General features: G+C 61.7%; 52 protein-coding genes and 2 pseudogenes (2 of these 54 running past the window's edge). 25 read left to right on the plus strand and 29 right to left on the minus strand.

Annotation, left to right across the window (positions count from 1 at the left end; all coding sequences use genetic code 11):
* Positions 1-1,312 carry the 5' portion of a formimidoylglutamate deiminase gene (locus QRN41_RS21040; protein ID WP_285422097.1) on the minus strand. 53 nt of this gene lie to the left of the window's left edge, so the window shows 1,312 of its 1,365 coding nt (coding positions 1-1,312); it begins with the start codon at positions 1,310-1,312; its stop codon lies off the left edge, out of view.
* A gap of 147 nt (positions 1,313-1,459) precedes the next feature.
* Between QRN41_RS21040 and hutC the strand changes: the two genes are divergently transcribed.
* The 19 genes from hutC (at position 1,460) to QRN41_RS21135 (ending at position 24,564) form a co-directional block, all read left to right on the plus strand.
* The gene (hutC, locus tag QRN41_RS21045) at positions 1,460-2,170 is read left to right on the plus strand and encodes a histidine utilization transcriptional repressor HutC (protein WP_371263978.1); all 711 of its coding nucleotides are present in this window, start codon (positions 1,460-1,462) and stop codon (positions 2,168-2,170) included.
* Complete coding sequence (locus tag QRN41_RS21050) at positions 2,167-2,727, plus strand: HutD/Ves family protein (RefSeq protein WP_285422098.1); 561 nt, start codon at positions 2,167-2,169, stop codon at positions 2,725-2,727. The genes hutC and QRN41_RS21050 overlap by 4 nt, the downstream gene beginning before the upstream one ends.
* A gap of 342 nt (positions 2,728-3,069) precedes the next feature.
* Entirely contained in the window at positions 3,070-4,740 is a 1,671-nt protein-coding gene (gene hutU, locus QRN41_RS21055; protein ID WP_034111390.1) for a urocanate hydratase, read from the plus strand.
* Between the two features lie 80 nt (positions 4,741-4,820).
* Positions 4,821-6,284, plus strand: coding sequence for a purine-cytosine permease family protein (locus tag QRN41_RS21060; protein WP_040265738.1), 1,464 nt, complete (start codon positions 4,821-4,823; stop codon positions 6,282-6,284).
* Between the two features lie 68 nt (positions 6,285-6,352).
* The gene (locus QRN41_RS21065) at positions 6,353-7,321 is read left to right on the plus strand and encodes an ABC transporter substrate-binding protein (protein WP_034136549.1); all 969 of its coding nucleotides are present in this window, start codon (positions 6,353-6,355) and stop codon (positions 7,319-7,321) included.
* 71 nt (positions 7,322-7,392) lie between these two features.
* Positions 7,393-8,244 carry an ABC transporter permease gene (locus QRN41_RS21070; protein ID WP_034095466.1) on the plus strand — a complete coding sequence of 284 codons (852 nt, stop codon included), beginning with the start codon at positions 7,393-7,395 and terminating at the stop codon, positions 8,242-8,244.
* Positions 8,241-9,065 (plus strand): quaternary amine ABC transporter ATP-binding protein, encoded by an 825-nt coding sequence (locus tag QRN41_RS21075; RefSeq protein ID WP_052202157.1) that lies wholly within the window; start codon positions 8,241-8,243, stop codon positions 9,063-9,065. The genes QRN41_RS21070 and QRN41_RS21075 overlap by 4 nt, the downstream gene beginning before the upstream one ends.
* A gap of 290 nt (positions 9,066-9,355) precedes the next feature.
* Positions 9,356-10,879, plus strand: coding sequence for a histidine ammonia-lyase (gene hutH / locus QRN41_RS21080; protein WP_167416730.1), 1,524 nt, complete (start codon positions 9,356-9,358; stop codon positions 10,877-10,879).
* Positions 10,880-10,904: 25 nt separating this feature from the next.
* Positions 10,905-12,437 carry a histidine ammonia-lyase gene (hutH, locus tag QRN41_RS21085; RefSeq protein ID WP_094065181.1) on the plus strand — a complete coding sequence of 511 codons (1,533 nt, stop codon included), beginning with the start codon at positions 10,905-10,907 and terminating at the stop codon, positions 12,435-12,437.
* Between the two features lie 15 nt (positions 12,438-12,452).
* Positions 12,453-13,658, plus strand: coding sequence for an imidazolonepropionase (gene hutI, locus QRN41_RS21090; RefSeq protein WP_167416731.1), 1,206 nt, complete (start codon positions 12,453-12,455; stop codon positions 13,656-13,658).
* An 11-nt stretch (positions 13,659-13,669) separates the two neighbouring features.
* The gene (hutG, locus tag QRN41_RS21095; RefSeq protein WP_040265741.1) at positions 13,670-14,470 is read left to right on the plus strand and encodes an N-formylglutamate deformylase; all 801 of its coding nucleotides are present in this window, start codon (positions 13,670-13,672) and stop codon (positions 14,468-14,470) included.
* A 301-nt stretch (positions 14,471-14,771) separates the two neighbouring features.
* Positions 14,772-15,743, plus strand: a complete 972-nt coding sequence (pip, locus tag QRN41_RS21100) for a prolyl aminopeptidase (protein WP_034095471.1) — start codon at positions 14,772-14,774, stop codon at positions 15,741-15,743.
* Complete coding sequence (dtd, locus tag QRN41_RS21105; protein ID WP_034095472.1) at positions 15,740-16,177, plus strand: D-aminoacyl-tRNA deacylase; 438 nt, start codon at positions 15,740-15,742, stop codon at positions 16,175-16,177. The genes pip and dtd overlap by 4 nt, the downstream gene beginning before the upstream one ends.
* Positions 16,178-16,501: 324 nt before the next feature.
* On the plus strand, positions 16,502-18,181 hold the full coding sequence (locus QRN41_RS21110; RefSeq protein ID WP_187696826.1) for a glucan biosynthesis protein G: 1,680 nt from the start codon (positions 16,502-16,504) through the stop codon (positions 18,179-18,181).
* A complete protein-coding gene (mdoH, locus tag QRN41_RS21115; protein ID WP_167416732.1) occupies positions 18,174-20,744 on the plus strand; it encodes a glucans biosynthesis glucosyltransferase MdoH in 2,571 nt (856 codons plus the stop codon). The genes QRN41_RS21110 and mdoH overlap by 8 nt, the downstream gene beginning before the upstream one ends.
* Before the next feature lie 186 nt (positions 20,745-20,930).
* On the plus strand, positions 20,931-21,728 hold the full coding sequence (locus QRN41_RS21120) for a transporter substrate-binding domain-containing protein (RefSeq protein WP_034136555.1): 798 nt from the start codon (positions 20,931-20,933) through the stop codon (positions 21,726-21,728).
* A gap of 219 nt (positions 21,729-21,947) precedes the next feature.
* On the plus strand, positions 21,948-22,745 hold the full coding sequence (locus tag QRN41_RS21125; protein ID WP_034095475.1) for a transporter substrate-binding domain-containing protein: 798 nt from the start codon (positions 21,948-21,950) through the stop codon (positions 22,743-22,745).
* Between the two features lie 132 nt (positions 22,746-22,877).
* On the plus strand, positions 22,878-23,837 hold the full coding sequence (locus tag QRN41_RS21130; RefSeq protein WP_034095476.1) for an amino acid ABC transporter permease: 960 nt from the start codon (positions 22,878-22,880) through the stop codon (positions 23,835-23,837).
* On the plus strand, positions 23,830-24,564 hold the full coding sequence (locus QRN41_RS21135) for an amino acid ABC transporter ATP-binding protein (protein WP_034136558.1): 735 nt from the start codon (positions 23,830-23,832) through the stop codon (positions 24,562-24,564). Before QRN41_RS21130 ends, QRN41_RS21135 begins: the two co-directional genes overlap by 8 nt.
* A 15-nt stretch (positions 24,565-24,579) precedes the next feature.
* Here the strand turns inward: QRN41_RS21135 and QRN41_RS21140 are convergent, their stop codons facing one another.
* From QRN41_RS21140 to ubiE, 12 genes and pseudogenes are all read right to left on the minus strand, one after another.
* Positions 24,580-26,487, minus strand: a complete 1,908-nt coding sequence (locus QRN41_RS21140) for a methyl-accepting chemotaxis protein (RefSeq protein ID WP_167416733.1) — start codon at positions 26,485-26,487, stop codon at positions 24,580-24,582.
* 182 nt (positions 26,488-26,669) lie between these two features.
* Positions 26,670-27,542 carry a methyl-accepting chemotaxis protein gene (locus tag QRN41_RS26380; RefSeq protein ID WP_371918509.1) on the minus strand — a complete coding sequence of 291 codons (873 nt, stop codon included), beginning with the start codon at positions 27,540-27,542 and terminating at the stop codon, positions 26,670-26,672.
* Positions 27,528-28,586 (minus strand): annotated as a pseudogene (locus tag QRN41_RS26385) (methyl-accepting chemotaxis protein); the annotation flags it as partial. The pseudogene QRN41_RS26385 and the gene QRN41_RS26380, both read right to left, overlap by 15 nt.
* An 87-nt stretch (positions 28,587-28,673) precedes the next feature.
* Entirely contained in the window at positions 28,674-29,381 is a 708-nt protein-coding gene (locus QRN41_RS21150; RefSeq protein WP_285422100.1) for a 16S rRNA (uracil(1498)-N(3))-methyltransferase, read from the minus strand.
* Positions 29,378-30,169 carry a twin-arginine translocase subunit TatC gene (gene tatC, locus QRN41_RS21155; RefSeq protein ID WP_034095481.1) on the minus strand — a complete coding sequence of 264 codons (792 nt, stop codon included), beginning with the start codon at positions 30,167-30,169 and terminating at the stop codon, positions 29,378-29,380. The genes QRN41_RS21150 and tatC overlap by 4 nt, the downstream gene beginning before the upstream one ends.
* Entirely contained in the window at positions 30,166-30,564 is a 399-nt protein-coding gene (gene tatB / locus QRN41_RS21160) for a Sec-independent protein translocase protein TatB (protein WP_034111411.1), read from the minus strand. The genes tatC and tatB overlap by 4 nt, the downstream gene beginning before the upstream one ends.
* Positions 30,565-30,574: 10 nt before the next feature.
* Positions 30,575-30,853, minus strand: a complete 279-nt coding sequence (locus QRN41_RS21165) for a twin-arginine translocase TatA/TatE family subunit (protein ID WP_017738835.1) — start codon at positions 30,851-30,853, stop codon at positions 30,575-30,577.
* A 26-nt stretch (positions 30,854-30,879) separates the two neighbouring features.
* Positions 30,880-31,212, minus strand: coding sequence for a phosphoribosyl-ATP diphosphatase (locus QRN41_RS21170; RefSeq protein ID WP_003209299.1), 333 nt, complete (start codon positions 31,210-31,212; stop codon positions 30,880-30,882).
* A 2-nt stretch (positions 31,213-31,214) separates the two neighbouring features.
* Complete coding sequence (gene hisI / locus QRN41_RS21175) at positions 31,215-31,607, minus strand: phosphoribosyl-AMP cyclohydrolase (protein WP_285422101.1); 393 nt, start codon at positions 31,605-31,607, stop codon at positions 31,215-31,217.
* 41 nt (positions 31,608-31,648) lie between these two features.
* Positions 31,649-33,253: a ubiquinone biosynthesis regulatory protein kinase UbiB gene (gene ubiB / locus QRN41_RS21180; RefSeq protein ID WP_034095484.1), complete on the minus strand. Its 1,605-nt coding sequence runs from the start codon at positions 33,251-33,253 to the stop codon at positions 31,649-31,651.
* Entirely contained in the window at positions 33,250-33,873 is a 624-nt protein-coding gene (locus tag QRN41_RS21185; RefSeq protein WP_034095485.1) for a ubiquinone biosynthesis accessory factor UbiJ, read from the minus strand. Before QRN41_RS21185 ends, ubiB begins: the two co-directional genes overlap by 4 nt.
* A complete protein-coding gene (gene ubiE / locus QRN41_RS21190) occupies positions 33,873-34,643 on the minus strand; it encodes a bifunctional demethylmenaquinone methyltransferase/2-methoxy-6-polyprenyl-1,4-benzoquinol methylase UbiE (RefSeq protein WP_034095486.1) in 771 nt (256 codons plus the stop codon). The genes QRN41_RS21185 and ubiE overlap by 1 nt, the downstream gene beginning before the upstream one ends.
* A 158-nt stretch (positions 34,644-34,801) precedes the next feature.
* Between ubiE and QRN41_RS21195 the strand changes: the two genes are divergently transcribed.
* From QRN41_RS21195 to QRN41_RS21205, 3 genes are all read left to right on the plus strand, one after another.
* The gene (locus QRN41_RS21195; protein ID WP_094065173.1) at positions 34,802-35,077 is read left to right on the plus strand and encodes a polyhydroxyalkanoic acid system family protein; all 276 of its coding nucleotides are present in this window, start codon (positions 34,802-34,804) and stop codon (positions 35,075-35,077) included.
* A gap of 104 nt (positions 35,078-35,181) precedes the next feature.
* Complete coding sequence (locus tag QRN41_RS21200; protein ID WP_034136563.1) at positions 35,182-35,604, plus strand: phasin family protein; 423 nt, start codon at positions 35,182-35,184, stop codon at positions 35,602-35,604.
* 12 nt (positions 35,605-35,616) lie between these two features.
* Entirely contained in the window at positions 35,617-36,558 is a 942-nt protein-coding gene (locus QRN41_RS21205) for a phasin family protein (protein WP_285422102.1), read from the plus strand.
* 87 nt (positions 36,559-36,645) lie between these two features.
* Here the strand turns inward: QRN41_RS21205 and QRN41_RS21210 are convergent, their stop codons facing one another.
* Genes QRN41_RS21210 through QRN41_RS21235 form a run of 6 tightly spaced genes read right to left on the minus strand, consistent with a single transcriptional unit; the run spans position 36,646 to position 42,977 of the window.
* Entirely contained in the window at positions 36,646-37,173 is a 528-nt protein-coding gene (locus QRN41_RS21210; protein ID WP_167416737.1) for a fimbrial protein, read from the minus strand.
* 18 nt (positions 37,174-37,191) lie between these two features.
* On the minus strand, positions 37,192-38,154 hold the full coding sequence (locus QRN41_RS21215) for a fimbrial protein (RefSeq protein WP_285422103.1): 963 nt from the start codon (positions 38,152-38,154) through the stop codon (positions 37,192-37,194).
* Positions 38,155-38,206: 52 nt separating this feature from the next.
* A complete protein-coding gene (locus QRN41_RS21220; protein ID WP_285422104.1) occupies positions 38,207-40,804 on the minus strand; it encodes a fimbria/pilus outer membrane usher protein in 2,598 nt (865 codons plus the stop codon).
* A gap of 51 nt (positions 40,805-40,855) precedes the next feature.
* The gene (locus QRN41_RS21225; RefSeq protein ID WP_285422105.1) at positions 40,856-41,611 is read right to left on the minus strand and encodes a fimbrial biogenesis chaperone; all 756 of its coding nucleotides are present in this window, start codon (positions 41,609-41,611) and stop codon (positions 40,856-40,858) included.
* A 6-nt stretch (positions 41,612-41,617) separates the two neighbouring features.
* On the minus strand, positions 41,618-42,394 hold the full coding sequence (locus QRN41_RS21230) for a fimbrial biogenesis chaperone (RefSeq protein ID WP_285422106.1): 777 nt from the start codon (positions 42,392-42,394) through the stop codon (positions 41,618-41,620).
* A 4-nt stretch (positions 42,395-42,398) separates the two neighbouring features.
* On the minus strand, positions 42,399-42,977 hold the full coding sequence (locus tag QRN41_RS21235) for a fimbrial protein (protein ID WP_167416742.1): 579 nt from the start codon (positions 42,975-42,977) through the stop codon (positions 42,399-42,401).
* Positions 42,978-43,327: 350 nt separating this feature from the next.
* On the opposite strand from QRN41_RS21235, the gene QRN41_RS21240 reads away from it, so the two are divergent.
* Positions 43,328-43,990: a response regulator gene (locus tag QRN41_RS21240; protein WP_123479604.1), complete on the plus strand. Its 663-nt coding sequence runs from the start codon at positions 43,328-43,330 to the stop codon at positions 43,988-43,990.
* A gap of 17 nt (positions 43,991-44,007) precedes the next feature.
* On the opposite strand, the gene QRN41_RS21245 is transcribed toward QRN41_RS21240, so the two are convergent.
* The 10 genes and pseudogenes from QRN41_RS21245 to QRN41_RS21290 form a co-directional block, all read right to left on the minus strand.
* Positions 44,008-44,628, minus strand: a complete 621-nt coding sequence (locus tag QRN41_RS21245; RefSeq protein WP_034136571.1) for a TetR/AcrR family transcriptional regulator — start codon at positions 44,626-44,628, stop codon at positions 44,008-44,010.
* 27 nt (positions 44,629-44,655) lie between these two features.
* Positions 44,656-46,337, minus strand: a pseudogene (phaC, locus tag QRN41_RS21250) (class II poly(R)-hydroxyalkanoic acid synthase).
* Positions 46,338-46,425: 88 nt separating this feature from the next.
* Positions 46,426-47,271, minus strand: coding sequence for a poly(3-hydroxyalkanoate) depolymerase (phaZ, locus tag QRN41_RS21255; protein WP_034136573.1), 846 nt, complete (start codon positions 47,269-47,271; stop codon positions 46,426-46,428).
* Positions 47,272-47,355: 84 nt separating this feature from the next.
* Entirely contained in the window at positions 47,356-49,035 is a 1,680-nt protein-coding gene (gene phaC, locus QRN41_RS21260; protein WP_285422107.1) for a class II poly(R)-hydroxyalkanoic acid synthase, read from the minus strand.
* A gap of 249 nt (positions 49,036-49,284) precedes the next feature.
* Positions 49,285-49,662, minus strand: a complete 378-nt coding sequence (locus QRN41_RS21265) for a gamma-butyrobetaine hydroxylase family protein (RefSeq protein ID WP_034095501.1) — start codon at positions 49,660-49,662, stop codon at positions 49,285-49,287.
* 79 nt (positions 49,663-49,741) lie between these two features.
* Positions 49,742-51,079, minus strand: a complete 1,338-nt coding sequence (gene hslU / locus QRN41_RS21270) for an ATP-dependent protease ATPase subunit HslU (RefSeq protein WP_034136575.1) — start codon at positions 51,077-51,079, stop codon at positions 49,742-49,744.
* A 38-nt stretch (positions 51,080-51,117) separates the two neighbouring features.
* Positions 51,118-51,648, minus strand: a complete 531-nt coding sequence (gene hslV, locus QRN41_RS21275) for an ATP-dependent protease subunit HslV (RefSeq protein WP_003171209.1) — start codon at positions 51,646-51,648, stop codon at positions 51,118-51,120.
* A 254-nt stretch (positions 51,649-51,902) separates the two neighbouring features.
* The gene (locus QRN41_RS21280; RefSeq protein WP_034136576.1) at positions 51,903-52,604 is read right to left on the minus strand and encodes an SPOR domain-containing protein; all 702 of its coding nucleotides are present in this window, start codon (positions 52,602-52,604) and stop codon (positions 51,903-51,905) included.
* A 1-nt stretch (position 52,605) separates the two neighbouring features.
* Positions 52,606-54,342 (minus strand): arginine--tRNA ligase, encoded by a 1,737-nt coding sequence (argS, locus tag QRN41_RS21285; protein WP_034095504.1) that lies wholly within the window; start codon positions 54,340-54,342, stop codon positions 52,606-52,608.
* Positions 54,343-54,452: 110 nt separating this feature from the next.
* Positions 54,453-56,672, minus strand: a complete 2,220-nt coding sequence (locus QRN41_RS21290) for a primosomal protein N' (protein WP_285422108.1) — start codon at positions 56,670-56,672, stop codon at positions 54,453-54,455.
* A 216-nt stretch (positions 56,673-56,888) separates the two neighbouring features.
* Here QRN41_RS21290 and rpmE point away from each other — a divergent pair, with 216 nt between their 5' ends.
* The gene (rpmE, locus tag QRN41_RS21295) at positions 56,889-57,107 is read left to right on the plus strand and encodes a 50S ribosomal protein L31 (RefSeq protein ID WP_010213765.1); all 219 of its coding nucleotides are present in this window, start codon (positions 56,889-56,891) and stop codon (positions 57,105-57,107) included.
* Between the two features lie 35 nt (positions 57,108-57,142).
* Positions 57,143-57,523 carry the beginning of a thermonuclease family protein gene (locus QRN41_RS21300; protein WP_167416745.1) on the plus strand. It continues 417 nt past the right edge of the window, so only the first 381 of its 798 coding nucleotides appear in the window; the start codon lies at positions 57,143-57,145; its stop codon lies off the right edge, out of view.

The following is a 57,523-nucleotide window of genomic DNA, read 5'->3' on the forward strand; positions in this document are numbered from 1 at the left end:
CCCCGGCATGCCGCCCATCGCGCACCACCCACTGGCCGTTGACCAGCACATCGCGCACCTGGCGATCACCGCCGGCAAATAACCAGCGATTGAGAATGCCATCCTCTGTGGCGGTTGCCAGGTACGGATCATTGCCGTCCAGCACGATCCAGTCCGCGCGTTTACCCACTTCCAACCGGCCTATCGGCTGTCCCAGCGCCTGGGCGCCACCGTCCAGTGCCGCATCGAATAAAGTGCGTCCAACCATCGGCTGATCGCTGCGATACAAGCGGTTGCGTCGCTGATCGCGTAGACGCTGGCCGTATTCCAGCCAACGCAGCTCTTCGACCACACTCAACGACACATGGCTGTCGGAGCCAATCCCCAGGCGCCCGCCCTGTGCAAGAAAATCCACCGCCGGGAAAATCCCATCGCCCAGGTTCGCTTCGGTGGTCAGGCACAGGCCGGCAATCGCGCGGCTCTTGGCCATGCGTGTAACTTCATCCGCGTCGGCGTGAGTGGCGTGCACCAGGCACCAGCGCTCATCAACTTCAACATGGTCATACAGCCATTGCAGCGGGCGCTTGCCGCTCCAGGCCAGGCAGTCGTCGACTTCCTTTTGTTGCTCGGCGATGTGGATATGCACCGGGCATGCCTTGTCGCTGGCGGCCAGAACTTCATTGATCTGTTGTGGCGTGACGGCGCGCAAGGAGTGCAAGCACAAGCCCAAATGCTGCGCCGGTTGTGCCGTCAGGATCGGTTGCAGTCGCGCTTGCAGATCCAGGTAGTTTTCCGTGCTGTTGATAAAGCGCCGCTGCCCGTCATTCGGCGCCTGGCCGCCAAACCCGGAATGGCTGTAGAGCACCGGAAGCAGCGTCAAGCCGATGCCGCTGGCGGCGGCCGCCTGGCTGATTTGTCGCGACAATTCCGTGGGGTCGGCATAGGGCTGGCCCTGGGTGTCGTGATGCACGTAGTGAAATTCGGCGACTGAGGTGTAACCCGCTTTGAGCATTTCGATATACAGCTGACGTGCGATCACCTGGAGTTGCTCCGGGTTGATCCTGCCGACCATTCGGTACATCAGGTCGCGCCAGGTCCAGAAACTGTCGTTCGGGTTGCCGGCCACTTCCGCCAGGCCCGCCATGGCGCGTTGGAACGCGTGGGAATGCAGGTTGGGCATACCCGCCAACACCGGGCCTCTTAGCCGTTCGGCATGGTCTGCACTGGCATTGGACTCAACATGGGTCAACAGGCCGTCGGCGCTGACCTCAAGACGTACATTGTTGGCCCATCCACTAGGCAGCAGCGCGCGTTCGGCGAAGAAAGCGGACATGATTAGAGCACTCCGGTCGTGTGTTTATTTGTATATACATATACAGACGTTTGCCTGCTCGGTAAACTCCGGCAATCTATGCATCTTTTCCTACTGCAAGGATCCCCCGTGCCGACTCCGCCCGCCAACTCTTCGCTGGCTGCCCACATGGACGAAAGTCCGGCGCCCTTGTATGCCCGCGTCAAACACATGATCAGCCAGCAAATCCTCAACGGTAACTGGCCGCCTCATTATCGCGTGCCATCGGAAAGCGAGCTGGTGAGCCAATTGGGCTTCAGCCGCATGACCATCAACCGCGCCCTGCGCGAGCTGACCGCCGAAGGTCTGTTGGTGCGCATGCAGGGCGTCGGCACCTTCGTGGCCGAGCCGAAAAGCCAGTCGGCGCTGTTCGAAGTGCACAACATCGCCGATGAAATCGCCTCCCGTGGCCACCGGCATACCTGCCAAGTCATTACCCTGGGCGAGGAAGCTGCCGGTTCCGAGCGCGCCGTCGCCCTGGAAATGCGCGAAGGCGGGCGGGTCTTTCATTCGTTGATCGTGCATTACGAAAACGACATTCCCGTGCAAATCGAAGACCGTTTCGTCAACGCCCTGGTCGCACCGCAATACCTGCAACAGGATTTCACCCTGCAAACCCCCTACGCGTACCTCAACCAGGTAGCGCCGCTGACCGAAGGCGAGCATGTGGTGGAAGCCATTCTTGCCGACGCTTCTGAATGCCAGCTGCTGCAGATTGAACCCAGCGAACCGTGCCTGTTGATTCGTCGTCGCACTTGGTCAGGCCGCCAACCGGTGACCGCCGCACGCTTGATCCACCCCGGTTCCCGTCACAGCCTGGAAGGACGTTTCAGCAAATGAGAGCAGTAAAAGTCTGGCGCGCCACCGAATACGTGCGCATGCCGTGGAAGAACGGCGGCGGCAGCACCGAAGAAATCGCCCGCGATGCTGGCGAGGGCCTGGAAGGCTTCGGCTGGCGCCTGTCGATTGCCGATATCGGCGAGTCGGGTGGGTTTTCCACCTTTGCCGGTTACCAGCGTGTGATCACCGTGATCAAAGGCGCAGGCATGGTGCTGACAGTGGATGGTGAGGAGCAGCGCGGGTTGTTACCGTTGCAACCGTTCGCCTTCAAGGGCGACAGCCAGGTTTCATGCCGCTTGATTACCGGGCCGATCCGCGACTTCAACCTGATCTACTCGCCCCAGCGTTACCATGCACGGTTGCAGTGGGTGGATGGTGTGCAGCACTTCTTCAGTACTGCGCAAACCGTGCTGGTGTTCAGTGTTGCGGATGAAGTGAAGGTGCTGGACCAGGTGTTGGGCCATCACGACTGCCTGCAAGTGGACGGTAACAGCGGCCTGCTGGATATTTCCGTCACGGGTCGCTGTTGCATCATCGAACTGACCCCGCGCGGTTAAACATGTGGGAGGGGGCAAGCCCCTCCCATATTTGTTTCTCAATGTTCTTGCGATCTGTTTCCAGGCCTCGCACCAATTTGTTACCGAACGCCCCAGCGTGGCGCAAAACCCCGCTGTCTTGCCTCACCTCCCTCGCAATAAAACGTCGTCGTAAGAAATTTCATCATGCCTTGAAGCCTTAATTTCCAAGGCTCTCACGCGCTTTCAAAAAATAACCAAACACCTCGCTCGGAAAGTTGGCCGCTTGATTGCATATGCTTGTATGTACAAGTAAAGATGTGTGCGTAAGACCCTGCCTTGCACCATCCCTGTTCGCGCATCGATCGCCGAGGAGTTTGAGTTGTGACCAAGCCTACAAAATACCGTGACGTTGAAATCCGCGCCGCCCGCGGTAACAAGCTCACCGCCAAAAGCTGGCTGACCGAAGCGCCGCTGCGCATGCTGATGAACAACCTCGACCCGCAAGTGGCCGAGAACCCGAAAGAGCTGGTGGTGTACGGCGGTATCGGCCGTGCCGCGCGCAACTGGGAGTGCTACGACCAGATCGTCGAGAGCCTTACCCACCTGAACGACGACGAGACCCTGCTGGTGCAATCCGGCAAGCCGGTCGGCGTGTTCAAGACCCACAGCAACGCCCCGCGCGTGCTGATCGCCAACTCCAACCTGGTACCGCACTGGGCCAGTTGGGAACACTTCAATGAGCTGGATGCCAAGGGCCTGGCCATGTACGGCCAGATGACCGCCGGCAGCTGGATCTATATCGGCAGCCAGGGCATCGTCCAGGGCACGTACGAAACCTTCGTCGAGGCCGGTCGCCAGCACTACGACAGCAATCTCAAAGGCCGTTGGGTGCTCACCGCCGGTCTCGGCGGCATGGGCGGCGCGCAGCCGCTGGCCGCGACCCTGGCCGGTGCTTGCTCGCTGAACATCGAGTGCCAGCAGGTCAGTATCGATTTCCGCCTGAATAGCCGTTACGTCGACGAGCAAGCCACCGACCTCGACGACGCGCTGGCGCGCATCGCCAAGTACACCCAGGAAGGCAAGGCCATCTCCATCGCGCTGCTGGGTAACGCAGCGGAAATCCTGCCGGAACTGGTCAAGCGCGGCGTGCGCCCGGACATGGTCACCGACCAGACCAGCGCCCACGACCCGCTCAATGGCTACTTGCCTGCCGGCTGGACCTGGGACGAATACCGCGCCCGCGCCAAGACCGAACCCGCCGCCGTGATCAAAGCCGCCAAGCAGTCGATGGCCGTGCACGTCAAAGCCATGCTGGAATTCCAGAAGCAAGGCATCCCGACCTTCGACTACGGCAACAACATCCGTCAGATGGCCCAGGAAGAGGGCGTCGAAAACGCGTTCGACTTCCCAGGTTTCGTACCGGCCTACATCCGCCCGCTGTTCTGCCGTGGCATTGGCCCATTCCGCTGGGCGGCGCTGTCGGGCGACCCGCAGGACATCTACAAAACCGACGCCAAAGTCAAAGAGCTGATCCCCGACGACGCGCACCTGCACAACTGGCTGGACATGGCCCGCGAGCGCATCAGTTTCCAGGGCCTGCCGGCGCGTATCTGCTGGGTTGGCCTGGGCCAGCGTGCCAAGCTCGGCCTGGCATTCAACGAAATGGTGCGCAGCGGTGAGTTGTCGGCACCGGTGGTGATCGGTCGCGACCACCTGGACTCCGGCTCGGTGGCCAGCCCGAACCGTGAAACCGAATCCATGCAGGACGGCTCCGACGCCGTGTCTGACTGGCCGCTGCTCAACGCCTTGCTCAACACCGCCAGCGGCGCCACCTGGGTTTCGCTGCACCACGGCGGCGGCGTCGGCATGGGCTTCTCCCAGCATTCGGGCATGGTGATCGTCTGCGACGGCACCGATGAAGCGGCCGAGCGCATCGCCCGCGTGCTGCATAACGACCCGGCCACCGGGGTGATGCGCCACGCGGACGCCGGTTACCAGATTGCTATCGATTGCGCCAAAGAGCAGGGCCTCAATCTTCCGATGATCAAGTAACCCAATGTGGGAGGGGCCAAGTCCTCTCCCACCGTTGATCGGCAGCGAACCCAAGACAATCCATCAGAGGTTGAAAGTAAATGGCTGACACGCGTGCAACCACCCCGTTGATCGAAAAGCGTTCGATCGATTACATCCCGGAAGCGGAAAGACACGGTCGTCTCTTGAGCCAGTTCACCTTGTGGATGGGCGCCAACCTGCAGATCACCGCCATCGTCACCGGGGCCCTGGCCGTGGTGTTGGGCGGCGATGTGTTCTGGTCGTTGATCGGTCTGTTGGTCGGCCAACTGCTGGGCGGTGGCGTGATGGCGTTGCACGCGGCGCAAGGCCCCAAGCTGGGGCTGCCGCAGATGATCTCCAGCCGGGTGCAGTTCGGGGTCTACGGTGCGGCCATTCCGATCGTGCTGGTGTGCCTGATGTACCTGGGCTTCACCGCCACCGGCACGGTGCTGTCCGGGCAGGCGCTGGGCCAGCTGTTCGGGGTCAGCGACAGCGTCGGCATTCTGATCTTCGCCAGCGTCATTGTGCTGGTCACGGTGCTCGGCTACCGCGTGATCCACTTTATCGGGCGCGTGGCCAGTGTCATGGGGGTGATCGCCTTCGTGTACCTGTTCAGCCGTTTGATGAGCCAGACCGACGTGGGCGCGCTTCTGCAGATTCGCCACTTCAGCTGGAGCAGCTTCTTGCTCGCGGTGTCCCTGGCCGCGTCCTGGCAGATCGCGTTCGGCCCATACGTGGCGGACTATTCGCGCTACTTGCCAAGCCGAACGTCGTCGGTGAAGACCTTCTTTGCCGCCGGTGCCGGTTCGGTGATCGGCGCCCAGGTGGCAATGGTTCTGGGCGTGTTCGCTGCTGCGTCGGCCAACGGTCAGTTCGCCGGCCATGAAGTGGCCTATATCGTCGGCCTGAGCGGCACCGGCGCCACGGCGGCGCTGCTGTACTTCAGCATCGCGTTCGGCAAGGTGACCATCTCCACCTTGAACTCCTACGGCAGCTTTATGTGCATCGCCACCATCATCAGCGGCTTTCGCGGCCACCTGCGGGTTACGCACTGGCAGCGCCTGGCCTTTGTGCTGGCGATTGTCGGCGCGGCGACCTTGATCGCCTTGCTCGGCCAGCACTCGTTCCTGGGGGCGTTCAAGTCATTCATCCTGTTCCTGCTGGCGTTCTTCACGCCCTGGAGCGCAGTGAATCTGGTGGACTACTACTGCATCACCCGTGAGCGCTATGACGTGCCGGCCTTGGCGGACCCGAATGGCCGTTACGGTCGCTGGAACCTGTTGGGGATCAGCGTCTATGTGTTCGGTGTGTTGGTGCAACTGCCGTTTATCTCCACCAAGTTCTACACCGGCCCGCTGGTGGATGTGCTCGGTGGCGTGGATATTTCTTGGATCATCGGCCTGGTCGTGCCGGGCGCGCTGTACTACCTGTGCGCGAAAAAATGGCACGCCGCCGTGCCCGATCACCTGATTCTGCCGCCTGAGCAGAGCAGCGTTGTACAACCTAAAACAAGCGGGACCGGTCGCGCTGCGGCGCAGGCCTGACTGGACGTGGACAGGGCTGGATGCCTCTTGACTGCCGTAAGCCCATTCATGATTAGGAGCGTCACACAATGAAATCGAACAAGACCCTGCTGACCACCGTGATTTCCCTGGGCCTGCTGGCCAGCGCCGGCGCCACCCAGGCGGCCGGTTGGTGCGAGTCCGGCAAACCGGTGAAATTCGCCGGCCTGAACTGGGAAAGCGGCATGTTGCTAACCGATATCCTGCAAACCGTGCTGGAAAAAGGCTACGACTGCAAAACCGATAGCCTGCCGGGTAACTCCATCACCATGGAAAATGCCCTGAGCAGCAACGATATCCAGGTGTTCGCCGAAGAGTGGGTCGGCCGCAGCGAAGTGTGGAACAAGGCCGAAAAGGCCGGCAAAGTGGTTGGCGTCGGTGCTCCGGTGGTGGGGGCTGTCGAAGGCTGGTACGTGCCGCGCTATGTGGTCGAAGGCGACGCCAAACGCAAGCTGGAAGCCAAGGCACCGGGCCTGAAAAACATCGCTGACCTGGGCCAGTACGCCGCCGTGTTCAAGGACCCGGAAGAACCGTCCAAAGGCCGTTTCTACAACTGCCCGGCCGGTTGGACCTGCGAGCTGGACAACAGCGAAATGCTCAAGAGCTACGGCCTGGAAAGTTCCTACACCAACTTCCGCCCAGGCACCGGCCCGGCGTTGGACGCGGCAGTGCTGTCGAGCTACAAGCGCGGCGAGCCGATCCTGTTCTACTACTGGTCGCCGACGCCGCTGATGGGCCAGGTCGACCTGGTGAAACTGGAAGAAAAACCCGGTGTGGATAAGAGCGTGAGTATCAAGGTGGGCCTGTCCAAGACCTTCCACGAGCAAGCGCCGGAACTGGTGGCCGTGCTGGAAAAGGTCAACCTGCCGATCGACCTGCTGAACCAGAACCTGGGCCGCATGGCCAAGGAGCGCATCGAGTCGCCGAAACTGGCGAAAATCTTCCTCAAGGAACACCCTGAAGTCTGGCACGCCTGGGTGAGCGACGAGGCTGCCAAGAAAATCGACGCGGCCTTGTAGGTCGAGCGTGCCCGGCTACCCTGAGAGGCAGCCGGGCGCCTGGCCACACCCCACTGGATCGAGAGCACGCTATGTTTCCTGAGAGTTTTACCTTTTCCATCGCCGACTGGGTCAACGGTTGGGTGGATTCACTGGTCACCAATTACGGCGATGTGTTCCGGCACATCTCCGACACCCTGCTATGGGCCATCGTCAACCTGGAGGGCCTGCTACGCGCCGCGCCCTGGTGGTTGATGCTGGCCATTGTCGGCGCCGTTGCCTGGCACGCCACCCGTAAAGTGCTGACCACGGCGGTGATCGTTGGGTTGTTGTTCCTGGTAGGCGCCGTCGGCCTATGGGACAAACTGATGCAGACCCTGGCGCTGATGCTGGTCGCTACGGTGATCTCGGTGTTGATCGGCATCCCGCTGGGCATCTTGTCGGCACGTAGCAATCGCCTGCGTTCGGTGCTGATGCCGTTGCTGGACATCATGCAAACCATGCCCAGCTTCGTGTACCTGATCCCGGTGCTGATGCTGTTCGGCCTGGGCAAAGTACCGGCGATTTTCGCCACGGTGATCTACGCCGCGCCGCCGCTGATTCGCCTGACGGACCTGGGCATTCGCCAGGTCGACGGCGAAGTCATGGAAGCCATCAACGCCTTCGGCGCCAACCGCTGGCAGCAACTGTTCGGCGTGCAACTGCCGCTGGCGCTGCCGAGCATCATGGCTGGTATCAACCAGACCACCATGATGGCGTTGTCGATGGTGGTGATCGCCTCGATGATCGGCGCCCGTGGCCTGGGTGAAGATGTATTGGTCGGCATCCAGACCCTCAACGTCGGCCGTGGCCTCGAAGCCGGGTTGGCAATCGTGATTCTCGCAGTGGTCATCGACCGCATCACCCAGGCCTACGGTCGTCCACGGCATGAGGCGAGCAAATGACTACTGTCAGCAAAATCGAAGTAAAAAACGTCTTCAAGATTTTCGGCAATCGCGCCAAGGACGCGCTCTCGCTGATCGGCCAGGGCAAGACCAAGGACCAGGTACTGGCCGAGACCGGCTGCGTGGTCGGCGTCAACGACCTGTCCCTGAGCATCGGCACCGGCGAAATTTTTGTGATCATGGGCCTGTCCGGTTCGGGCAAGTCGACCCTGGTGCGCCACTTCAACCGCCTGATCGACCCCACCAGCGGCGCGATCCTGGTGGACGGCGAAGACATCCTGCAACTGGACATGGAAGCCCTGCGCCAATTCCGTCGCCACAAGATCAGCATGGTGTTCCAGAGCTTCGGCCTGCTGCCTCACAAAAACGTGCTCGACAACGTCGCCTACGGCCTCAAGGTGCGCGGTGAAAGCAAGCAGGTGTGCGCCGAGCGCGCGCTGCACTGGATCGACACCGTGGGCCTGAAGGGCTACGAAAACAAATACCCGCACCAGCTCTCCGGCGGCATGCGCCAACGGGTGGGCCTGGCCCGTGCCCTAGCGGCCGACACTGACATAATCCTGATGGACGAAGCCTTCAGCGCCCTCGACCCGCTGATCCGCGCCGAGATGCAGGACCAGTTGCTGGAGCTGCAGAAGACCCTGCACAAGACCATCGTGTTTATCACCCACGACCTCGACGAAGCCGTGCGCATCGGCAACCGCATCGCGATTCTCAAGGACGGCAAGCTGATCCAGGTCGGCACCCCGCGCGAGATCCTGCATTCGCCGGCGGATGAGTATGTAGATAGGTTCGTTCAGCGGCGGGCGGCGGTGGTCTGACCCAGATCCTGTGGTGAGGCTGCTGGCCTTATCGGGGGCAAGCCCCCTCCCACATTTGATCGGGTTCACACTGCCCCAACTTGGGAGGGGGCTTGCCCCGATGAGGCCGGAGCAAGCTCCCTCCCACATTTGATCGGGTTCACACTGTCCCAACTTGGGAGGGGGCTTGCCCCGATGAGGCCGGAGCAAGCTCCCTCCCACATTTGATCGGGTTCACACTGCCCCAATGTGGGAGGGGGCTTGCCCCCGATGAGGCCGGCAAAGCTGTAGAGAATATGAAGAGGTCAACAATGTCCCAGGCACCAAAAATCACCATCGGCGACACGCCATTGCGCTGGCAGGACGTGGTCGCCGTGGCCCGCCATGGCGCGGTCCTCGAACTGTCGACCCAGGCCTGGGCGCGGATCGATAACGCCCAGGCCATCGTGCAGCGCATCGTCAGCAGCGGTGAGCGCGCCTACGGCGTGAACACCGGGCTGGGGGCGCTGTGCAATGTATCGCTGCAAGGCGAGCAACTCAGCCAATTGTCGCGCAATACCTTGCTTAGCCATGCCTGCGGCGTCGGCCCGGTGCTGAGCGACGAACAGACCCGCGCGATCATCTGCGCGGCCCTCGTCAACTACAGCCACGGCCATTCCGGCCTGCACCCTCAAGTGGTGCGGGCACTGCTGGCGCTACTCAACCATGGCATCACCCCGCAAGTGCCGTCCCAGGGTTCGGTGGGTTACCTGACCCACATGGCCCACGTCGGCGTGGCGTTGCTGGGTGTCGGCAATGTGAGCTATCGCGGCGGCATTGTCTCGGCGCAGCAAGCCTTGCAGGCCGAAGGCTTGCAGCCCGTTGAGCTTGGCGCCAAGGACGGTCTGTGCCTGGTCAACGGCACGCCATGCATGACCGGCCTGAGCTGCCTGGCCCTGGCCGATGCCGATCATCTGCTGCAGTGGGCCGACGTGATCGGCGCCATGAGCTTCGAGGCCCAGCGCGGTCAGCTCGACGCGTTCGACGCAAACATTATCGCCCTCAAGCCCCACCCCGGCATGCAGTTGGTGGGCGCCAACCTGCGCGCGTTGCTCGACGGCAGCGAGGTGATCGCCGCCAGCCAGGGCATACGCACCCAAGATGCCCTGAGCTTGCGCTCGATCCCGCAAATCCATGGCGCGACGCGTGACCAGGTGGCGCACGCCACCCAGCAGATCGAGACTGAACTCAACAGCGTCACCGATAACCCACTGGTGCTCGGCACGCCGGACAACTACCGCGTGGTGTCCCAGGCCAACCCTCACGGGCAGTCGGTCGCGCTGGCGGCGGATATGCTCGCCATCGCCATGGCCGAAATAGGCTCGGTGGCCGAGCGCCGCCTGGATCGCTTGATCAACCCCCATGTCAGTGGCCTGCCGGCGTTTCTGGTAAGCAACCCCGGGGTCAACTCCGGCATGATGATCGTGCAGTACGTCGCCGCGTCGTTGTGTGGGCAGAATCGCCAACTGGCGCAGCCGGCGGCGCTCGACAATTTCGTCACCTCGGGCCTGCAGGAAGACCACCTCAGCATGGGCACCAATGCCGCGCTCAAGCTGCACCAGGTGTTGGCCAACGTGACTCAGATCCTCGCCATCGAGTACTTACTGGCGGCCCAGGCTTTTGAATTTCTAAAAACGCAACGCTTCGGCGCCGGCACCGAGCGTGCCTGGCGTTTACTGCGCGAACAGATCCCGCCCTACGAGCAGGACCGCTGGCTGGCGCCGGACATCGCGACCGCCGCCGCACTGCTCAAGGACAGCGCTTTGCTGCATCAAGCATTTCCCCATTTGCACTGAACAATAATTCCAAAGGAGCATCACTGTGACTGCGCTAAATCTGATTCCAGGCCAACTTAGCCTTGCCCAACTGCGGGCCATCTATCAGCAGCCGGTAACCCTCAGCCTGGATGCCAGCGCATCGGCGCAGATCGACGCCAGCGTGGCCTGTGTCGAGCAGATCCTCGCCGAAAACCGCACCGCCTACGGCATCAACACCGGCTTCGGCCTGCTGGCCTCCACGCGCATCGCCAGCGAAGACCTGGAAAACCTTCAACGCTCCCTGGTGTTGTCCCACGCCGCCGGTGTCGGCGAGCCGATCAGCGACGCACTGGTGCGATTGGTGATGGTGCTCAAGGTCAACAGCCTCAGCCGTGGTTTCTCCGGCATCCGTCGCGTGGTGATCGATGCACTGATCGCGCTGATCAACGCCGAGGTCTACCCGCATATTCCGTTGAAAGGTTCCGTCGGCGCCTCCGGTGACTTGGCGCCCCTGGCCCACATGTCCCTGGTGCTGCTCGGCGAAGGCAAGGCGCGCTACAAAGGCGAATGGCTTGAAGCAAAAGACGCGCTCAAGGTCGCTGGCCTTGCGCCGCTGACCCTGGCGGCGAAGGAAGGCCTGGCGCTGCTTAACGGCACCCAGGTGTCTACCGCCTATGCTTTGCGCGGCCTGTTCGAAGGTGAAGACCTGTTCGCCGGTGCCTTGGCGTGCGGCGGTCTGACCGTGGAAGCGGTGCTGGGCTCGCGCTCGCCGTTCGATGCGCGCATCCATGCGGCTCGCGGTCAGCGTGGGCAGATCGATGCGGCGGCGGCTTACCGTGATCTGCTGGGCGAAAGCAGCCAGGTGTCGCAGTCGCACCAGAACTGCGACAAGGTGCAGGATCCGTATTCCCTGCGTTGCCAGCCACAAGTCATGGGCGCTTGCTTGACCCAGTTGCGCCAGGCTGCCGAGGTGCTGGTGGTGGAAGCCAACGCCGTATCGGATAACCCACTGGTCTTTGCCGCCGAGGGTGATGTGATCTCCGGCGGTAACTTCCATGCCGAACCGGTGGCCATGGCCGCCGACAACATGGCGCTGGCCATCGCCGAAATCGGTTCGCTCAGTGAGCGACGCATCTCGCTGATGATGGACAAGCACATGTCCCAGTTGCCGCCGTTCCTGGTGGGCAATGGCGGGGTCAACTCCGGTTTCATGATCGCCCAGGTCACCGCCGCCGCATTGGCCAGCGAGAACAAAGCGCTGGCCCATCCCCATAGCGTCGACAGCCTACCGACCTCGGCCAACCAGGAAGACCACGTGTCGATGGCTCCGGCGGCCGGCAAGCGTCTGTGGGAAATGGCCGAAAACACCCGTGGCATCCTTGCCGTGGAATGGCTGGCGGCGTGCCAGGGCCTGGACCTGCGCGAAGGCTTGAAAACCTCCCCCAAGCTGGAAAAGGCCCGGGGCATCCTCCGCAGCCAAGTGGCGTTTTACGACAAGGACCGCTTCTTCGCCCCGGACATCCTCGCCGCTAGCGAACTGCTCGCCAGCCGCTGTCTGAATGAGCTGGTCCCGGCCCAGTTGCTGCCGAGCCTGTAACCCAAGGAGTGTCGGATGAAAACCCTTTGGCAACACTGCCACGTCGCAACCATGGCCCAGGGCAAGTACTCGATCATCGAGGATGCGGCTATGGTCACCGCCGGTTCGCTGATCGAGTGGATCGGCCCGCGCAGCCAGGCGCCCAGCGCGGATTACGCCCAGGTCCACGACCTGCAAGGCGCGTGGGTGACCCCTGGGCTGATCGATTGCCATACCCACACGGTGTTCGGTGGCAATCGCAGCGGTGAGTTCGAGCAACGCCTTGAAGGCGTGAGCTATGCCGAGATCGCGGCGCAGGGCGGTGGGATTGCCAGCACCGTACGCGCCACCCGCGCCGCCAGTGAAGATGAACTGTTCGCCAGCGCCCATAAGCGCCTGCGCAGTTTGTTGCGTGACGGCGTGACCACGGTGGAAATCAAATCCGGCTACGGCCTCGATTTGGCCAGCGAGCGCAAATTGCTGCGGGTGATTCGCCGTCTCGGTGAGGCGCTGCCGGTCAGCGTGCGCGCCACTTGCCTGGCCGCCCATGCCTTGCCGCCGGAGTACAAGGATCGCGCCGACGACTACATTGAGCATATCTGCCAGGAGATGCTGCCGGCCCTGGCGGCCGAAGGCCTGGTGGATGCGGTGGATGCGTTTTGCGAATACCTGGCGTTTTCCCCTGCACAAGTGGCGCGAGTGTTTGACGTCGCGCAGCAACTCGGCCTGCCTTTGAAGCTGCACGCCGAACAGTTGTCCTCGTTGCACGGCTCCAGCCTGGCGGCGCGTTACCAAGCGTTGTCCGCCGATCACCTGGAGTTTATGACCGAAGAAGACGCCATCGCCATGGCCGCCGCCGGCACCGTCGCGGTACTGCTGCCGGGGGCGTTCTACTTTCTACGCGAAACCCAGTTGCCGCCTATGGAGGCCCTGCGCAAGCACGGTGTGAAAATCGCCATCGCCAGCGACCTCAACCCCGGCACCTCGCCGGCGCTGTCTGTGCGCCTGATGCTGAACATGGCCTGCACCTTGTTCCGCATGACCCCGGAAGAAGCCCTGGCCGGCGCTACCCAACACGCGGCCAGCGCGCTGGGCATGGGCGACACACATGGTTCGCTGGAAGTGGGCAAGGTCGCGGATTTTGTCGCCTGGCAGATCGATCGTCCGGCCGACCTGGCTTACTGGTTGGGCGGCGAACTGGATAAACGCGTCGTGCGCCATGGCGTCGATGCCATCGTTTAAGGAGTACCGTTGTGGATAACGTTCTGAACTTCAAGCAAGGCCGCACACCGCTGCTGATCAGCATGCCCCACGCCGGCCTGCGCCTCACACCTGCGGTAAAGGCCGGGCTGATCCCCGAGGCGCAGAGCCTGCCGGACACCGATTGGCATATCCCTTTGCTGTATGACTTTGCCGAGGAACTGGGGGCCAGCACCTTGTCGGCGGAGTATTCGCGGTTTGTCATCGATCTGAACCGACCGTCCGACGACACGCCGCTGTACGCCGGCGCCACCACCGGCCTGTACCCCAAAACCCTGTTCGATGGCGTGCCGTTGTTTGTCGAAGGCCAGGAGCCGTCCGAGGAGGAACGGGCGACCTACCTGCAGAAAATCTGGGGCCCCTACCACCGCGCGCTGCAAGAAGAGTTGGCGCGGCTCAAGGCTGAGTTCGGCTATGCGTTGCTGTTCGATGCGCACTCGATTCGCTCGGTGATCCCGCACCTGTTCGACGGCAAACTGCCGGACTTCAACCTCGGCACCTTCAACGGCGCGGCATGCGACCCGGAACTGGCCGGCCAGCTCGAAGCCATCTGCGCCAGGCACACGCAGTACACCCATGTGCTTAACGGGCGCTTCAAGGGCGGGCATATCACCCGGCATTACGGCAACCCGGCCGAGAATATCCACGCCGTGCAGTTGGAGTTGTGCCAGAGCACCTATATGGAGGAGTTCGAACCGTTCAAGTACCGCGCGGACCTGGCTGAGCCGACGCGAGTGGTATTGAAGCAGTTGCTCGAAGGTTTGTTGGACTGGGGACGCAAGCGCTACGGCTAGGGAGGATCTACAGCGTTGGCCTTACCCTAAGCCAAATACAGTTCCAACTGTGGGAGGGGCTTGCCCCCGATAGCCATAGGTATCTACATAAGTCTCAAAGGTTGAAATAACTCTGTGGTGAGCGAGCCCGCTCACCACTGCCAAGCCCTCATCCCAAGCCTTGCCTACCTGGGGAGCGAAGGGCTGACACAGGTCTAAGCGCTCAAGGACATGCTCATTGCACAATTCGGGTTTATAGTGCCAGACGGCAGAATAATAGACGTCCCCCCAGGGATGAACCCGACCCCCTACGGAGCGCGCAATGCAGACTTGGTACCCGCAGATCAAACCCTACGCCCGGCACGATCTGGCCGTCGATGACACCCATACCCTGTATGTCGATGAAAGTGGCTCTCCCGAAGGCTTGCCCGTTGTATTCATCCATGGTGGCCCTGGCGCCGGTTGCGACGCCCAGAGCCGCTGCTATTTCGACCCCAACCTGTACCGCATCGTGACCTTCGACCAACGGGGTTGCGGTCGCTCCACGCCACGCGCCAGCCTGGAAAACAACACCACCTGGGACCTGGTCGCCGACATGGAGCGCATCCGCGAGCACCTGGGCATCGATAAATGGGTGCTGTTCGGTGGCTCCTGGGGGTCGACCCTGGCCCTGGCCTATGCGCAAACCCATCCCGAGCGCGTGCATGGCCTGATCGTGCGCGGCATCTTCCTGGCCCGTCCGCAGGACATCCACTGGTTCTACCAGGAAGGCGCGAGCCGCTTGTTCCCGGATTACTGGCAGGACTACATCGCGCCGATCCCGGCCGATGAGCGTCACGACATGATCGCGGCCTATCACAAGCGCCTCACCGGTAACGACCAGATCGCCCAGATGCACGCGGCCAAGGCGTGGTCCGGCTGGGAAGGGCGCATGCTCGGCTTGTGCCCGAGCCCGCAGCATGTGGAGCGGTTTTCCGAGCCGCAGCGGGCGTTGTCGATTGCGCGCATCGAGTGCCATTACTTCACTAACCACTCGTTCCTGGAACCCAACCAACTGATCCGCGATATGCATAAGATTGCGCACCTGCCTGGCGTAATCATCCATGGGCGCTACGATATGATCTGCCCGTTGGATAACGCTTGGGAGTTGCACCAGGCGTGGCCCAACAGCGAGCTACAGGTGATCCGCGAGGCGGGCCATGCGGCGTCCGAGCCTGGCATCACCGACGCGCTGGTGCGCGCGACCGGCGAAATGGCCCGGCGTTTGCTCGACCTGCCGCCTGAAGAAGCATGAAGGGGCTGCTGCAACGGGTGCGTGGTGCCCGGGTCGAGGTAGCAGGTGAAATCGTGGGGGCCATCGATCAGGGGTTGCTGGTGCTGGTGGCTGTCGAGCCTTCAGATACCCCTGAGAGTGCCGACAAATTGCTGCACAAGTTGCTGAACTATCGGGTGTTCAGCGATGACGAAGGCAAGATGAACCTGTCGCTCAAGGACATTGACGGCGGTTTGCTGCTGGTCTCGCAATTCACCCTGGCGGCGGATACCAAGAGCGGCTTGCGGCCCAGCTTCTCCACGGCGGCCCCTCCGGCCCTGGGAGCGGCGCTTTTTGAGCACTTGCTGTTACAAGCGCAACAATTGCATGGCAGGGTGGCGTCGGGGCGTTTTGGCGCGGATATGCAGGTGCATTTGGTCAATGATGGCCCTGTGACGTTCCTCTTGCAGACGTGAATGTATTGAAAACGACTTTTAATGCTTAAAAACGCAGGATTTCGCTACAAATACTTCGTTGCCCCTGATGCGTTGTCTCGCGGGCTACTAGATAATCGCGCGCTACGGGGATCAGCGTTGTTTGGTCCATTTTTGACTTAGGTAGAGACTTGTCCGACAACCATTGGGGAATCATTTTGACCCAGGGTAGTCGGAACAATGCTCGCCAACCTGGCATATAGATAGCTGGCCGTTGGTTTTTTGATCTGTTTTCGGCGAGGGTTGCTCGTGATTGTTAGTCCCTGTAATGCACCAAAATTGTCTGCCAAACGGTTACGAAACGCACTGGTGACGGGCTCTGCCCTGTTTTGCCTGTTCGGCGCGGGTCAACTGTGGGCATTCAGTCTGGATGATGTGTCGGCCAAGGCAAAAGAGCTGGCCGGGCAGAAGTACGAAGCTCCGCGCAGCAATCTGCCAAACGAATTCCGCGAAATGAAGTTTGCGGACTATCAGAAAATTCGTTTCCGCAATGAAAAAGCCGAGTGGGCCGATCAGAACACCCCGTTCAAGCTGTCCTTCTATCACCAGGGTATGCACTTCGATACGCCGGTGAAAATCAACGAAGTCACCGCTGACAGCGTTCAGGAAATCAAATACGACCCGTCGCGTTTCGATTTCGGTGATGTGAAATTCGATCCTAAGGCCACCGAACAACTGGGTTATGCCGGTTTCCGTGTTCTGTTCCCTATCAATAAGAGCGACAAGCAAGACGAAATCATGACCATGCTCGGCGCCAGTTACTTCCGCGTCGTGGGCAAGGACCAGGTCTATGGCCTGTCCGCCCGTGGCATGGCGATCGACACTGCGCTGCCGTCCGGCGAAGAATTCCCGCGGTTCACCGAGTTCTGGATCGAGCGTCCGAAGCCGGGTGACAAGCACCTGGTGATCTTTGCCCTGCTGGATTCGCCGCGCGCGACCGGCGCCTATCGCCTGATCCTGCGTCCGGGCACCGACACTGTGGTCGACGTCAAATCCCAGATGTTCCTGCGCGACAAGGTCAGCAAACTCGGGGTGGCCCCGCTGACCAGCATGTTCCTGTTCGGCGCGAACCAGCCGTCCAAAGTACTCAACTACCGTCGCGAACTGCACGACTCCAGCGGTCTGTCGATCCATGCCGGCAACGGCGAGTGGATCTGGCGTCCACTGAACAACCCTAAACACCTGTCGGTCAGCAATTTCAGCGTAGAGAACCCGCGCGGTTTCGGCCTGCTGCAACGTGGTCGCAACTTCAGCCACTACGAAGACCTGGACGACAACTACGACAAGCGCCCAAGCGCCTGGATCGAACCTGAAGGCGACTGGGGCAAGGGCTCCGTGGACCTGGTTGAGATCCCGACCGCCGACGAGACCAATGACAACATCGTTGCGTTCTGGAGCCCGGAAAAACTGCCGGAAGTCGGTCAGCCGCTGGACGTAGCCTACCGCCTGCACTGGACTCTGGACGACGCCGCGTTCCATTCGCCGGACAGTGCCTGGGTCAAGCAGACCCTGCGTTCCACCGGTGACGTGAAGCAATCCAACCTGATCCGTCAGCCGGATGGCAGCGTCGCTTACCTGGTGGACTTCGAAGGCCCGTCCCTGAAGAAACTGCTGCCGGACGCGCCTGTGCGCAGCCAGGTGAGCGTGGGTGACAACGCTGAACTGGTTGAAAACAGCGTGCGTTACAACGAGCACACCAAAGGCTGGCGCCTGACCCTGCGCATGAAGATCAAGGACCCGAGCAAGCCGACCGAAATGCGTGCCGCCCTGGTGCAGGACGTTGCTCAGCCAGAGCCTGAGCATGTGTCGACCCAGGTCCTCAAGGCCGACAAGGTATTGGCCAAGCAACACGAGAAACAGGCCAAGAAAGACGCCAAAGACAAGGAAGCCAAGCAGCCAGAAGCTGCCCCAGCCACACCGGAGCCGATCAAGACCGAACAGGTCCTGACCGAAACCTGGAGCTATCAGTTGCCTGCCGATGAGTAATTCTCAAGTCCAGCCAGAGACTCTGTCCGAGTATTTGGCGCATCTTCCGATGACTGCAGAGCAGCGCGCCGAACTGGCGGGCTGCTCCTCCTTCGCCGAATTGCATCAACGCCTGTCGTCCGCGACCTTCGACGAACCGGTCGACGCCGCTCAAGCGTCGGTGGGTCGCCGGTTGACCCTCAGCACGGCCGAAGAGCTGCAAGACGCCGAAATGCTTGCGGTCGATGCTGCCGGTCGCGTCTGCCTCAAAGCCACGCCGCCGATCCATCGCACCCGCGTGGTGCCGGAGCCGTGGCGCACCAATATCCTGGTGCGCGGCTGGCGTCGCCTCACCGGGCGCAGCAACCCGCCCAAACCGCCGAAGGATGAACGGGTATTGCCGGCCGCGCGCTGGCGCACCGTCGGTTCGATCCGTCGCTATATCCTGTTGGTGCTGATGCTCGGCCAGACCATCGTGGCCGGCTGGTACATGAAAGGCATCATGCCGTACCAGGGCTGGTCGCTGGTGGACTTCGACGAAATCCGCAATCAGACCCTGCTGCAGACCGCCACCCAGGTGCTGCCTTACGCCCTGCAAACCAGCATCCTGATCATGTTCGGGATTTTGTTCTGCTGGGTGTCGGCCGGTTTCTGGACAGCGCTGATGGGCTTCCTAGAGTTGCTCACTGGCCACGATAAATACCGGATCTCCGGTAAAAGTGCCGGCAACGAGCCGATCCCGAAAGACGCCCGCACCGCGCTGGTGATGCCGATCTGTAACGAAGACGTGCCCCGGGTATTCGCCGGCCTGCGCGCCACGTTCGAATCGGTGGCCGCGACCGGTGACCTGGACCGCTTCGACTTTTTCGTGCTCAGCGACAGTAACGACGCCGACATCTGCATCGCCGAGCAGCAGGCCTGGCTCGACGTGTGTCGCGAAGCCGGTGGTTTCGGCAAGATCTTCTATCGCCGTCGCCGTCGTCGTGTAAAACGTAAGAGCGGCAACCTCGACGACTTCTGCCGTCGTTGGGGCGGTGACTACAAGTACATGGTGGTCCTCGACGCCGACAGCGTGATGAGCGGCGAATGCCTGACCAGCCTGGTGCGCCTGATGGAAGCCACGCCGGATGCCGGGATTATCCAGACCGCGCCGCGTGCGTCGGGCATGGACACCCTGTATGCGCGCATGCAGCAGTTCGCCACTCGTGTATATGGCCCGCTGTTCACCGCCGGCCTGCACTTCTGGCAGCTGGGTGAATCCCACTACTGGGGTCACAACGCAATCATCCGCATGAAGCCGTTTATCGAGCACTGCGCCCTGGCACCGTTGCCGGGTAAAGGCGCGTTCGCCGGGTCCATCCTGTCCCACGACTTCGTAGAAGCGGCGCTGATGCGTCGGGCCGGCTGGGGTGTGTGGATTGCCTACGACCTGCCGGGTAGCTATGAAGAACTGCCGCCGAACCTGTTGGACGAACTCAAGCGTGACCGTCGCTGGTGCCACGGTAACCTGATGAACTTCCGTCTGTTCCTGGTTAAAGGCATGCACCCGGTGCACCGTGCGGTGTTCCTGACCGGCGTGATGTCCTACCTGTCGGCGCCGTTGTGGTTCCTGTTCCTAGTGCTGTCCACCGCGTTGCTGGCGGTGAACACCCTGATGGAGCCGCAGTACTTCATGGCGCCGCGCCAGTTGTACCCGCTGTGGCCGCAGTGGCATCCGGACAAGGCGGTGGCGTTGTTCTCCACCACTATCGTGCTGCTGTTCCTGCCTAAATTGCTGAGCATCATCCTGATCTGGGCCAAGGGCGCAAAAGAGTTCGGCGGCAAGTTCAAGGTCACGATGTCCATGCTGCTGGAAATGCTGTTTTCCATGCTGCTGGCGCCGGTGCGGATGATTTTCCACACCCGTTTCGTGCTCGCCGCGTTCCTCGGCTGGGCCGCGACCTGGAATTCGCCAAAGCGTGATGACGACTCCACCACCTGGGGCGAAGCGTTCAAGCGCCACGGCACGCAAACCTTGCTGGGCTTCTTGTGGGCCTTGCTGGTGGTGTGGTTGAACCCAAGCTTCCTGTGGTGGCTGGTGCCGATTGTCGGGTCGCTGATGTTGTCGATCCCGGTGTCAGTGATCTCCAGTCGGGTGAACCTGGGCCTCAAGTCCCGTGACGAGAGCCTGTTCCTGATCCCCGAGGAATACAATCCGCCCCAGGCGCTGGTGTCGACCGACAAGTACACCCACGAAAATCGCTGGCACGCCCTGCACGACGGCTTCGTGCGCTCGGTGGTCGACCCGCAGCAGAACGCCCTGGCCTGTGCCTTGGCGACGTCGCGTCACGGTCAGGCCGAGCCGATCGAGTACCTGCGTGCCGAACGCGTGCGCCATGCGCTGAAAGTCGGCCCCGCCGGCCTCAACAATGCCGAACGTGTGGCCTTGCTCAGTGATCCGGTAGCCCTGGCCCGCCTGCACGAGCTGGTCTGGAGCGAAGGGCACGCCGAGTGGCTCGCCGCCTGGCGTGGCTCGATCAAGGCTGACCCGCACGCGCCGTTGCTGCCTCTGCAACCGCTGTCGTCCCAGGCCCAACCGGCCTGATTCAAACACCCCCGAGGGCTTACCTCGGGGGTGTTTCAAGCGCTTTTCCTACAACGTTTTCTTTCCCGCTAAAAACGATCTAACCCCTTGTTATTTCGAAACAAAATACCCCTGCCAAGGGCGTATTGGCGTGCCCGTGGCTGGGGTAGGATCGCCCCCCAATTCGTTTCGGCCACAGGGGGATTCATGATCAAAAGGTATTGTGCGGCGTTGCTGCTGAGCGCCGTCGCCTGGCTTCAACAGGACGTGCAGGCAGGCGCCATTGACGATGCTGTACGGCGTGGTGTGCTGAAAGTGGGCACCACTCCCACCTATGTGCCCTTCGAAATGACCGATAAGCAGGGGCGTATCGTCGGCTTTGAAATCGACCTGCTCACGGTCATGAGCCAAGCCATGGGCGTGGAGCTTGAACTGGTCTCGGTGCCTTACACCGAGTTGGTACCGGGGTTGCTGGCCAGAAAGTTCGACATGATCGGCAGTGGCATGACCGTGACCCAGGAGCGCAACCTGAAACTCAACTTCAGCGACTCCTTCATTGTGGTAGGCCAAACCGTGTTGCTGCATCCCAGCCTGGTCGGCAAGGTCACCAGTGTTGAAGACCTGGATGATCCCCATTACCGCATCGCCACCACCGAAGGCACCACCGGCGAAGCCGCGGCGCGGCGCTTTCTGGGGGCGGCGCGATTGAGCCGTTTCGCCACCCCGGAGGAGGGTGTGCGCCACGTGGTGGATGGCAAGGCCGATGCGTTTATCCACGATGCGCCCTATAACCTGATCGCCCTGAGCCGTGCGGAAAATAGTGCTTTGTTCTTGCTGGAGCAGCCGTTCACCTTCGAACCGCTGGCCTTTGGGTTGAAGAAAGGCGACTTCGACAGCCTCAACTGGATCAATCATTTCTTGAATCAGGTCGCCCAGGACGGCACCTACGATCGCCTGCATGACAAGTGGTTCAAGGACACCGACTGGCTTACGGAAATCGACTGAAAGTCATAACTGCTTACATAACAATTATTTGCCGTTGCCCCCTGCGCGCGTGTCTACCCTCTGTGCTCGAACATCCCGTTGTGGGCCTTTTCCGACATACGCAATAACAATTACCCGTGAAACCTTTGTGACCGGCAGTGAGTGGGTTAGGATCGCACCCCGAAATGGCGCAGCCCTTTTGTGCGCCGACCTTATAAGAATCGTTCAGGGGACTTGATGATGAAAAAGTATCTTTCGATGCTGCTGCTAGGCGTCACCGCACTGGTCGCGGCCACTGCGGCCCAGGCCGGCGCCATCGACGATGCGGTCAAGCGCGGCACGCTGAAAGTCGGGATGGACCCGACTTACATGCCGTTCGAAATGACGGACAAGCGCGGCGAAATCATCGGTTTCGAAGTCGACATCCTCAAGGCCATGGCCAAGTCCATGGGCGTCAAGCTGGAGCTGGTCTCCACCGGCTATGACGGCATCATCCCGGCCTTCTTGACCGGCAAGTTCGACATGATCGGCAGCGGCATGACCCTGACCCAGGAACGCAACCTGCGCCTGAACTTCAGCGAACCGTTCATCGTGGTCGGCCAGACCCTGCTGATCCGCAAGGACCTGGAAGGCACCATCAAGTCCTACAAAGACCTGAACGACGAGAAATACCGCCTGACTTCCAAGCTCGGCACCACCGGTGAAATGGTCGCGAAGAAGCTGATCTCCAAGGCCAAGTACCACGGCTACGACAACGAGCAGGAAGGTGTACTGGACGTGGTCAACGGCAAGGCCGATGCCTTTGTGTATGACGCGCCGTACAACGTGGTGGCCGAGAAGAAAGTCGGCAACGGCAAACTGGTGTTCCTGGACGAACCGTTCACCTTCGAGCCCCTGGCGTTCGGTTTGAAGAAAGGCGACTACGACAGCATCAACTTCATCAACAACTTCCTGCACCAGATCAAGAACGACGGCACCTACGATCGCATCCATGACAAGTGGTTCAAGAGCTCCGAGTGGCTCAAGGACATGGAATAAGGTCCGACTGAACACCGCGTAGCGCCCATCGCAGGCAAGACTGCCACGTTTGACTGTTGGAACTCGGTCAAGTGTGGGAGTGGCCTTGCCCACAATGGCGGCCTACCAGGCAACACACATCCGGAAAGATCAATGAAACAGAAAAAAGCCCAATGGCCCTGGCATCTGCTGACGGTGGTCGTGCTGGTTGGCTTGGCCGGCGCCTTGTATTACGCCACCTCGCTGATGTCCTACGAATGGCGTTGGAACCGCGTACCGCAGTACTTCGCCTATCAGGCGGAAACTGCCCAGCGCGCGGCGGATATCTCCACCGTCGTTGAGCTGGTACGCAATGGCGACACAGCCGAAGTCACCTTGCGCAATGACGCGGGCGTCGAGCAAAAGCTCACCGTCGCCGACAACAGCTTGCAAGTGGCCCGCGGCGATGATGTGGCCGAGGGCGATGTGGTCGGTGTGACCCGGCACTGGGCGTTGGGCCCGTTGATGTGGGGGCTGTGGACCACGTTGTGGCTGTCGGTGGTGTCCGGCATCCTGGGCCTGGTGATCGGTCTGGCGACCGGCCTGTGTCGCTTGTCCAGCAACCCGACCCTGCGCGACCTGTCGACGATCTATGTCGAATTGGTGCGCGGCACGCCGCTGCTGGTGCAGATCTTCATTTTCTATTTCTTTATCGGCACGGTGCTCAACCTTTCCCGCGAATTTGCCGGGATCGCCGCGCTGTCGCTGTTTACCGGCGCCTATGTGGCGGAAATCGTGCGCGCCGGTGTGCAGTCGATCACCCGTGGTCAGAACGAGGCCGCGCGATCCCTGGGCCTGAGTGCCAGCCAGTCGATGCGTCACGTCGTGTTGCCCCAGGCGTTCAAGCGCGTGTTGCCGCCGCTGGCCGGGCAATTTATCAGCCTGGTCAAGGACACCTCGCTGGTTTCGGTGATCGCCATCACCGAACTGCTCAAGAGCGGCCGCGAAGTGATCACCACCTCGTTCTCACCGTTCGAAATCCTGTTCTGCGTCGCAGGCCTGTACCTGCTGATCAACCTGCCGCTGTCGAAAATGGCCAGCCGGCTTGAGCGGAGGCTCGCGCAAAGTGATTGAAGTCCGCGATCTGGTAAAAGTCTTCGATACCCGTGGGCAGGTCGTCCGCGCGGTGGATAACGTCACCACCCAGGTGGCCAAGGGCGAAGTGCTGGTGGTGATCGGCCCGTCCGGTTCCGGCAAGTCCACCTTCCTGCGCTGCCTCAATGGCCTGGAAGAATTCGACTCAGGCTCGGTGAGCATCGACGGCCTGCAACTGGCTGATCCGAAAACCGACGTGAACGCCTATCGCCGCGAAGTCGGCATGGTGTTCCAGCACTTCAACCTGTTCCCCCATATGACCGTGCTGGAAAACCTGTGCCTGGCGCAGAAAGTCGTGCGCAAGCGCGGTAAGCAGGAGCGTGAGGCCAAGGCTTTGGCGCTGCTGGAAAAGGTCGGTATCGCGCAAAAGGCCAACGAGTTTCCATCCCGCTTGTCCGGCGGTCAGCAACAGCGGGTAGCCATCGCCCGGGCCTTGGCGATGGACCCCAAAGTGATGCTGTTCGACGAGCCCACCTCGGCCCTCGACCCGGAAATGGTCGGTGAGGTGCTCGATGTGATGAAGACCCTGGCCCTGGAAGGCATGACCATGGTCTGCGTCACCCACGAAATGGGCTTTGCCCGCGAAGTGGCCGATCGTGTGCTGTTCTTCGATCACGGCAAGTTGCTGGAAGACGCGGCCCCCGCCGCGTTCTTCGAGGCCCCCAAGGACCCGCGCGCCCAAGCCTTCCTGCGCCAGGTGCTGTAATCGGCCGGGGCGCGTTCAGACCTTGAACCGCCCCACACATGCCTGCAGATCCGTGCCCAAGCGGGCCAGCTCAGTGCTCGCCGCGGCCGTTTGCTCACTGGCAGTGGCGGTCTGTTCCGACACGTCCCGCACCTTCAATACGCTGCGATTGATCTCTTCGGCCACCGCGCTCTGCTCCTCGGCCGCCGCGGCGATCTGTGGGTTCATTTCCTGAATCACCCCCACCGTGCGTGCGATCTCCATCAAGGCCTCGCCGGCGTTGCGGGTCAGGCCGACGCTTTGATCGGTCAGCGCGCGGCTGTTGTCCATAATGTCGGCCACCTGTTGCGTGCCGCTGTGCAGACCGCCGATCAGTTCCTCGATTTCCTCGGCGGACTGCTGGGTGCGTTGGGCGAGGCTGCGCACTTCATCGGCGACCACCGCAAAGCCTTGGCCGGCCTCCCCAGCACGGGCCGCTTCGATGGCGGCGTTGAGGGCCAACAGGTTGGTCTGCTGCGACACCGACTTGATCACTTCCAGTACGCTGCCGATCTTCTGGCTCTCCCGTTGCAGCCCCAACATGGCCTGGCTGGAGCGCGCCATTTCATGGGCCAGATGCTCGATCTGCGCCACGGCATCCGTCACCACTCGGTCGCCCAGCTCGGTTTGCTGGTTGGCCTGCTTGGCGGCGATCGACGCCTGTTCGGCATGCCTCGCCACTTCCTGGGCGGTGGCCAGCATTTCGTTCATGGCGGTGGCGACCTGTTCGGTTTCGTCGCGTTGATTGTTGACCCCCGAGCGAGTCTGTTCGGTGACCGTGGACAGCTCCTCGGCGGCGCTGGCGATCTGCCTGGCGTTGTCGCTGATGTTGCCGATCAGGGCGCGCAGGTTGAGCGTCATTTGCGTCATGCTGCACTGCAATTGGCCCAATTCGTCCCGGCGTCGGGTCTGGACATCATGGCTCAGGTCGCCGTCGGCAATGCGATTGGCCACCGCCAGGGCTTTGCGCAATGGCTTGACGATCTGCCCGGCGATAACCCACGCGGCCAAGGCGCCGAAGATCAGCGCGGCGGCCGTGGTCGCCAACGTCTGGGTGCGTGCGTGATCGGCGGCGAGGTCGCGTCGTTGGGTCTGGTCCTGGCTCAACAGGTCGCTCTGCGCGAGCAGTTGATCCAGCTGTTGCTCTAACTGGGCTTGCGCGGTCTCGGTGCTCAGTTGCGCCTCCTTGAGGCGGGTGAGATGGGTGCGGATGCTTTGCACGGCGTTGGTCAGCGCGCTGTTATCCACCGGCAGCTTCGCCACGGCGGCGAGGGTCAGTTCCAGGCTGCGCTCCGCGTCGCTGACGGCCTGGGCGTAGGCCTCCAGCGAATCGGCGGCCCAGGCCGCGCTCTGGGCGCTGTCTTCGGCGTGCCCAATGGCCTGGCGAAGATTCTCGATAGCATCCAGGGCCTTTTCATCCTCCTGATCCGGCAGGTCGCTGGCCAGTTGCGCCAGTACATCGCCGATGCGCACGGTGCTTTGTTTCAATTGCTCGCGGGCGTTTTCCCGTTTCTCCACGCGGGTGGGTATGTCCTTGAGGGTCGTTTTGAACGCATCGGACAGACGCGTCATCTCCTGTAAATACTGAATGGACTGGGCGACTTTGAGGCGGTTGGAGAGTTCTGCCAGCGCGGCCTCGACTTTTTCCATGCCGTGGCTTAATCGATCGAGGCTTTTGGCATCGTCCAGCGTGCGGTAAACGATGCGATCGGAGCGCAGTTCTTCGCCGGCCACGGCCAATTGCGCGAGCACGGTGAGGGTTTGCGAGCGGTAAAGGGATGCGGCCAGGGCCTGCCAGCCGGTCACGGCGATGACCAGGCTCAGGGCCAGTACCAGGGCGAAGCCCAGGGCCAGTTTGAGGGTGACGCTGGCGTCGCCCAATAGGTGAGTCATTCGACGAAGCATGGTTAACCTCCGACAAGTGAACGAGGGACGTTCGTCAACGTATCGGCGCACCACGGGCGCGCTAACGCGGTGAACTGAGTTCAACGCTAGTTCTGTTGTCGGTGGGGAGAGCCTGAAAAACTCGTAGGAAATTTCACAGGCTGACAACGGCGACCCGAGGCAGGTCGCCGTGACACAGGGGGTCAGACGCGGAAGCGGCCGACCAGGGCTTGCAGGTGGGTGCCCAGGCGCGCGAGTTCGGTGCTCGACGTGGCGGTCTCTTCGCTGGCGGCGGCGGTCTGTTCCGAGATGTCGCGCACGTTCAGCACGCTGCGGTTGATCTCTTCGGCCACGGCGCTCTGTTGCTCGGCGGCGGTGGCGATCTGGGAGTTCATCGCCTGGATCGTCGATACGGTACGGGTGATGCTGGCCAGGGCACTGCCGGCGCGGCGGGTCAGTTCGACACTGCTGTCGGTGAGGCCGCGGCTGTTGTCCATGATGGCCGCCACCTGCTGAGTGCCGGTTTGCAGGCCGGCAATCAGCTCTTCGATCTCTTCGGTGGACTTCTGGGTGCGCTGCGCCAGGCTGCGCACTTCATCGGCCACCACGGCGAACCCGCGCCCGGCTTCACCGGCCCGTGCCGCTTCAATCGCGGCGTTGAGTGCCAACAGGTTGGTTTGCTGGGCCACGGACTTGATCACGTCGAGCACGCTGCCGATCTTGTCGCTTTCGCGCTTGAGATCGCCCATGGCCTCGGTGGAGTTGCCGACCTCGGTGGCCAAGCGCTCGATCTGGGCAATCGCCTCGCCCACCACCTTGTCGCCCTCACGGGCCTGCTGGTCGGCGGCCACGGCGGCTTCGGAGGCTTCTTCGGCATTGCGCGCCACTTCCTGCACGGTGGCGGCCATTTCGTTCATGGCGGTGGCCACCTGATCGGTCTCGACCTTCTGGCTGTTGACCCCGGCACTGGTCTGTTCGGTCACGGCGGACAGCTGTTCGGCGGCGCTGGCGATCTGGGTCACGCCATCGCTGATACCGCCGATCAACTCACGCAGGCCCACGGTCATGCTTTGCATGGCCCGTTGCAGTTGGCCCAGTTCGTCCTGGCGCAGCGAGGTCAGGTTGTGGCTCAAGTCGCCCGAGGCGACGCGCTCCGCGACTTTGAGGGTCTGCTCCAGCGGGAGGATGATCTGGCGGGTGATGGCCCATGCGGCCACGAGGCCGAAGATCAGTGCCAGGATGGTCGCGAGCAGCAACAGGTTTTTTGCGTGGGCGGCGTCGGTGTCGCGCACGACAGTTTGGGACAGGGTTAGTTTGTCACTGTGGCTGAGCAGGATGTCGCCTTGTGCGCTCATGGTTTTGAGCGCCGCTGCGCTAGCGACCTGGGAGTCGCGATACTGGCTGACGGCCGCGCGGTACGCTTGCAACGAAACGCCAGCCTGCTGCAGATTGGCCTGGAACTCGGCCGGCAATTGGCCTTCAAGTTCAGTGATTTTCTTGAGGGCATTGTCGATGGCATCGAGGGCCGGCTGTTCGGCTTCAACCTTGCCACTGTAGGTGTAGCCGCGCACTTGGAAGCGTGCTTGTTGGATCAGTTTGCTCAAGCTGACTACGCTGTTGAACTGAGTAACGCTGTCGCCTTGCAGCAGGCTTTTTTCAATATCGCCCACCTTGAGCACGGCATTGTCGGCGGTATCGCCAAGCTTGCTGCGAGCGTTTTCGCGGCTGGCACCGGCTTGCGCCATATCGCTGAAGGCGCGTTTGTATTGATCCACCGCGGCCAATTGCTCGTCGATCAGTGCTGCGTCGGCAGGTTGCTCGATCATTGTGCGGGCGTTCTTGAGACCACTGTCGAGCTTGTTCAGCAGTTCGCTGACAGCGGTGGTGCCTTGTTCGCCGCGGCGCATTTCATAGTCCAGGCGTGCCAGGCGCAAGTCTTTGGTCAGGCTGTTCAGACTGGAGATGTAACCCAGCTTGTCACCTCGGCTGATCACATCACCCAAGCCAGTCCAACCGGTGAAGGTAATCATCAGCGTCAGCAGTAATACCAGGCCAAAGCCGACGGCGAGTTTGGTTTTGACGCTGACATTTCCCAGCTTTTCGGCTAACCAACGATACATGCTGCAAACTCCCCTGGAACAAGGCTTGGACTTATCCACACCTTATCGGCTGCCTGGGAAGATTCTGTAGGACGGAGCAGGTGGGCGTCAGAATAGACGGGCAAGGAGAGCCGTCACGGCCGTTTCAACGCGCAGGATACGTGCACCGAGTTGCACCGGTTGCAAGCCGGCCTTGGTCAGCAATTCCACCTCGTAGGGGATCCAGCCGCCTTCTGGTCCAATCGCCAGGGTGACCGGTTCATCCAGGCCGCGCGGGCAGGCTGGGTAATTCCCCGGATGGCCGATCAGGCCTAACGTGCCCTCGGTCATGGCCGGTAGACGGTCCTCGACGAACGGCTTGAAGCGCTTTTCGATGATGACCTCGGGCAGCACCGTGTCGCGGGCTTGCTCCAGGCCCAGGATCAGTTGCTCACGGATCGCCTCGGGCTCTAGGAACGGGGTCTGCCAGAAACTTTTCTCTACGCGGTAGCTATTGACCAAGACCACCTTGGGCACACCCATGGCCGCCACGGTTTGCAGCACTCGGCGCAGCATCTTCGGGCGTGGCAGGGCCAGCAACAGGGTCAGGGGCAGTTTGGCCGGCGGCGGCAGGTCGAAGCTGACCTGTAACTCGGCCTCGGCGGCTTCAAGGCGCAGCAGGTGCGCGTTGCCCATCAGCCCACCGATGCGGCCGACGCGCAGGTTGTCGCCCACCGCTGCGCGGTGGACGTCCTGCATATGCACCAGGCGTCGATCCCGCAGGATCACTCGGTCGGCCGCGATAAAGTCGGCGTCTTCCAGCAGCAGCAGGTTCACGGTTGGGTCGCTGGCGGCTGGTCGTCGTCGGCGGGTTGGTCATCCGGGTGGTCGCTGCGCTTGCTGATCAGGCCGCTGAACAGGATGCCGATCTCGAACAGCATCCACATCGGCACGGCCAGCAGGGTCTGGGAGAAGATGTCCGGCGGGGTCAGGATCATGCCGACCACGAAGCAGCCGATGATCACGTACGGGCGGATCTTCTTCAGGTACTGCACATTGACCACGCCGATCCATACCAGTAGCACCACCGCCACCGGGATCTCGAAGGCCACGCCAAAGGCGAAGAACAGCGTCATCACGAAGTCGAGGTAGCTGGTGATGTCGGTCATCATCTCCACGCCAGCCGGGGTGGCGGCGGCGAAGAATTTGAAGATCAGCGGGAACACCAGGAAGTAGGCGAAGGCCATGCCGGTGTAGAACAGCAGGATGCTCGACACCAGCAACGGCACCGCGATGCGTTTCTCATGCTTGTACAGGCCCGGAGCGATAAAGCCCCAGATCTGATGCAGGATCACCGGGATCGCCAGGAACAGCGAGACCATCATCGTCAACTTCAACGGTGTGAGGAACGGCGAGGACACATCGGTGGCGATCATCGTTGCGCCGGCCGGCAGGTACTGGCGCAATGGCGTGGAGACGAACGTGTAGATCTGCTGGGTAAAGGCGAACAACCCGGCAAAGATGATGAAGATCGCCGCTACGCAACGCAGCAGGCGGGTACGCAGCTCGGTGAGGTGCGAGACCAGCGGCATGTGCTGGTCGTTTTCCGGTTTATCAGCGCTCATGGGGCTCGCGGCGGCAATGTAGGGTCATGGGGAGCGGGCGACGCGGTGGGCGCCGGTACTGGCTCTGGCGGGGTTGGAGCGGTGTCGGCGGCTGGGGCTGGTGCAATGCTGTGTTCAGCCACCGGCTCCACCGGTTTGGCCGGCTCTTGCACGGGCGACAGGATCTTGCGCGCCTCTTGCTCCAACGACAGGATGTGTTCGTTGTGCAGTTGCCGGCGGATCTCGTCCGCGCCGATTTCCCGTTCAACTTCCTGTTTGATGGCGTTGAAACTGCGTTTCAGGCGCCCGATCCACAGCCCGGCCGTGCGTGCGGCACCGGGCAGGCGTTCCGGCCCCAGCACCAACAGGGCCACGAGGCCGACGAGCAGCAGTTCAGAGAAGCTGATACCAAACATTAGTCAGTGCTCACGAGTCTTTGCGGGTCGGCTCTTCGACTTTTTCAGCCTGCACGTCGAAGGTGCGACGCTCGGTGATCGGCTGGGCGGCCTGGGGGTGCACAGGCTGGGCTGGTGGCACCGGATTGGCCGCAGGGTCGGCGGGCTTTTCGTCGTCGTTCATGGCTTTGCGAAAGCCCTTGATCGACTCGCCCACGTCGGTGCCGAGGTTTTTCAGTTTCTTGGTGCCGAACACCAGCACCACCACCACCAGAATGACGATCCAGTGTTTCCAGTCAAAAATGCCCATGCTGCAAATCCTCTAATCAACGTTATTCAAGCGGACGGGCGCGAGGCCTTTTCGGCGTGCCCGGACAGGCCGAAGCGACGGTCCAGTTCATCCAGCACGGCCTGCGGATGCTGCCCCAGTTGGGCGAGCATGACCAGGCTGTGGAACCACAGGTCGGCGGTCTCGTAGATCACATCGCTGCAGTCGCCACTGATCTGAGCGTCCTTGGCGGCAATGATGGTCTCGACCGATTCTTCGCCGAGCTTCTCCAGGATCTTGTTCAAGCCCTTGTGGTACAGGCTGGCGACATAGGAGCTGTCGGCGTCCGCACCTTTGCGGTCCTCCAGCACCTGGGCCACACGGTTCAGGGTATCGCTCATGTTCAGTGTCCTGCGGAGTAAATGGCGTGCGGGTCTTTAAGCACCGGTTCGACCACTTTCCATTCGCCGTCCTGGAACACGCGATAGAAGCAGCTGTGACGGCCGGTGTGGCAGGCAATGCCGCCGATCTGCTCGACTTTCAGGATGATGACATCCCCATCGCAATCCAGACGCAGCTCGTGCAGGGTCTGCACATGCCCGGACTCTTCGCCCTTGCGCCACAGTCTGCCACGCGAACGTGACCAGTAGATGGCGCGCTGCTCAGCGGCGGTGAGGCTCAGGGCCTCGCGGTTCATCCAGGCCATCATCAGCACGCGCCCGGTCTTGTAGTCCTGAGCAATGGCTGGCACAAGGCCGTCACTGTCCCATTTGATTTCGTCCAGCCAGTCTTTCATGTTCGGCTCCGGCAATTTGCAACAGTGTATAACTGGATCGGCTATCGCCGCACAATCAGATAAACACCCACGGCGACCATGATCCCGGCCGGCCAATGCCCCAATTGGTTCAGCGGCCCGCCGATCGCCAGCATCACGCCACCCACCAGATGCGCCGCGCCCAATAGGCGCAGAAACCAGTCGTCCTTGCGTTTTTGCCACGGTGGCGCGGGGTCTTTGGCGTGGGGTTGGGACATGCGCTCAAGCAGGTCACGGGTCATGTTGGCCAGGTGCGGCAGCTGTTCGAACTGGCTGTGCAGGTTGCCCAGCATGGTCTTTGGACTCATGCGCTCGCGCATCCAACGTTCCAGGAACGGCTGCGCGGTGTTCCACAAGTCGAGGTCCGGGTACAGCTGGCGGCCCAGGCCTTCGATGTTGAGCAGGGTTTTTTGCAGCAGGACCAACTGCGGCTGCACTTCCATATTGAAGCGCCGCGCGGTCTGGAACAGGCGCATCAGTACCTGGCCAAATGAAATATCTTTTAAGGGTTTTTCAAAGATCGGCTCGCACACGGTACGGATTGCCGCTTCGAACTCATTGAGCTTGGTCTCCGCCGGCACCCAGCCCGAATCGATGTGCAATTGCGCCACGCGGCGGTAGTCGCGTTTGAAGAAGGCGAACAGGTTGCGCGCCAGGTAATCCTGGTCTTCCGGAGTGAGGCTGCCGACGATGCCGCAGTCGATCGCGATGTACTGCGGGCTCCACGGGTTGACGGTGCTGACAAAGATATTGCCCGGGTGCATGTCAGCGTGGAAAAAACTGTCGCGGAACACCTGGGTGAAGAAGATCTCCACGCCGCGTTCGGCGAGCATCTTCATGTCGGTGCGCTGGTCGGCCAGGGTGGCCAGGTCGGTGACCTGCACGCCATAGATGCGCTCCATCACCAGCACTTTAGGGCGGCACCAGTCCCAATACACTTGCGGCACATACAGCAGTTGCGAGCCTTCAAAGTTGCGCCGCAATTGGCTGGCATTGGCCGCTTCACGCAGCAGATCGAGTTCGTCGTAGATAGTTTTTTCGTAATCGGCGACCACGTCCACCGGGTGCAGCAAGCGTGCATCGGCGCTGAAACGCTCGGCGGCGCGGGCGAGGATAAACAGCCATGCCAGGTCCTGGCCGATGATCGGCTTGAGGCCCGGGCGAATCACCTTCACCACCACTTCTTCGCCGGTCTTGAGTTGCGCGGCGTGCACTTGCGCCACGGAGGCCGAGGCCAGGGGCTCGACGTCAAAGCGCCTGAACACCTCGCTGATCTTTTTGCCCAGTTGCTCTTCGATCAGCGCCATCGACTGTTGCGAATCGAAGGGCGGCACGCGGTCCTGCAACAGCATCAGCTCGTCGGCGATGTCTTCGGGCAGCAGGTCGCGGCGGGTGGAGAGGATCTGCCCGAACTTGATGAAGATCGGCCCCAGGTCCTGCAATGCCAGGCGCAGGCGCGCACCACGGCTGAGCTCCAGCCGTTTGCGGGGCAGCCAGCGCCACGGCAGTACATAGCGCACCGCCAGCAGGAACCATGGCAAGGGCAGGGCGAACAGCAGGTCATCGAGACGGTAGCGGATTACGACGCGCTGGATACGGAACAAACGGCGGACGGCGAGCAGCTTCATGCGTTATCGCTTGGATCAAGGGAACGGCTTAGGCGCTCGAAGCGCGCCTCAAGACGTTCCAGGTCGAGTTTGGCCTTGTCGAGTTCGCGAAAGCGCGCTTGCGCTTCCCGTTGCCCGACCAGAGTGCGCGATTCTTCGCTCAGGTATTCGGCGAGGTTCTGGTTAAGGCTGGCGAATCCCTGCTGGTACCAGCGCGTGCGGCTGCGCACGTGACCGCTGATCAACTGGGTGGCGACGGGGCCGATCCAGCGCGAGAGCTCGTATTCCCAGTCCAGTTCCAGATCCTGCAGCACGGCGGCCAGGTCCATCAGCACCGCGCTGTCGCCTTCCAGCTCAACTTCGGTGCTGTGCAGGATGGCGGTCTTGTTGCGGCTCAGCGCCAGGTGCAGCAGGCTCGATGCTGGCGCACGCAGGGTGCAGTCGGCGTCGGCGGCCCACTGGGTCGCCAGCATCAGGCCTTCATCGCTGGGCAGGATAAACAGCTGCAAGGCGGGGCTGCGGCAGTCGACGGCGATGACGTTGCCGTTCAGGTGTGCGAGCCGCGCCAGGGCAGTGCTGTCCAGGCGCAGCACACGGTTGAGACCGTGCTCGACGCTGGCGAGAAGACCTTGCAGCAGCATCAGGGCTTGATGCCACGGTGCAGGGCGACGATGCCCGAGGTCATGTTGTGGTAGGTCACACGGTCAAAACCGGCTTCCACCATCATCGACTTCAGGGTTTCCTGGTCGGGGTGCATGCGGATCGATTCGGCCAGGTAGCGGTAGCTCTCGGCGTCATTGGTGATCAGCTTGCCCATCAGCGGCATGAAGGCAAAGGAGTAGGTGTCGTAGACCTTGGACATCAGCGCGTTGGTCGGCTTGGAGAACTCCAGCACTAACAGGCGGCCACCCGGTTTGAGTACGCGCAGCATCGAGCGGATCGCGTCTTCTTTATGGGTCACGTTGCGCAGGCCGAAGGCGATGGTCACGCAGTCGAAATGGTTGTCGGGGAACGGCAGCTTTTCAGCGTCGGCCTGGACGAACTCGATATTGCCGGCCACGCCTTTGTCGAGCAGACGGTCACGGCCGACCTTGAGCATCGAACCGTTGATGTCCGCCAGCACCACCTGGCCAGTCGGGCCGACGAGCTTGGAGAACTTGGCGGCCAGGTCGCCCGTGCCGCCGGCGATGTCCAGCACGCGATTGCCGGGGCGTACGCCCGACAATTCGATGGTGAAGCGCTTCCACAAGCGGTGCATGCCGCCGGAAAGCACATCGTTCATCAGGTCGTACTTGGCGGCTACGGAGTGGAACACCTCAGCGACTTTTTCCGCTTTCTGGCTTTCCGGGACGTTCTTGAAGCCGAAGTGAGTGGTGGGTTCGGCATCGCTGCCTTTGCGCTGATCAGTCATATCGCTGTCACCAAAAGAGAATGCGGCACATGATAATCCCCAAGGCTTGCTTTGTCTTGGCAAGGCTGCAGGTAAGATAGAGGGGCGCCGAGACGTTTTGCCGCATTCACGATGTGCAAGTCTCTATTTTTCAAGTCTCTGCAAGAGGAATCATCGCAATGGCCCGTATCACCGTTGAGCGTGCACATTCCCTGGGTAAAGAAGGCGCACGGGCAAAGGCCGACAAGTTGGCGAACAAACTCAAGGAACAATATGGCCTGGAATCGTCGTGGTCTGGCGATACCTTGAACCTCAAGCGTTCCGGGGTTAAAGGCACCGTACTTGTGGCTGACGATTCGCTGCGTATCGATGTGGAACTGGGCCTGCTGATGTCGGCCATGAGCGGCACCCTCAAGTCCGAAATCGAAAAAGCCTTGGACAAAGCCTTGGCCTGACTACTTAGGGTTAGGGTGCCGATTCTAATTTTTCCTCCTACTTTGTGCCCAAGCCCACAACTCCTGCGGGCCGTTCCTCCCCCCTATTTTGTGTGAGGTGCACCATGGCCAACGTTATCCTGAAGAAAAAAATCGACACTCAAACCCGCGCCCTGAGCGATGTTAAATCCTACGCGCGCAAGATCTGGCTGGCGGGCCTGGGGGCCTATGCGAAGGTCGGCAGTGAGGGCAGCGAGTATTTCAAAGAGCTGGTTAAGAGCGGTCAACATATTGAAAGTAAAGGCAAAAAAGTTGCCGTTGAACAACTTGATGCCGCCAACAGTCAGATTGACCAAGTAAAGAGTAATGTCACTGCGGTCAAAGGTCGGGTAGAAGTTCAGCTGGATAAAGTTGAAAAAGCTTTTGATACTCGCGTTGCAAGTGCCTTGAATCGAATCGGCATTGCGTCTAAACATGACGTGGAGACACTCTCTGCTAAGCTCGAAGAGCTGACGGCATTGCTCGAACGTGTCGCGCGTAAACATTAAGGAGACAACGGGATGGCTGTTAAAAAGAATACTCAGAAAGAAGGCAGCTCGTGGATCGGGGAAGTTGAAAAATACTCCCGTAAGATCTGGCTTGCTGGTTTAGGCGTGTACTCGAAGGTCAGCAGTGATGGCGGCAAATACTTCGAGACCTTGGTTAAAGACGGCGAAAAAGCCGAGAAGTTGACCAAGACCACCGTTGGCAAGAAAGTCGATGCGGCCAAGGCCAGCGCAGGTTCGGCCAAGGCAAGCATTTCCGACACCTGGGGCAAGTTGGAAGAGACCTTCGACAAGCGCCTCAACAGCGCCATTTCGCGCTTGGGCGTGCCCAGCAAAGCGGAGCTGAAGGCGCTGCACAGCAAGGTCGACACGCTGACCAAGCAAATCGAGAAACTCACCGGCGCTAAAGTGGCACCCGTGAAAACCGCCGCCGCCAAACCTGCGGCCAAAACCGCAGCGGCTAAACCGGCCGCAAAAACTGCCGCCAAGCCATTGGTGAAAGCCGCCGCCAAACCGGCAGCGAAAACCGCGGCCAAGGCGCCGGCTAAGGCGCCGGCTAAGGCGGCGGCCAAGCCAGCGGCCAAAACCGCAGCAGCCAAGCCGGCTGCAAAAGCGGCCGCTAAACCGGTCGCTGCCAAAGCGGCGGCCAAGCCTGCGACCAAAGCCGCTGCCAAGCCTGCAGCCAAACCAGCAGCTAAGGCTGCGGCGAAACCGGCCGCCAAGCCTGCGGCGAAAACCGCAGCGGCCAAGCCCGCCGCCAAACCTGCTGCCAAGCCCGCCGCAGCGAAGAAGCCCGCCGCCGCCAAAAAACCTACGGCCGCCAAACCGGCAGCGGCAACCAAACCTGCAGCTCCCGCATCAACCCCCTCTACAGCCAACTCGGTCTCCGCGCCGACGCCGGCTGCCGCTACCCCGACTGCAACGCCGGCTACCCCGACGCCTTCCAGTCAGTCCTGATTTTTCCGGGACATCCAAAAATACCCGGCCTGCGAAGGTCGGGTTTTTTGTACCCGCTGATTTTTGCCGGCGACAACGCCAGCGCCATCAGTTGTAAGTGATCGAAACGGTAACGGCGCTGGCCAGACTCCCGTGGGTGAGGGGTTCCCCGGTTTTGTGGTACGCCGCCGTCAGCGGCATCACGGCTTTATTGCCGGCAGTTGCGATGCTACGGCTGCGCTGGTCCACGGTGCCGTTGGCGGGGATGGTATACGCGGGGGAGCCGCGATGTATGAGCTGCAGGGCTGTTCCCCCCGAGGTCCCGGTATTGGAAAACAGTTGGGCGTTACCCGTTGAAGGGGTGCCGGAGAACAGAAAAACCACAGTGTTGATATCCGACTCGCAGTCGGCGGAAATCTCGAAGTCAAACGCGCCCGTACTGGCTGCCGTATCGAAGTCCGAGACCTTGATGGTAGGCAAGGTAATGGTGCGGTTCTCATCGCCGGCCGCCAGGTTGCAGGTGCCGGCGTTGATCTGGCCGACAAAAGTCAAAGTGCCCGTGGTGGCGGCCTGAACCCCATGGCTGGCCACGCCCACAGTGATTGCCAGCCAAACCGCCGGCGCGCGGGTGTTCATCGCATGATCCTCAATCGGTCAGTCATAGGTGATGTGGACGGTCACGGTGCTGATGAAGGTGCCTTGAGTGACCGTGCCGTTCTTGTGATAAGCGCTACCGAGCGGCAGCACGGCGCGGTTGCCCGAGACCGCCAGCGTGCGTGTGTCTTCGGTGCCGTTGGCGAGAATGTTCTGCACCCTGCCGCCGAGGCGTGAGTACAGCCAGAGCGCAACGCCTGCGGCGCTGCCCGTGTTGGCGAAGATCCGATCATTGCCCGGTGCCGGTGCCCCGGAAAATCGGAACGTGACGTTCATGGCATCGCTGCATTGCGCGGTCAGCTCGAAGTCCCGTCCGCCAACGACAGTCTGGGTGTCGAATGCACGGACTTGCACCGGCTCGAACAGGATCGTGCGGTTGACGTCACCGGCGTCCAGGTTGCAGGTGGGCGTAGGGGCGACAAAACGCACCGATGTATTGAGCAGCAAGTGAAAGCGGCCTTTGCCGCCGTCCCAACGATCTTCAACCAGGCTTCCACTGCTCAGCGTGCCGCTGGTGACGGGGCCGGTTTTGAAGAACAACGCCTCCGCGCTGACATTGCTGTACAGCGGCAACGCATTGCTCTGACTGAACGGGGGCGAGGTGTGCAGTTGATGGGGGTAAACCAGTCCCCTGTGATTACGCACCAGCACGCGTATGCCGACCCCTGGCACACCGGTGTGATACGCCGTGACGCCTGCGCCCGGCACCATCGCCGAGTCGGTGAAGCGCCCGATAATCTGCCTGGGGGTCGAAGTGCGGCAGTTGAGTTCAAAGCTGGGCGCGATGCCGTTGAAAGCCTGCCGGATAATCAGGCTGCCGACGGGAAGGCTGGTGGGAACGGTGATGGTATCCGGCAGGGACAGGCCGTGCTCGGAGTTAGGATATAGCCGACACTCAGCAAGCACCGTGACCGGCGCCCCGACTATCAGCAGGAGCAAAAAATATCTAGCAGTGTGCGTCATGGGCAACCTCATCATCAGAAGCCGGGTATCAAGGGGCGCGTGAACGTGCCGTTCAGCCGCTTGCATCGCGCTCGGCCGCTGGCGGTGGCTGCGCGGCGAGGTCGGCACCGAGTTGGCACAGGTCAGCGTTCAGATGCCGCAAGCGCTGCTTGTTCTGCGCCGTGGCCGCGATGGTGGCGTTGTAGGTAAACCAGCAAGTGGCAGTGGCGGTTGAACCCCACTTGACGGTCAATTTGCCCCGCGCCCGTGAGACCCGAACAAACGCCTTTCCACCTTGGCCGACGATCCCGACACTGGCGCCGTCTTCATCGAATACATCCGAACCGAACGGCAATGGGCTGCCGTCCTCGCGCTGTGTGCTGATCAACAAGGCTTGGCCGCTGACCGTCTCGAATTGCAGCTTCACCACCGAGCCGGCGCGGGGCGCGACGTTGCGCGCTGCGGTCTTGAGTTCGACATCCACGGACAAGTCCTTGGGGTCCAGCTCGACCACGTTCTGTCGATAGGGCGTGAGGTGGCTCACCACCGCCTGGCCGTGTTTGCCGACGTGGGCGGCGTGGTTGCCATTGATCCTCGCGCCCTGGGCGTCGGGTGCCTGGACGATCCCCAGGGTGTCGCCCAGCTCCGGGGCGAAGATCAGGCCGTCGGCGTGCGCAACCAGGCCGCCGGTCATGCCCAGCGACGTCGAGCGGTACGCCTCGCTGTGGCCATAGCTGGCGGACAACACGCCATAATCGGCCTGGTATTTCATATCGGCACTCTGGGTGTTGCCGCTGCCCTGGGTGCGGCTGGTGCTCAGGCCGTAGCTCAGTTGATTGTGCTCGCCCCAACTACCGCCCAGGCTGATCCGCTCGCCGCTGTTGTGGTCGCCACGGTAGGCCGTGCTGGTCAGAGTAGGCGTATGCGTGCCGCTGCCCAGAGGCAGGCTCAGGGTCAAATCCAGCTGTTGATCGACTTCACCACTCAGCACATCACGGCCGCGCTGAACGCTGAGGGTGTAGTGGAGGTTTTTCCAGTGGCCGCTGTAGCCGGCACTGAAGGTCAGGTTGCCCCCTGAACGGTTCCAGTAGTGTTGCGAAGAACCGGTCACATACACCGAGCCGTGGCTCAGGCTTTGATTAAGGCTGATATCCATCCTGTCGCGCAGGCGTGACACGTTGTCCAGGTCGCGTCCGTCCAGGGCATGGTCACGCAGTTGCGCGGCATCGCCCGCCGTCAGAAAACCGGAGGTGGAGTAACGGTAAGCGCCGAGGGTGAAGTGGGTGCCGCTGTCGGCGAAATTCTTGCTGTAGCGCAGTTGCACGCTGTGCCCGCTGCGCGAGCCGTGCCTGGGGATGTCGGCGCTTGAGTGTGTCAGGTCCACGGACAATGCGCCCAATGGCGTGTTGAATGCCGCGCCTGCCAATTGGGCGCGGTAGTCCTCGCCCAGCATCGCCCCGGTGTAGCCGGTCAGCAGATTGCTCAGACCCTGTTGGTAAGTGGCCTGCATCAACTTGGGCGGATGGCGCAGCCCCAGCTCATCCACCTGGCCGACACTTAGCGTGTAGCGCCGATAGCCCGGCCGCAGCAAGTGAGCATTGGCGGCGAACGGCACGATAAACGCGCGCTGGCGCCCATCGGCCTCGGTGATCGTCACACTCAGGTCGCCGCCGTAACCGGTCGGGAAAAAATCGTCGAGCACAAAGGGGCCGGGCGCCACCGACACTTCGCTGAGCAACACACCACGTTGACGCACGCTGACACGGGCATTGGTTTCGGCGACACCGCGCACCACCGGCGCAAAGCCGGTCATGGAGTCCGGCAACATCCGGTCATCGCTGAACAGGCTAATGCCGCGCAGGCGAATGCTGTCGAAAAGTTCGCCGGGGGTATGGATTTCGCCGGCCATCAGTTGTGATCGCCACCGACTCAGTTCGCGCTGCACATAGGTGGCGTTGCTCTGGTAGCCAGCGGCGCCGAGGCTGTGGCTGTAGCTGCCGTTATGTCGCCAATGCCAATCGCCCAGGTTAAGCCCGGTGTTCAAGCCCACGTAGTGGGAGTCCAGCGAGCGGCCGTTGGTACGGGTGGTAAAGGTGTTGGCGTTGTAGCGCACGAACGCTGCGTCCACGCCACTTTCCCAGTGCCTGGGGTCGACATAGCCACGCGCCTGGCGCGTCAGGTAAACCTGGGGGATCTGCAGGTCCAGGCGCGTTTCGCCGATATCGAACTGGCTGCTGGCGCCGGGTAGATAGCTGGCGATATCGGCGCAACGGTCAAACGGTTTGCGCGGGCCGGGTGTGTGTTGGTCGGCGCTGTCGACCTCGATACCGAAGCGTTGCAACGCCTCACGTTCCAGGCACAGCTGTGCCGACGGCTGACCCTGGACGGCGATAAACGTGACGCTCTCGCGCCCGAGCCACTGACCGTTGAGGTACACCTCTGAACGGTAGGTGCCTGGCAACACGACGTTGCCCTGGCTGAATTTCGCGATATCGACCTGCAAGCCTGCCGCGCCATCGGCAAAGAAAGCCGGGTTGAACTCCACATACTCGGCGCCGTGGGCGTCCATCGCCTCGGCGCTGCTCACCAGCAGCAGGCTACGCATTGTCAGACTCAAACCACGGCGTGCCAGGGGCGCGCTGCGGACGCCGGTGGGCGTGATCGCACTCATTGTTAAGCGTTTCCAAAAACAGGTGTTGCTCGGCTCCCGGCATAGGGAGGGTCATGGGGCGACCTTGGCGTTGTGGAGGACCTTCACCCCGAAATCGTCCAGCGTCTGGAATTCCACGCTGGCCATAGCTCCAGGCGGCGCTTTGAGGTCGGGCAGATCGAAGCGGGTGCGAGCGCCGGGCATCACCATATTGCCGGCCCCGGAGGCAGCGGCTTGGCGCCCATGGCGTTGCCCGGCGACCTGCACCTCGACGCGCTCGAAGGTCACCAGGTAAGGGGTCGGGTTGAACACTTCCACCGCCTCGCCGTAGGCGCTCGACACGCGGCGCCACTGCAACTTGGCGGGCGCGGCCTCGGCGCCGTGGGGCAGGCCCGGGGGACGCAGGATCAGCTTGATCCGTGTGCGAAACGCCAGTTGCAGCTGGTTACTGGGCTGGACGCCTCGCGCCTGCGCCGGCACCTCCAGCACGTTGAACCAAAACAGGCTCTCCTGCGCTGGCGGCAACCCTTCGCCGGTGTAAGCCACGCGTACGACCTGCTGTTTACCCGGCTCCATGCGAAAGATCGGCGGCGTGACCACGAACGGGATGTCGGCCAGTTCTGGCGTCGAATGTTCGTCGCCGTTGTCGAGCCAGGTCTGGATCAGCACCGGTACTTGGTTCCTGCTTTCAAGCCTGACGGTGACTTCCTTGTGGGACTGCGGATAGATGATCCGTGTGCTGCTGATCACCACGCTCGCCTGCGCCGATAGCGCGACGACCATGGCGCACAGGGGTGCCAGGGTGTGTCGAATCGAAAGAGTGGACATGGGCGGTCATCCACCAGACGTGTGGCTGAGGCCCGCCACATGGCGCACGCGGGCGCCGAAGTCGCTGATGCTGGTGAACTCGACCTGAGCGGCGCCGTGCGGACGCTGCTGCAGGGTCGGCAGCACAAAGCGTTTTACGTCGCCGGCGGGCAGCAGCAGGCTGTCGTCGGCCGCTTGGCTCGGTGCCTTGCTGAAGCGCTTGCCGGCGCTGAGCAACATCACCGGGCCGAGCGATACGTGATACGGCGTCGGGTTGGCGACTTGCAGGGCAAACCCACGTTCATGGGGGACCAGCGTCCATTGCAGTTTTGAGGCCGCGCGCTCCACTGGATAGGGCAGAGCCGGTGGGCGCAGGAATACCCGCAGGCGGGTGCGGAACGACAGTTGGATCTGATTGTTCTGCGCGGCATCCACGGCACGCGGCGGCACTTCAAGCACATTCAGCCAGAACAACCGTTCACGCGCTTCGGTCAGCGGCTCGCCGGTATAGCGCAGGCGCAGGGCCTGTTGCTGGCCCGGCTCGATGCGGAAGATAGGCGGCGACACGCTGATCGGCGTGTGTACGGTGGCCGGCGTCGAGTGTCGATCACCGCTGTCCAGCCAGGTTTGCACCAGCGCCGGGCGGTTGCCACGGTTCTCCAGACGCACGACTACTTCCTGCTGTTCGGCCGGGTAGACCACTCGCGTGCCGTGGATGATCACGCCGGCCTCGCCGGCTGACGTCCACCACGACAACAGGCTGAAGGCCCAGGTGACCAGCACCCGTTGGGTTTGGCTGCTCATGGCGTTACTCGGCGTACTCGATCATAAAGCCGACCCGCGTGTTGACCTTGCCCTCGGTGGCCGGTCCGCTCGCATACAGTTGTGCCGCCAGGGGGATGATTGCCTGGTTATCGGCGATCACCACGCTCTCGGATTTTTCGCTGTAGACATTGATCGGCGAGCCGCTACGGCTGGTGACTTCGACCTGCACATTCTTGGCGTTGGTGGTGTCGGCCGGGTCGTCATGACCATCGATGTTCAGGCGTCCGGTGGCCACGTCGATGGCGGGGCTGGTTGGGTCGAACGCGACCATGGCGATGCGCCCGTTGGTGCAACTGCCTTCTCCGGGCGCGCCAATGCGAATGGTAAAACCGGTCAGGTTGGCGCGGCTGCCAGCGGTGGCCAGGCGCGCTGCCGAGACGCCACCCAGGTTGACGTCTTTGACCACCGCGCCACTGCCCGGCGCCGCACCTTCGACCGTGCAGGTCACATCGGTGACCAGCCCGCTGAAATTGATCACACCGTCGACGGCGAACGCAGCGTGGGGGAGTGCGGCGGCCAAGGCCATTAGGGCTGCGACGGGGGAGAGAATATTGACGTTCATGGTATTTCCAGGGGTGATTGATTGATAAGGGGCCTCAGTGGATGTGGATAATTTGTATCTAAAAGTTAATGCGCTCTATAGCGAAGCCACGACTTTTAGTTCGAGATAGTTCGAAACGGTGCTGTTTTAATTATGGTTTTTTGCAAGTCTTGTTCGAACTGTGAAAGTTGCTGTAAGCGCTGTCCGTCAGCGGCTTCTGTAGGGCGTATCGATATCCGTTGTGCGGCGATATTGAACCCTGTGTAGGCCTGGGCTATACCGGGCTGGTAATAAGGGTGGATTGTGTAGACCGTTGCGTTACTTATGCGGGTGTCTGTATGCCTACTTCAACTAGCCATGCGTATACCGTCATGTTGTTGGATGACCACGAAATGGTTCGGCAAGGTATTGAGCTGGGCCTGAGTGGAGCGTCCGATATCAAGGTGATCGGTTCTTTTGCCACCGGTCGGCAATTGCTAGACGCACTTGCCCGGCAATCGGCGGATGTCGTGGTGATGGACTTCATTCTGGCACCGGCGGAAATCGATGGTCTCAGCCTGCTGCAGGCGCTGAACCGTCGTTTCAGCCAGTGTCGACCATTAATTGTGTGTTCCCACTACACGCCTGCGACGGTATCGCTGTCGTTGAAAGCCGGATGCTGGGGCATCCTCGGTAAAACCCAGAACTTGACCGAGTTGATCAGCGCCATTCGAACCGTCGCCCAAGGAAGGATTTATTTGCAGCCCTGCATGGTGCCGGCATTGCAGGGCACGCAATCGGTGTGGGAGACCATCAGCCAAAAAAACACCACGGATTTTGCATCGCCATTACGCTTGAATGCCTGTCTTAGCCCTAAAGAACAGGAAGTACTGCGCTGTTTTCTGGATGGCATGTCGGTGAATTCGATTGCCGCCAAGTTCTCGCGCAGCGCCAGTACCATCAGCACGCAAAAACAATCGGCTTATCGCAAGTTGGGAATCAGGAACGACAGTGAGTTGTTCAAGTTCACTCAGCAATTCGGCGCGCTGGGCTGACCTTCCACAGATCGGCGTTAAATAGGATCGTCCAGATAACGCAACGCCAGACGCTCTGTAGCCTGGCGCGCTGGCGCTAACAAATGCGGCGCCACCAGCATCATGATCTGGTAAACGACCACCCGCACCTCGCCCTCGCGATCGAGAATGCGCTGGTAATCCAGGGAAAACAGCAGGGTGAGGGTGATCTGCTCCACCAACTGCCCCAGCGCCTGGGTATCGCTGACCAACTGCCCGGCCGCCTTCAAGCGTGCCAGCAGTGACGCCAGGGTGCGCTTGAGCGCCGTAAGCAGGTTGCGAATGCCCTTGGCCAGCTTGGGCAGGCGCCCGGCCAGGTTTGACAGGTCCTGGAATAGGAAGCGGTAGTGGGCCATGCGCTCAATGATCAGGTGCAGGAACAGCCAGTAGTCCTGGGGCTCCAGTTGCGCGTCGGCCGGTGGGTCGAGCAATGGCGCCAGTTCATTCTGAAAGCGCTCGAACAACCCCAGCACCAAGGGTTCCTTGCCATGGAAGTGGTAGTAGAGGTTGCCGGGGCTGATCCCCATTTCATTGGCCACCTCCATGGTCGACACGTTCGGTTCGCCCTTGTGGTTGAACAACTGCAGGGCGCATTCAAGGATACGGTCGCGGGTCTTCATCCAGTCTTCTTAATCTGATCGTTGAGCTCAGCGCACCCGCACATAGGTGCCCGGCGCCGCTTCCATCGGTGGGTAATTCTGGTTGCCCAGGGCGGTCAAGGTGTCGCGCTGCACGCCCGAGCGTTGCTGGATCCATGCCAGCCATTGCGGCCACCAACTGCCTTCGACATGGTTGGCGTCGTAGTACCAGGCGCGAGGGTCGCTGCTTAGCTTGGGATTCTCGACGTAATTGGCCTTGGGGTTGCCAGGCGGGTTGAGGATGCTCTGGATATGCCCACTGTTGGACAGTACGAAGCGCCGCTCGCCACCCAGCAGTTGAGTGGAGCGATACACCGCATCCCACGGCGTGATGTGGTCGTTGATGCCGGCCACGCTGAAGCTGTCCACCGTGACCTTTTGCAAGTCGATCGGCGTGCCGCACACCTCCAGGCCGCCGGGATGGCTCAGTGGGTTGTGCTTGAAAAAATCCAGCAGGTCGCCGTGCAAGGCGGCGGGCAGGCGCGTGTTGTCGTTGTTCCAATACAGAATGTCGAACGCCGGCGGTTCCTTGCCCAGCAGGTAATTGTTGATCCAGTAGTTCCAGATCAGGTCGTTGGGGCGCATCCAGGCAAACACCTTGGCCATGTCGCGGCCGTCCAGCACACCTTGTTGGTAGGACCGACGTTTGGCCGCTTCCAACGTTTGCTCATCGGCGAAAGGGTGGCGGGGCTGTCGATCTGGCTGTCCAGCAGGCTCACCAGGTAGCTGGCGCTGGAGATGCGGCGCAGCTGGCGCTTGGCTTGCAGATGGCCTTGCAGCGCGGCGATGGTCAGGCCGCCGGCGCAGGCGCCCATCAGGTTGACCTCCCGCGCGCCGGTAATGGCCCGGCACACGTTGAGCGCTTCTTCCAACGCCGCCACGTAGGTGGACAGGCCCCACTCGCGATGCCGCACATCCGGGTTGCGCCAACTGACCATAAAGGTCTGCAGGCCGTTTTTGAGCGCGTATTGCACGAAGCTGTTGGCCGGGCTCAGGTCGAAGATGTAGTACTTGTTGATTTGCGGCGGCACCACGAGCAGCGGCCTGGCGTACTGTTTCTCGCTCATGGGTTTGTACTGGATCAACTCCAGCAGCTCGTTGCGAAACACCACCGAGCCGGGCGTGGTGGCCAAGGTTTTACCCACTTCAAATGCCTGTTTGCTCACTTGGCGCGGCAGGCCATTGTTGTGCAGCAAATCGTCGAACAGGTTGCTCACCCCGCGCACCACGCTATTACCCCCGGAGTTGAGCAGCTCCTTGACGGCCAAGGGGTTGAGCAAGGTGTTGGAGGGCGACACCGCATCGTTGAACAGCGACAAGGCAAAGTGCGCCCGGGCCCGGTCGTCGTCGCTCAGGGTGCTGTCGTCGATCCAGTGGCGGGTCTGTTTCTGCCAGCTCAGATACGCCTGAAGACTGCGCCGATAAAGTGGGTTGAGCTGCCAGGTGGGGTCGACGAAACGGCTGTCGCGGGGGTTGGGCTCATGCACGGTCTCGCCCAGCAGAACGCGACCCAGTTGCCCACCCAGGGCCAGGGCGTGACGGGCGGTATGCACCGGGTTACGCAAACCGTGGGCGGCCACGCTGCGCAGGGTCGACAGCAGGTCGCGGCCCCTCAGGCCGGTGATCGCATTTTGCGCATTGATGAACGCGGCGGGGGTGGGCGCCGGGTTCGTCACGGGTCTTTCTCGCATGAGCCAACACTCCTTCGTCTAGCCATCAACAGGCACGCCAATTCAGAACCATAGTCGGTTCCTGGCAAGTTGCGCGGCGGTGTGGTCCTTACACCGCGGGGCGTGGGTGAATCACTGCGCGCAGGCGCTCCTCCTCCAGGAATTTCATGATGATCGGCGCCACGGCTTCGGCCCGGGTGATCAAAAACAAGTGGCCATCATCGATGATGTGCAACTGCGCGTTGGGGATGCGCCAGGCGAGCATGCGCATATTGACCAGCGGGATCAGTGGGTCATCGTCGCCGGCCAATACCAGGGTGGGTTGGCGGATCTTGTGCAGCCAATGGATGCTGGTCCAGCCCAGTCCCGCGAACAACTGCCAGTAGTAGCCGAGCTTGCCGGCCGAACGCACTTTGCTGGCATGTTCGGCGGCCAGCTTCGAATCGCGACGGAACGAGCCGCCGTAGATCATCGGTGCAATGCGCACCACATGGGACGGCTGGATATAGCGGCGCGGGCTCGCCATCAGCCACAGCACTTTCGGCTTGCCCGGCACCATCACCGCGCCCGCCGCCGTCGCCGCCAGGATCAGCTTCTTGCAGCGCTCCGGGTAGTCATAGGCGAACTGCTGCGCCAGCGCGCCGCCCCAGGACACGCCGACGGCATTCACCTGGCCGTAGTCCAGGTAATCAAGCATGCGCGCGGTGAGCTTGGCCAGGCCAGGGAAGCGGTACGGCCGGCTGGGCGTCGAGGAACCGCCCACTCCCGGTACGTCGAAAGCAATGACCTCCAGGTCCGGGTCCAGAGCCTGCACGAACGGAAACACCAGCTCCAGGTTGGCGCCGATGCCGTTGAAGATCAGCAACGGCGTCAAGTGAGGCTTGCCCGGACGTACCGCCGTGCGGATGGTCTGGCCATCCAGGTCGATGGTACGGAAGATGAACGGTTGCGGCATTGGTGAACCCTTAGGGTTAGAGGGGCAGCTTCAAGCTACAAGCCTTAAGCTGAACTCAATCGGCTTGAGGCTTGTAGCTTGCCGCTAGCGTTCATGCACATAGGTACCTGGCGCCGCTTCGGCTGCGGCGTACGTCTTGTTGCCTAATACCGTCGGCGCCTTCTTCAGCTTGCCCGCCCGCTCGGCCTGCCACGCTTGCCAGTGCAGCCACCAGGAATCGGCGTGCTTGGTGGCGTTTTCCTGCCATTGCAGGGCGGTGCTCGCCAGGCCGTCGCTGGTCTGGTAGCGCGCCTTGGGGTTGCCCGGCGGGTTGAGGATGCTCTGGATATGCCCGCTGCTGGACAACACGAATTCCACGTTGCCGCCAAACAACTGCGCCGACTTGTAGCAGGACTGCCAGGGGGTGATGTGGTCGTTGGTGCCGGCCAGGGCGTAGATATCGGCGGTCACTTGCTTGAGGTCGATCGGCGTGCCGCACACTTCCAGAGCGTTGGGGCGAACCAGCGGGTTGTTCTTGAACAGTTCGATCAGGTCGCCGTGGAATGCCGCGGGTAAACGCGTGGTGTCGTTGTTCCAGAACAGGATGTCGAACACCGGCGGTTCGTTGCCCAGCAGGTAGTTGTTGACCCAGTAGTTCCAGATCAGGTCATTGGGACGCATCCAGGCGAACACCTTGGCCATGTCGCGACCTTCCAACACACCGGCCTGGTAGGAGTGGCGCTTGGCCGCTTCCAGCGTCTGCTCGTCGACGAACAGCGCCACCTGGGTGTCGAGGGTGGTGTCGAGCACGCTCACCATCAGGGTCAGGGCGTTGACCTTTTTCTCGCCCAGCGCCGCGTAATGGCCCAGCAGCGCCGTGCAGGTGATACCACCGGAGCAGGCGCCGAGCATATTGATGTCTTTGCTGCCGGTGATCGCGGTGACCACATCGACCGCTTCCTTGAGCGCCTCGATATAGGTCGACAGGCCCCACTCGCGCTGGGCCTTGGTCGGGTTGCGCCAACTGATGATGAACGTTTGCTGGCCGTTGCGCAGGCAGAAACGCGCCAGGCTTTTATCCGGGCTCAAGTCGAATACATAGAATTTGTTGATCTGCGGCGGCACCACCAAAAGAGGGCGTTCATGCACTTGTTCGGTGATCGGTTTGTACTGGATCAACTCCAGCACATCGTTGCGAAACACCACCGCGCCTTCGGAGGTGCCCAGGCTCTTGCCCACTTCAAAGGCGCCCATGTTGACCTGGCTCGGCATGCCGCCGTTGTGCACCATATCCTTGGCCAGGTGGGACAGGCCATCGAGCAGGCTTTTGCCGCCGGTTTCGAAGAAGCGTTTGACCGCCGCCGGGTTGGCCGCGCTGTTGGTGGGGGCCATGGCTTCGGTCATCAGATTGATCACGAAGTGGCCGCGGCTGATGTCCTGGTCCGACAGGTTACTGTCGCCGATCCAGTCGTGCAGTTCCTTGCGCCACGCCAGGTAGGTTTGCAGGTAACGTTTGTAGAGCGGGTTCTGGCTCCAGGCCGGGTCGTGGAAGCGACGGTCATCGCTTTCCGGCGCCAGCGCCGATTTGCCGAACATGACGTTTTTCAGTTCCACCCCGAAATGGGCGACATGCTTGACGCTGTGCAACGGTTGCTTGATGGCTTGGGTCAGCACTATCTTCGCCGAGGCCAATAAATCCTTTTTGCGTAACGCGATGATCGGGTTCAACCCCAGGGTGTTCTCCGATGCCTGGCGTTTCAAGTCATCGTTGTTCTTGTTACTCATCTACGACGCTCCATTGTCCGAAAGACGAGTACCGGCTACCGCTGCGCACCAAGTTTCGATACACAACACAAGCCAGGTACTGCGACTCGGGTGACCGTTGATACCGCATCGTCAAATGCAGGGAACTTGCCAGTTCCATTGGTTACCCGAGTTTAATTTTTTTCGCAAGCAGGCCAATCATTGGCCACGCGACAGGGCATTCAAGCAGATGAAATTAGAAAATGCTCTCTAAAGAGCAAGACGCCTGACTTAGAGCATCAGGCGTACGACCGACTCACTCGGGTCGCGGGTTTTACCGGCGGCCTTGAGTTCGGCGAGGTAGTCGGCCCACAACGTTTCCTGACGCACGGCCAATTGGTAGAGGTAGTCCCAGGTGAACAGCCCGCTGTCATGACCGTCGTCGAAGGTCAATTTCAGTGCGTACTGGCCGGCCGGCTCGATCTTGGTCAGCCGAACATTCAGCTTGCCGAATTGCAGGATGGGTTTGCCGTGGCCCTGGACCTCGGCGGAAGGCGAGTGCACCCGCAGGAACTCGGCGGGCAGCTGGTAGACCTCATCGGGCCCGTAAGTGAGGCCGAGGGTGTTGGAGGTTTTGTGCAAATTAACAGCGGTGGGGAATTTCGGCATTGGGGACCCCTTGGGCTGCGAGCTACAAGCCGCGAGTTGAATGTGCTCAACGTGCGGCTTGTAGCTTACAGCTTGCGGCTTACAGAATGTACCGCGACAAGTCTTCGTTCTGCGCCAATTCGCCCAAGTGGCTGTTGACGTAGTCGGCATCGATCTTGATTGCTTCGCCATTCTGCGCACCGGCCATGTCGCCGGCGCTGAAGGACACTTCCTCAAGCAGGCGTTCAAGCAGTGTGTGCAGGCGACGAGCACCGATGTTCTCGGTCTTCTCGTTGACCTGCCAGGCGATTTCCGCCAGGCGCTTGATGCCGTCCGCCTGGAACTCGATGCCCAGCCCTTCGGTTTTCAGCAGCTCACGGTATTGCTCGGTGAGCGAGGCATGCGGCTCGCTGAGGATGCGCTCGAAGTCGCCCGGTGTCAGCGCCTTGAGCTCCACGCGAATCGGCAGACGGCCTTGCAGCTCCGGCACCAGATCGCTTGGCTTGCTCAGGTGGAATGCACCGGAAGCAATGAACAGGATATGGTCGGTCTTGACCATGCCCAGCTTGGTGTTGACGGTGCAGCCTTCGATCAGCGGCAGCAGGTCGCGCTGCACGCCTTCACGGGAGACATCGACGCCGCCGGAGTTACCGCGCTTGGCCACCTTGTCGATCTCGTCGATAAACACAATGCCGTGCTGCTCGACCGCTTCGAGGGCCTTGGCCTTGAGTTCTTCCTCATTCACCAGGCGCCCGGCTTCTTCGTCGCGCACCAGCTTGAGCGCTTCCTTGACCTTGAGCTTGCGGCTTTTCTTCTTGCCCTTGCCCATGTTGGCGAACAGGTTCTGCAACTGGCTGGTCATTTCTTCCATGCCAGGCGGCGCGGAGATGTCGACGCCGGACACTTCGGCCACTTCGATTTCGATTTCCTTGTCGTCCAACTGGCCTTCGCGCAGGCGCTTGCGGAACAGTTGGCGCGTGTTGGAATCCGAAGCCGGTGCGGCGTCTTCGTTGAAGCCCATGCGCGCCGGTGGCAGCAGGGCGTCGAGGATACGTTCCTCGGCGGCGTCTTCGGCGCGGTGGCTGACCTTGGTCATTTCCTGTTCGCGCAGCATCTTCAGCGCAGCGTCGGCCAGATCGCGAATGATCGACTCGACGTCACGGCCTACATAACCCACTTCGGTGAACTTGGTGGCTTCGACCTTAATGAACGGGGCATTGGCCAGTTTGGCCAGGCGCCGGGCGATTTCGGTTTTACCCACGCCGGTCGGGCCGATCATCAGGATGTTCTTGGGCGTTACTTCAACGCGCAGTTCTTCTGGCAGTTGCATGCGGCGCCAGCGGTTACGCAGCGCGATGGCAACGGCGCGTTTGGCATCGTCCTGGCCGATGATATGGCGGTTGAGTTCATGGACGATTTCACGGGGAGTCATGGACATAATGTGTGGCGGCCCTCAAGCGCGAATAAGCCTGCGGCTTACTCGGCGAGGTCCTGCTCCTCAATGGTCTGGTTGTGGTTGGTGAACACGCAGATATCGCCGGCGATACCCAGGGCGGTCTCGACGATTTCCCGCGCCGACAGGTCGGTTTTCTTCAGCAGCGCACTGGCCGCGGCCTGGGCGTAGCCGCCGCCGGAGCCCATGGCAATCAGGCCATGCTCGGGCTCAACCACATCGCCATTGCCGGTGATGATCAAGGATGCGTCTTTGTTGGCGACGGCCAGCATGGCTTCCAGGCGGCTGAGGGAGCGGTCGGTGCGCCATTCTTTGGCCAGCTCGACGGCGGCACGCACGAGGTGGCCCTGGTGTTTTTCCAGTTGGCCTTCGAAACGTTCAAAGAGGGTGAATGCATCGGCAGTGGCACCGGCGAAACCGGCGAGGACCTGGCCGTGGTACAGGCGACGCACTTTTTTCGCGTTGCCTTTCATCACGGTATTACCCAGGGAAACCTGGCCGTCGCCGCCCATGACGACTTTGCCGTGGCGACGTACTGAAACGATGGTGGTCAAGGGGAGAGTCTCCACGCAGCGGGGCGAAAATGCCCTGATGGAAACTCATATGGGGGTGGCGGGGGGGATTTCAACCATAGGGGGTGATGGCGGACGAGTGGTGCTCAAGGGTCTGACACACATTCCAGAGCCCGGCAATACCAAGTGTGGGAGGGGGCTTGCCCCCGATGACGGTGCATCAGTAACAGATGTACTGGCTGACACACTGCATCGGGGGCAAGCCCCCACCCACACTGTTTGGTGCTGATTCTGGGTCAGCGGCTCTGGCGCTGTTGTAACAACAGGTTGCTAAACCCGGCCCCGGCCAATTGCTTCTGCGCCACGGTCAGCTGTTCGCGGTTGCTGAATGGCCCCACCAACACGCGATACCAGGTGGCATCCTTCACCGTGCCGGACTCCACTGTCACCGTCTGGCCCAGCAGGATGATCTGTGCACGCACGCGGTCGGCGTCCGCTTGTTTGGGAAACGAGCCTGCCTGCAGGAAGAACTTGGTCACCGGTGCGGCCTTGGTTTCCGCCACTGGCGGTGCCGGCGGCGGGGTGATGCCGGCCAACGCCGCCTGGGCCCGCGCGGTGTCGATTTTCGCCGCTTCTGCCGGGGTGACCGGCGTGGTCGGCACTTGCGGCGTCGGCAGGGTTTTCTCCGGCACAGCGTCAGGCGGCACGATCACTTCCGATTCCGGCAACAGCGTGTAGAAGTCGTATTTCGGCTTCACCGGCGCCGTAGGGCTTGGTGTGGTCTTGTTGGCTTCAGCGATCTTCGAGGCTTTCTGCTGCTCTTGTTTGACCCGTTTGACGTCGTCGCCCTGGCCTGGGTCCAGCTTCATCAGAAACACGATAAAGGCGCCGACCGTAAGGCCGATCGCCATCCACAACCAGCCCGGGATCGGCTTCTTCGCCGGGGCCTGGTAGCGGCTGGCGCCGCGCTTGGGTGCAGGTTTTTTCTTGGCAGCCAACTTACATACGCTCCAGAGTTTCCAGGCCCAACAGTTCCAGGCCTTGCTTGAGGGTCCGTCCAGCCAGTGCGGCGAGGCGCAGGCGACTCTGCTTGTGGGCTTCGTCGTCGGCGGTGAGGATCGGGCAGTTCTCGTAGAAACTGGAGAACAACCCGGCCACTTCGTACAAATAGGTGCACAGGATATGTGGCGTGCCTTTTTCGCCGACGCTGTTCAGCACTTCGCCGAATTGCGCCAGCTTGGCGGCCAGGTCCTGTTCATGGGGGGCGTCCAGCACGATCTGGCCTTCGACTTGGCTGAAGTCCTTGCCCAGTTTGCGGAACACGCCGGCCACGCGGGTGTAGGCGTACAGCAGGTACGGCGCCGTATTGCCTTCGAAGTTGAGCATCAGCTCGAAGTTGAAGCTGTAGTCACTGGTGCGGTGCTTGGACAGGTCGGCGTATTTCACCGCGCCGATCCCCACCACGCGGGCGATGTTGCGCAAGTCGGCTTCGGCCAGCTCCGGGTTCTTTTCCTTCACCAGGTTATAGGCGCGGTCCTGGGCTTCGTTGAGCAGGTCGATCAGCTTGACGGTGCCGCCATCGCGGGTTTTGAACGGGCGGCCGTCGGCGCCGTTCATGGTGCCGAAGCCCATGTGTTCCATATGCATCGGGTGGGTGACGAAACCGGCGCGACGCGCTACTTCGAACACCTGCTGGAAGTGCAGGGCCTGGCGCTGGTCGACGAAGTACAGTGCACGGTCCGCCTTGAGCACGCCACTGCGGTAGCGTACCGCCGCGAGGTCGGTGGTGGCGTACAGATAGCCGCCATCGGCCTTGACGATGATCACCGGCAGCGGCTCGCCGTCGGCGGTCTTGAATTCTTCGAGGAACACGCACTGCGCGCCGTTGCTTTCCACCAGCAGGCCCTTGGCCTTGAGGTCGTTGACCACATTGATCAGGTCGTCGTTGTAGGCGCTTTCGCCCATCACGTCGGCCATGGTCAGTTTGACGTTGAGCAGGGTGTAGATCTGCTGGCAGTGGGCTAGGGAGATATCGCGGAAGCGGTTCCACAGCGCCAGGCATTCTTCGTCGCCGGCCTGCAGCTTGACCACCAGGCCACGGGCGCGGTCGGCAAACTCTTCGGATTCGTCGAAGCGCTTCTTGGCGGCGCGGTAGAAGTTCTCCAGGTCCGACAGCTCATTGCTGGTGATCGGGTTTTCTTGCAGGTACGCCATCAGCATGCCGAACTGGGTGCCCCAGTCGCCCACGTGGTTCTGGCGGATCACGGTGTCGCCGAGGAATTCCAGCACCCGTGCCACGCCGTCGCCAATGATGGTCGAGCGCAAGTGGCCGACGTGCATCTCTTTGGCCAGGTTGGGCGCCGACAGGTCGATGACCACGCGCTGGTTGTCGCCGGCCTTGCGCACGCCGATGCGGGCATCGGCCAGCGCGGCGTCCAGGCGCGAGGCCAGGGCCTGGGTGTTCTGGAAAATATTGATAAAGCCCGGGCCGGCGATTTCGGCCTTGCTCACCTGCGGGTCGGCCGGCAGGGCGGCGATGATTTTTTCCGCCAGGTCGCGCGGCTTCATGCCGGCCGGCTTGGCCAGCATCATCGCGATATTGCTGGCGAAGTCGCCGTGGGTCTTGTCACGGGTGTTCTCCACCTGAATCGCCGGCGTCAGGCCTTCAGGCAACACACCTTCGTTGACGAGTTGGGTGAGGGCTTGTTGGATCAGCTGGCGAATGGTGTCTTTCATGGTGTTCTCTTTCGACCGCAAGCGGCGGCGCGCGATGCGCAGGTGGAAAAACTGGGCATTATCCGTGGCGGGGGCGGGCTTGCCAACCTTCGCGGGACCTGTGGCCAGGCTTAATACAAATCTACCGGGTCTACGTCCAGCGACCATCTCACTTGGCGACCGCTCGGCATTTGCTCCAGCGCAAGTAACCAGCTACTTAACAGGCGATGCAAGGGGGCTCGCGCGCTGGCTTGCAGCAGCAGCTGTGCCCGATAACGTCCAGCGCGGCGCTCCATGGGCGCGGGCACCGGGCCAAGCAGTTCGATGCCGGTCAGACCCAACTCACCAAGCAAACGTTCGGCGGCGCTGCACGCTTCATCCAGAAAACCTTCGGCCTGCCCCGGTTTATGCGCCTCGGCGCGCAGCAGCGCCAAGTGTGCGAACGGCGGCAGGCCGGCGGAACGGCGTTCGCTCAGGGCCTGTTCGGCAAAGGCGAAATAGCCTTGCTCGGTCAGTTGGATCAGCAACGGATGGTCGGCCAGGTGTGTCTGGATAATCACCCGGCCGGGCTCCTCGGCCCGTCCCGCGCGGCCGGCGACCTGCACGATCAACTGCGCCATGCGCTCGCTGGCGCGGAAATCACCGGAGAACAGGCCGCCGTCGGCGTCCAGGATCGACACCAGGGTCACCCGAGGGAAGTGATGGCCTTTGGCAAGCATCTGGGTGCCCACCAGAATGCACGGGTGGCCCTTCTGGATGGTGGCAAACAGTTGGTTCATCGCGTCCTTGCGCGACGTGCTATCGCGGTCGACCCGCAGCACCGGGTAATCCGGGAACAGAATGCCCAGGCGCTCTTCGGCGCGTTCGGTGCCCGCGCCGACCGGCCGCAGGTCCACCTTGCCGCACTGCGGGCAGTGGCGCGGCACCCGCTCCACATGGCCGCAGTGATGGCAGCGCAACTCGCCGTAGCGCTGGTGCACGGTCATACGCGCGTCGCAGCGTTCGCACTCGGACATCCAGCCGCAGTCATGGCACAGCAGGGTGGGGGCAAATCCACGACGGTTGAGGAACACCAGCACTTGCTGGCCGGCGGCAAGGGTCTGGCCGATGGCTTGTTGCATCGGCCCGGAAATACCACTGTCCAGTGGACGGCTTTTCACGTCCAGACGCAGGAAGCGTGGCTGCTTGGCGCCACCGGCCCGCTCATTCAAGCGTAGGAGCCCGTACCGGCCGGTGTAGGCGTTGTGCAAGCTCTCCAAGGATGGTGTGGCTGAGCCCAGCACAATCGGAATGTCTTCCTGGCGCGCGCGCACCAGTGCCAGGTCGCGGGCGTGGTAGCGCAAGCCTTCCTGCTGCTTATAGGAGCCGTCGTGCTCCTCGTCGATGATGATCAGCCCAGGGTTTTTCATCGGCGTGAACAGCGCCGAACGGGTGCCGATGATGATGTCGGCCTCGCCGTCCCGCGCTGCCAGCCAGGACTCCAAGCGCTCGCGGTCGTTGACCGCCGAATGCACCAGGGCGATACGCGCGTTGAAGCGCTGTTCGAAGCGCGCCAGGGTTTGCGGGCCGAGGTTGATCTCAGGGATCAACACCAGGGCTTGTTTACCGGCCTGCAGGGTTTCGCGGATCAGTTGCAAATAGACTTCGGTCTTGCCGCTACCAGTGACCCCGGCCAGCAGGAATGCGTGGAAACTGTCGAAGCCGGCACGAATGGCTTCATAGGCGGCGCGTTGCTCGGCGTTCAGCGGCAGTTCCGGTTGGGCCAGCCAATGTTCGTGGCGAGGGTCTGGGGCATGCTTGCGGATTTCCACCTGCACCAGGCCTTTGGCGAGCAGCAGGTCGAGGCTGTCCTTGCTCAACATCAGCTTGCTCAGCAACTGATGGGCTACGCCATGGGGGTGTTGGGCCAGCGTCGCCAAGGCTTCGCGCTGGCGCGGCGCGCGGGCGATGCGTGGGTCGTCCAGACGCGCGCCAGGCACCGTCGACCAGAAACGCTCCTGGCGCGCCTCGGCCAGTTCGCCCTGACGCAGCAACACCGGCAGCGCCCAACTCAGGGTGTCGCCCAGGCTGTGCTGGTAATACTGGGCGGTCCACAAGCACAGCTTGAACAGCGCCGGTGGCAGCGGCGGCGTGGCGTCTAGGATCGCCACGGCCGGCTTGAGTTTCTCGGCGGGCACTTCGCTGTGGTCGGCAACTTCCACCAAGATGCCGATCATTTCCCGCCGTCCGAACGGCACACGTACCCGCATGCCCGGCTGCAACTGCGCACGCAACACGTCGGCCGGCGCCCGGTAATCGAACAGGCGGCGCAGGGGCGAAGGCAGGGCGAGGCGCAAAATGGCGTCGGGCACGCGGGGAGTCTCATATAAAGGCAGGCGGTGGCGCAGGGGCGCGAGCCTAGCAGAGGAGGGCGTTAATGGGTATGCCGTGGTTTTCTGATGAAAGGGGCTTGCTGACGGTAAGGTCCGCTTGCGCGATTGCAAAGGTCTGGTAGAATCCGCGGCCTAATTACGTGCGGTATTCGACAATAGTGTCGAGTGGCGGCACGCTAGCCCGAGGAAGTCACCATGAAAGCCGATATCCATCCAGCGTACGAAACCATCGAAGTAACCTGCAGCTGCGGCAACAAGTTCGAAACCCGTTCGAACCTGTGCAAGCCACTGGGTACTGACGTATGCAACGAGTGCCACCCGTTCTACACCGGTAAGCAGAAAACTCTGGACACCGGCGGCCGTGTACAGCGCTTTGCTGACCGTTTCGGTGCTTTCGGTGCCAAAAAGGCCTAAGGCCGATCAACTTGGGAAGCCGCTGCGGTTTTTCCATGCTGATGAAAAAGGCGTCCCTTGTGGGCGCCTTTTTTGTGCCTGGGATTTGGCTGTCGGCGGTTCAGGCCGAGGTGTTTTGCCCGGCGCCGGCATCCTTGGTCCAGGTGGAAGTGCAGCGCGTGGTGGACGGCGACACCGTGCGCCTCAAGGATGGCCGCAGTGTGCGCATGATCGGCCTCAATGCGCCGGAAACCGGTAAAAAGGGGCGGCCGGACGAGCCGTTCGCCGTCGCCGCCCGCGAGCGCCTGCAAGCCTTGGTCCAGGCCAGTGACGGGCGGGTCGGCCTGGTGCCGGGGCGCGAAGCCAAGGATCACTATGGGCGAACCCTGGCCCATCTCTACGGCGCCAATGGCCGCAATCTGGAAGCGCAATTGCTC

The organism is Pseudomonas sp. efr-133-TYG-23, from assembly GCF_030209215.1.
Taxonomy (GTDB): Bacteria; Pseudomonadota; Gammaproteobacteria; order Pseudomonadales; family Pseudomonadaceae; genus Aquipseudomonas; species Aquipseudomonas rhodesiae.

Coding starts and splice junctions, on each gene's coding strand:
- hutC (WP_371263978.1), top strand. CDS start 1,460: ATGGACGAAAGTCCGGCGCCCTTGTATGCCCGCGTCAAACACATGATC.
- QRN41_RS21050 (WP_285422098.1), top strand. CDS start 2,167: ATGAGAGCAGTAAAAGTCTGGCGCGCCACCGAATACGTGCGCATGCCG.
- QRN41_RS21060 (WP_040265738.1), top strand. CDS start 4,821: ATGGCTGACACGCGTGCAACCACCCCGTTGATCGAAAAGCGTTCGATC.
- QRN41_RS21065 (WP_034136549.1), top strand. CDS start 6,353: ATGAAATCGAACAAGACCCTGCTGACCACCGTGATTTCCCTGGGCCTG.
- QRN41_RS21070 (WP_034095466.1), top strand. CDS start 7,393: ATGTTTCCTGAGAGTTTTACCTTTTCCATCGCCGACTGGGTCAACGGT.
- QRN41_RS21075 (WP_052202157.1), top strand. CDS start 8,241: ATGACTACTGTCAGCAAAATCGAAGTAAAAAACGTCTTCAAGATTTTC.
- hutH (WP_167416730.1), top strand. CDS start 9,356: ATGTCCCAGGCACCAAAAATCACCATCGGCGACACGCCATTGCGCTGG.
- hutI (WP_167416731.1), top strand. CDS start 12,453: ATGAAAACCCTTTGGCAACACTGCCACGTCGCAACCATGGCCCAGGGC.
- pip (WP_034095471.1), top strand. CDS start 14,772: ATGCAGACTTGGTACCCGCAGATCAAACCCTACGCCCGGCACGATCTG.
- dtd (WP_034095472.1), top strand. CDS start 15,740: ATGAAGGGGCTGCTGCAACGGGTGCGTGGTGCCCGGGTCGAGGTAGCA.
- mdoH (WP_167416732.1), top strand. CDS start 18,174: ATGAGTAATTCTCAAGTCCAGCCAGAGACTCTGTCCGAGTATTTGGCG.
- QRN41_RS21120 (WP_034136555.1), top strand. CDS start 20,931: ATGATCAAAAGGTATTGTGCGGCGTTGCTGCTGAGCGCCGTCGCCTGG.
- QRN41_RS21125 (WP_034095475.1), top strand. CDS start 21,948: ATGAAAAAGTATCTTTCGATGCTGCTGCTAGGCGTCACCGCACTGGTC.
- QRN41_RS21130 (WP_034095476.1), top strand. CDS start 22,878: ATGAAACAGAAAAAAGCCCAATGGCCCTGGCATCTGCTGACGGTGGTC.
- QRN41_RS21140 (WP_167416733.1), bottom strand. CDS start 26,487: ATGCTTCGTCGAATGACTCACCTATTGGGCGACGCCAGCGTCACCCTC.
- QRN41_RS26380 (WP_371918509.1), bottom strand. CDS start 27,542: ATGCAAAGCATGACCGTGGGCCTGCGTGAGTTGATCGGCGGTATCAGC.
- tatC (WP_034095481.1), bottom strand. CDS start 30,169: ATGAGCGCTGATAAACCGGAAAACGACCAGCACATGCCGCTGGTCTCG.
- tatB (WP_034111411.1), bottom strand. CDS start 30,564: ATGTTTGGTATCAGCTTCTCTGAACTGCTGCTCGTCGGCCTCGTGGCC.
- QRN41_RS21165 (WP_017738835.1), bottom strand. CDS start 30,853: ATGGGCATTTTTGACTGGAAACACTGGATCGTCATTCTGGTGGTGGTG.
- QRN41_RS21170 (WP_003209299.1), bottom strand. CDS start 31,212: ATGAGCGATACCCTGAACCGTGTGGCCCAGGTGCTGGAGGACCGCAAA.
- hisI (WP_285422101.1), bottom strand. CDS start 31,607: ATGAAAGACTGGCTGGACGAAATCAAATGGGACAGTGACGGCCTTGTG.
- ubiB (WP_034095484.1), bottom strand. CDS start 33,253: ATGAAGCTGCTCGCCGTCCGCCGTTTGTTCCGTATCCAGCGCGTCGTA.
- QRN41_RS21185 (WP_034095485.1), bottom strand. CDS start 33,873: ATGCTGCTGCAAGGTCTTCTCGCCAGCGTCGAGCACGGTCTCAACCGT.
- ubiE (WP_034095486.1), bottom strand. CDS start 34,643: ATGACTGATCAGCGCAAAGGCAGCGATGCCGAACCCACCACTCACTTC.
- QRN41_RS21195 (WP_094065173.1), top strand. CDS start 34,802: ATGGCCCGTATCACCGTTGAGCGTGCACATTCCCTGGGTAAAGAAGGC.
- QRN41_RS21200 (WP_034136563.1), top strand. CDS start 35,182: ATGGCCAACGTTATCCTGAAGAAAAAAATCGACACTCAAACCCGCGCC.
- QRN41_RS21205 (WP_285422102.1), top strand. CDS start 35,617: ATGGCTGTTAAAAAGAATACTCAGAAAGAAGGCAGCTCGTGGATCGGG.
- QRN41_RS21210 (WP_167416737.1), bottom strand. CDS start 37,173: ATGAACACCCGCGCGCCGGCGGTTTGGCTGGCAATCACTGTGGGCGTG.
- QRN41_RS21215 (WP_285422103.1), bottom strand. CDS start 38,154: ATGACGCACACTGCTAGATATTTTTTGCTCCTGCTGATAGTCGGGGCG.
- QRN41_RS21220 (WP_285422104.1), bottom strand. CDS start 40,804: ATGAGTGCGATCACGCCCACCGGCGTCCGCAGCGCGCCCCTGGCACGC.
- QRN41_RS21225 (WP_285422105.1), bottom strand. CDS start 41,611: ATGTCCACTCTTTCGATTCGACACACCCTGGCACCCCTGTGCGCCATG.
- QRN41_RS21230 (WP_285422106.1), bottom strand. CDS start 42,394: ATGAGCAGCCAAACCCAACGGGTGCTGGTCACCTGGGCCTTCAGCCTG.
- QRN41_RS21235 (WP_167416742.1), bottom strand. CDS start 42,977: ATGAACGTCAATATTCTCTCCCCCGTCGCAGCCCTAATGGCCTTGGCC.
- QRN41_RS21240 (WP_123479604.1), top strand. CDS start 43,328: ATGTTGTTGGATGACCACGAAATGGTTCGGCAAGGTATTGAGCTGGGC.
- QRN41_RS21245 (WP_034136571.1), bottom strand. CDS start 44,628: ATGAAGACCCGCGACCGTATCCTTGAATGCGCCCTGCAGTTGTTCAAC.
- phaZ (WP_034136573.1), bottom strand. CDS start 47,271: ATGCCGCAACCGTTCATCTTCCGTACCATCGACCTGGATGGCCAGACC.
- phaC (WP_285422107.1), bottom strand. CDS start 49,035: ATGAGTAACAAGAACAACGATGACTTGAAACGCCAGGCATCGGAGAAC.
- QRN41_RS21265 (WP_034095501.1), bottom strand. CDS start 49,662: ATGCCGAAATTCCCCACCGCTGTTAATTTGCACAAAACCTCCAACACC.
- hslU (WP_034136575.1), bottom strand. CDS start 51,079: ATGTCCATGACTCCCCGTGAAATCGTCCATGAACTCAACCGCCATATC.
- argS (WP_034095504.1), bottom strand. CDS start 54,342: ATGAAAGACACCATTCGCCAGCTGATCCAACAAGCCCTCACCCAACTC.
- rpmE (WP_010213765.1), top strand. CDS start 56,889: ATGAAAGCCGATATCCATCCAGCGTACGAAACCATCGAAGTAACCTGC.